Annotated in this window: 51 protein-coding genes, 3 pseudogenes and 1 riboswitch (1 of these 55 only partly in view); of the genes and pseudogenes, 26 read left to right on the top strand and 28 right to left on the bottom strand. The window is 64.7% G+C overall.

Going from position 1 to position 57,318, the window contains the following annotated elements; genetic code table 11:
- Together CXY73_RS13970 and CXY73_RS13965 are read right to left on the bottom strand one after the other, a co-directional pair.
- Positions 1-716 carry the 5' portion of an MIP/aquaporin family protein gene (locus CXY73_RS13970; protein ID WP_104138335.1) on the bottom strand. It extends 19 nt beyond the left edge of the window, so only the first 716 of its 735 coding nucleotides appear in the window; the start codon lies at positions 714-716; the stop codon falls past the left edge of the window.
- Between the two features lie 185 nt (positions 717-901).
- Complete coding sequence (locus CXY73_RS13965; RefSeq protein WP_104178056.1) at positions 902-2,644, bottom strand: glycerol-3-phosphate dehydrogenase/oxidase; 1,743 nt, start codon at positions 2,642-2,644, stop codon at positions 902-904.
- Positions 2,645-2,753: 109 nt separating this feature from the next.
- Between CXY73_RS13965 and CXY73_RS13960 the strand changes: the two genes are divergently transcribed.
- The 7 genes from CXY73_RS13960 to CXY73_RS13930 all read left to right on the top strand — a co-directional run bounded on the left by CXY73_RS13960 (position 2,754) and on the right by CXY73_RS13930 (position 9,357).
- A complete protein-coding gene (locus CXY73_RS13960) occupies positions 2,754-3,728 on the top strand; it encodes a sugar-binding transcriptional regulator (protein WP_368665904.1) in 975 nt (324 codons plus the stop codon).
- A 75-nt stretch (positions 3,729-3,803) separates the two neighbouring features.
- Positions 3,804-3,941: riboswitch (FMN riboswitch) on the top strand.
- An 89-nt stretch (positions 3,942-4,030) separates the two neighbouring features.
- Positions 4,031-5,062, top strand: a complete 1,032-nt coding sequence (ribD, locus tag CXY73_RS13955; protein ID WP_233198346.1) for a bifunctional diaminohydroxyphosphoribosylaminopyrimidine deaminase/5-amino-6-(5-phosphoribosylamino)uracil reductase RibD — start codon at positions 4,031-4,033, stop codon at positions 5,060-5,062.
- A gap of 7 nt (positions 5,063-5,069) precedes the next feature.
- A complete protein-coding gene (locus CXY73_RS13950; protein ID WP_104178055.1) occupies positions 5,070-5,735 on the top strand; it encodes a riboflavin synthase in 666 nt (221 codons plus the stop codon).
- Positions 5,732-6,991: a 3,4-dihydroxy-2-butanone-4-phosphate synthase gene (gene ribB / locus CXY73_RS13945; protein ID WP_104137952.1), complete on the top strand. Its 1,260-nt coding sequence runs from the start codon at positions 5,732-5,734 to the stop codon at positions 6,989-6,991. Before CXY73_RS13950 ends, ribB begins: the two co-directional genes overlap by 4 nt.
- Entirely contained in the window at positions 6,991-7,467 is a 477-nt protein-coding gene (gene ribH / locus CXY73_RS13940; RefSeq protein WP_104178054.1) for a 6,7-dimethyl-8-ribityllumazine synthase, read from the top strand. The genes ribB and ribH overlap by 1 nt, the downstream gene beginning before the upstream one ends.
- A gap of 28 nt (positions 7,468-7,495) precedes the next feature.
- Positions 7,496-7,852, top strand: coding sequence for a hypothetical protein (locus CXY73_RS13935; RefSeq protein ID WP_104137958.1), 357 nt, complete (start codon positions 7,496-7,498; stop codon positions 7,850-7,852).
- A gap of 152 nt (positions 7,853-8,004) precedes the next feature.
- Positions 8,005-9,357 (top strand): MFS transporter, encoded by a 1,353-nt coding sequence (locus CXY73_RS13930; protein ID WP_104137961.1) that lies wholly within the window; start codon positions 8,005-8,007, stop codon positions 9,355-9,357.
- A 309-nt stretch (positions 9,358-9,666) separates the two neighbouring features.
- Here the strand turns inward: CXY73_RS13930 and CXY73_RS22880 are convergent.
- Both CXY73_RS22880 and CXY73_RS22875 read right to left on the bottom strand, forming a co-directional pair.
- Positions 9,667-9,714: pseudogene (locus CXY73_RS22880) on the bottom strand (hypothetical protein); the annotation flags it as partial.
- 110 nt (positions 9,715-9,824) lie between these two features.
- A pseudogene (locus tag CXY73_RS22875) lies at positions 9,825-10,131 on the bottom strand (ATP-binding cassette domain-containing protein); the annotation flags it as partial.
- A 220-nt stretch (positions 10,132-10,351) separates the two neighbouring features.
- Between CXY73_RS22875 and CXY73_RS13920 the strand changes: the two are divergent.
- Positions 10,352-12,271: an ABC transporter ATP-binding protein gene (locus CXY73_RS13920; RefSeq protein WP_104178053.1), complete on the top strand. Its 1,920-nt coding sequence runs from the start codon at positions 10,352-10,354 to the stop codon at positions 12,269-12,271.
- A gap of 89 nt (positions 12,272-12,360) precedes the next feature.
- On the opposite strand, the gene CXY73_RS13915 is transcribed toward CXY73_RS13920, so the two are convergent.
- The 6 genes from CXY73_RS13915 to CXY73_RS13890 all read right to left on the bottom strand — a co-directional run bounded on the left by CXY73_RS13915 (position 12,361) and on the right by CXY73_RS13890 (position 22,018).
- Positions 12,361-15,495, bottom strand: a complete 3,135-nt coding sequence (locus tag CXY73_RS13915) for a glycoside hydrolase family 38 C-terminal domain-containing protein (RefSeq protein WP_104178052.1) — start codon at positions 15,493-15,495, stop codon at positions 12,361-12,363.
- A gap of 7 nt (positions 15,496-15,502) precedes the next feature.
- Positions 15,503-16,312 (bottom strand): carbohydrate ABC transporter permease, encoded by an 810-nt coding sequence (locus CXY73_RS13910; protein WP_233198350.1) that lies wholly within the window; start codon positions 16,310-16,312, stop codon positions 15,503-15,505.
- Between the two features lie 74 nt (positions 16,313-16,386).
- The gene (locus CXY73_RS13905) at positions 16,387-17,322 is read right to left on the bottom strand and encodes a carbohydrate ABC transporter permease (RefSeq protein WP_104137970.1); all 936 of its coding nucleotides are present in this window, start codon (positions 17,320-17,322) and stop codon (positions 16,387-16,389) included.
- A 2-nt stretch (positions 17,323-17,324) separates the two neighbouring features.
- The gene (locus CXY73_RS13900) at positions 17,325-18,680 is read right to left on the bottom strand and encodes an extracellular solute-binding protein (RefSeq protein ID WP_104178051.1); all 1,356 of its coding nucleotides are present in this window, start codon (positions 18,678-18,680) and stop codon (positions 17,325-17,327) included.
- 121 nt (positions 18,681-18,801) lie between these two features.
- A complete protein-coding gene (locus tag CXY73_RS13895; RefSeq protein WP_233198345.1) occupies positions 18,802-20,079 on the bottom strand; it encodes an ROK family transcriptional regulator in 1,278 nt (425 codons plus the stop codon).
- Positions 20,080-20,167: 88 nt separating this feature from the next.
- Positions 20,168-22,018, bottom strand: coding sequence for a phosphoenolpyruvate carboxykinase (GTP) (locus tag CXY73_RS13890; protein ID WP_104178050.1), 1,851 nt, complete (start codon positions 22,016-22,018; stop codon positions 20,168-20,170).
- A 187-nt stretch (positions 22,019-22,205) separates the two neighbouring features.
- Between CXY73_RS13890 and CXY73_RS13885 the strand changes: the two genes are divergently transcribed.
- The 3 genes from CXY73_RS13885 to CXY73_RS13875 all read left to right on the top strand — a co-directional run bounded on the left by CXY73_RS13885 (position 22,206) and on the right by CXY73_RS13875 (position 25,840).
- The gene (locus tag CXY73_RS13885; RefSeq protein ID WP_104137979.1) at positions 22,206-23,648 is read left to right on the top strand and encodes a helix-turn-helix domain-containing protein; all 1,443 of its coding nucleotides are present in this window, start codon (positions 22,206-22,208) and stop codon (positions 23,646-23,648) included.
- A 183-nt stretch (positions 23,649-23,831) separates the two neighbouring features.
- On the top strand, positions 23,832-24,803 hold the full coding sequence (locus CXY73_RS13880; RefSeq protein ID WP_104178049.1) for a nitrilase-related carbon-nitrogen hydrolase: 972 nt from the start codon (positions 23,832-23,834) through the stop codon (positions 24,801-24,803).
- The gene (locus CXY73_RS13875) at positions 24,800-25,840 is read left to right on the top strand and encodes an agmatine/peptidylarginine deiminase (protein WP_104178048.1); all 1,041 of its coding nucleotides are present in this window, start codon (positions 24,800-24,802) and stop codon (positions 25,838-25,840) included. The genes CXY73_RS13880 and CXY73_RS13875 overlap by 4 nt, the downstream gene beginning before the upstream one ends.
- On the opposite strand, the gene CXY73_RS13870 is transcribed toward CXY73_RS13875, so the two are convergent.
- From CXY73_RS13870 to CXY73_RS13845, 6 genes are all read right to left on the bottom strand, one after another.
- Positions 25,841-26,137: a hypothetical protein gene (locus CXY73_RS13870; RefSeq protein ID WP_104137985.1), complete on the bottom strand. Its 297-nt coding sequence runs from the start codon at positions 26,135-26,137 to the stop codon at positions 25,841-25,843.
- The gene (locus tag CXY73_RS13865) at positions 26,137-26,442 is read right to left on the bottom strand and encodes a hypothetical protein (RefSeq protein ID WP_104178047.1); all 306 of its coding nucleotides are present in this window, start codon (positions 26,440-26,442) and stop codon (positions 26,137-26,139) included. Before CXY73_RS13865 ends, CXY73_RS13870 begins: the two co-directional genes overlap by 1 nt.
- Positions 26,443-26,939: 497 nt before the next feature.
- Positions 26,940-27,722: a 3-hydroxyacyl-CoA dehydrogenase gene (locus tag CXY73_RS13860; RefSeq protein WP_104137992.1), complete on the bottom strand. Its 783-nt coding sequence runs from the start codon at positions 27,720-27,722 to the stop codon at positions 26,940-26,942.
- Between the two features lie 43 nt (positions 27,723-27,765).
- Positions 27,766-28,950 carry a thiolase family protein gene (locus CXY73_RS13855; RefSeq protein WP_104178046.1) on the bottom strand — a complete coding sequence of 395 codons (1,185 nt, stop codon included), beginning with the start codon at positions 28,948-28,950 and terminating at the stop codon, positions 27,766-27,768.
- A gap of 41 nt (positions 28,951-28,991) precedes the next feature.
- A complete protein-coding gene (locus CXY73_RS13850) occupies positions 28,992-29,798 on the bottom strand; it encodes an RNA methyltransferase (RefSeq protein WP_104137998.1) in 807 nt (268 codons plus the stop codon).
- Between the two features lie 316 nt (positions 29,799-30,114).
- A complete protein-coding gene (locus CXY73_RS13845) occupies positions 30,115-31,596 on the bottom strand; it encodes an NAD-dependent succinate-semialdehyde dehydrogenase (protein ID WP_104138001.1) in 1,482 nt (493 codons plus the stop codon).
- A 113-nt stretch (positions 31,597-31,709) separates the two neighbouring features.
- Between CXY73_RS13845 and CXY73_RS13840 the strand changes: the two genes are divergently transcribed.
- Positions 31,710-32,435 (top strand): IclR family transcriptional regulator, encoded by a 726-nt coding sequence (locus CXY73_RS13840; protein WP_104138004.1) that lies wholly within the window; start codon positions 31,710-31,712, stop codon positions 32,433-32,435.
- Between the two features lie 33 nt (positions 32,436-32,468).
- Here CXY73_RS13840 and CXY73_RS13835 read toward each other — a convergent pair whose 3' ends face one another.
- Entirely contained in the window at positions 32,469-32,903 is a 435-nt protein-coding gene (locus CXY73_RS13835) for a hypothetical protein (protein ID WP_104178045.1), read from the bottom strand.
- 317 nt (positions 32,904-33,220) lie between these two features.
- Here CXY73_RS13835 and CXY73_RS13830 point away from each other — a divergent pair, with 317 nt between their 5' ends.
- From CXY73_RS13830 to hpaD, 6 genes are all read left to right on the top strand, one after another.
- Entirely contained in the window at positions 33,221-34,567 is a 1,347-nt protein-coding gene (locus CXY73_RS13830) for an MFS transporter (protein ID WP_104178044.1), read from the top strand.
- A 145-nt stretch (positions 34,568-34,712) separates the two neighbouring features.
- Positions 34,713-36,191 (top strand): fumarylacetoacetate hydrolase family protein, encoded by a 1,479-nt coding sequence (locus tag CXY73_RS13825; protein WP_199185383.1) that lies wholly within the window; start codon positions 34,713-34,715, stop codon positions 36,189-36,191.
- Positions 36,173-36,877 carry a GntR family transcriptional regulator gene (locus CXY73_RS13820; RefSeq protein WP_104178043.1) on the top strand — a complete coding sequence of 235 codons (705 nt, stop codon included), beginning with the start codon at positions 36,173-36,175 and terminating at the stop codon, positions 36,875-36,877. Before CXY73_RS13825 ends, CXY73_RS13820 begins: the two co-directional genes overlap by 19 nt.
- A complete protein-coding gene (gene dapA / locus CXY73_RS13815; protein ID WP_104138016.1) occupies positions 36,874-37,827 on the top strand; it encodes a 4-hydroxy-tetrahydrodipicolinate synthase in 954 nt (317 codons plus the stop codon). The genes CXY73_RS13820 and dapA overlap by 4 nt, the downstream gene beginning before the upstream one ends.
- Positions 37,824-39,317: a 5-carboxymethyl-2-hydroxymuconate semialdehyde dehydrogenase gene (gene hpaE, locus CXY73_RS13810; RefSeq protein WP_104138019.1), complete on the top strand. Its 1,494-nt coding sequence runs from the start codon at positions 37,824-37,826 to the stop codon at positions 39,315-39,317. The genes dapA and hpaE overlap by 4 nt, the downstream gene beginning before the upstream one ends.
- Before the next feature lie 161 nt (positions 39,318-39,478).
- Complete coding sequence (hpaD, locus tag CXY73_RS13805) at positions 39,479-40,573, top strand: 3,4-dihydroxyphenylacetate 2,3-dioxygenase (RefSeq protein WP_104178042.1); 1,095 nt, start codon at positions 39,479-39,481, stop codon at positions 40,571-40,573.
- Positions 40,574-40,772: 199 nt separating this feature from the next.
- Here hpaD and CXY73_RS13800 read toward each other — a convergent pair whose 3' ends face one another.
- From CXY73_RS13800 to CXY73_RS13780, 5 genes are all read right to left on the bottom strand, one after another.
- Positions 40,773-42,266 (bottom strand): benzaldehyde dehydrogenase, encoded by a 1,494-nt coding sequence (locus tag CXY73_RS13800; protein ID WP_104138025.1) that lies wholly within the window; start codon positions 42,264-42,266, stop codon positions 40,773-40,775.
- Between the two features lie 151 nt (positions 42,267-42,417).
- Positions 42,418-43,149, bottom strand: coding sequence for an alpha/beta fold hydrolase (locus CXY73_RS13795; RefSeq protein ID WP_104138030.1), 732 nt, complete (start codon positions 43,147-43,149; stop codon positions 42,418-42,420).
- Positions 43,146-43,736 carry an isochorismatase family protein gene (locus CXY73_RS13790; RefSeq protein ID WP_104138033.1) on the bottom strand — a complete coding sequence of 197 codons (591 nt, stop codon included), beginning with the start codon at positions 43,734-43,736 and terminating at the stop codon, positions 43,146-43,148. The genes CXY73_RS13795 and CXY73_RS13790 overlap by 4 nt, the downstream gene beginning before the upstream one ends.
- An 18-nt stretch (positions 43,737-43,754) precedes the next feature.
- Complete coding sequence (locus CXY73_RS13785) at positions 43,755-45,218, bottom strand: D-alanyl-D-alanine carboxypeptidase/D-alanyl-D-alanine-endopeptidase (RefSeq protein ID WP_233198344.1); 1,464 nt, start codon at positions 45,216-45,218, stop codon at positions 43,755-43,757.
- A gap of 45 nt (positions 45,219-45,263) precedes the next feature.
- On the bottom strand, positions 45,264-46,250 hold the full coding sequence (locus CXY73_RS13780; protein ID WP_104178041.1) for a Gfo/Idh/MocA family protein: 987 nt from the start codon (positions 46,248-46,250) through the stop codon (positions 45,264-45,266).
- A 65-nt stretch (positions 46,251-46,315) separates the two neighbouring features.
- Here CXY73_RS13780 and CXY73_RS13775 point away from each other — a divergent pair, with 65 nt between their 5' ends.
- The gene (locus CXY73_RS13775; protein ID WP_104178040.1) at positions 46,316-46,585 is read left to right on the top strand and encodes a hypothetical protein; all 270 of its coding nucleotides are present in this window, start codon (positions 46,316-46,318) and stop codon (positions 46,583-46,585) included.
- Positions 46,586-46,687: 102 nt separating this feature from the next.
- On the opposite strand, the gene arsA is transcribed toward CXY73_RS13775, so the two are convergent.
- The gene (arsA, locus tag CXY73_RS13770; RefSeq protein ID WP_104178039.1) at positions 46,688-48,454 is read right to left on the bottom strand and encodes an arsenical pump-driving ATPase; all 1,767 of its coding nucleotides are present in this window, start codon (positions 48,452-48,454) and stop codon (positions 46,688-46,690) included.
- Between the two features lie 4 nt (positions 48,455-48,458).
- Positions 48,459-48,833, bottom strand: coding sequence for an arsenite efflux transporter metallochaperone ArsD (gene arsD, locus CXY73_RS13765; protein ID WP_104138048.1), 375 nt, complete (start codon positions 48,831-48,833; stop codon positions 48,459-48,461).
- A gap of 90 nt (positions 48,834-48,923) precedes the next feature.
- On the opposite strand from arsD, the gene arsM reads away from it, so the two are divergent.
- Positions 48,924-49,679: an arsenite methyltransferase gene (gene arsM, locus CXY73_RS13760; protein ID WP_104178038.1), complete on the top strand. Its 756-nt coding sequence runs from the start codon at positions 48,924-48,926 to the stop codon at positions 49,677-49,679.
- A gap of 3 nt (positions 49,680-49,682) precedes the next feature.
- Here the strand turns inward: arsM and CXY73_RS13755 are convergent, their stop codons facing one another.
- A complete protein-coding gene (locus CXY73_RS13755) occupies positions 49,683-50,045 on the bottom strand; it encodes a MerR family transcriptional regulator (RefSeq protein ID WP_104178037.1) in 363 nt (120 codons plus the stop codon).
- Positions 50,046-50,293: 248 nt separating this feature from the next.
- Here CXY73_RS13755 and CXY73_RS13750 point away from each other — a divergent pair.
- The 6 genes and pseudogenes from CXY73_RS13750 to CXY73_RS13725 all read left to right on the top strand — a co-directional run.
- Positions 50,294-50,638 (top strand): annotated as a pseudogene (locus tag CXY73_RS13750) (SulP family inorganic anion transporter); the annotation flags it as partial.
- Positions 50,639-51,191: 553 nt separating this feature from the next.
- Positions 51,192-52,160 (top strand): PstS family phosphate ABC transporter substrate-binding protein, encoded by a 969-nt coding sequence (locus tag CXY73_RS13745; RefSeq protein ID WP_199185381.1) that lies wholly within the window; start codon positions 51,192-51,194, stop codon positions 52,158-52,160.
- A gap of 40 nt (positions 52,161-52,200) precedes the next feature.
- The gene (gene pstC, locus CXY73_RS13740; protein ID WP_104138057.1) at positions 52,201-53,154 is read left to right on the top strand and encodes a phosphate ABC transporter permease subunit PstC; all 954 of its coding nucleotides are present in this window, start codon (positions 52,201-52,203) and stop codon (positions 53,152-53,154) included.
- A complete protein-coding gene (gene pstA / locus CXY73_RS13735) occupies positions 53,154-54,068 on the top strand; it encodes a phosphate ABC transporter permease PstA (RefSeq protein WP_104178036.1) in 915 nt (304 codons plus the stop codon). The genes pstC and pstA overlap by 1 nt, the downstream gene beginning before the upstream one ends.
- A gap of 16 nt (positions 54,069-54,084) precedes the next feature.
- Positions 54,085-54,975: a phosphate ABC transporter ATP-binding protein PstB gene (gene pstB / locus CXY73_RS13730; RefSeq protein ID WP_104138063.1), complete on the top strand. Its 891-nt coding sequence runs from the start codon at positions 54,085-54,087 to the stop codon at positions 54,973-54,975.
- Positions 54,972-55,676 carry a response regulator transcription factor gene (locus CXY73_RS13725; RefSeq protein WP_104178035.1) on the top strand — a complete coding sequence of 235 codons (705 nt, stop codon included), beginning with the start codon at positions 54,972-54,974 and terminating at the stop codon, positions 55,674-55,676. The genes pstB and CXY73_RS13725 overlap by 4 nt, the downstream gene beginning before the upstream one ends.
- On the opposite strand, the gene CXY73_RS13720 is transcribed toward CXY73_RS13725, so the two are convergent.
- The 3 genes from CXY73_RS13720 to CXY73_RS22030 form a co-directional block, all read right to left on the bottom strand.
- Entirely contained in the window at positions 55,658-56,641 is a 984-nt protein-coding gene (locus tag CXY73_RS13720) for an arsenate reductase ArsC (protein ID WP_369831245.1), read from the bottom strand. The genes CXY73_RS13725 and CXY73_RS13720 overlap by 19 nt on opposite strands.
- Positions 56,642-56,644: 3 nt before the next feature.
- Positions 56,645-56,974, bottom strand: a complete 330-nt coding sequence (locus CXY73_RS13715) for a helix-turn-helix transcriptional regulator (RefSeq protein WP_104178034.1) — start codon at positions 56,972-56,974, stop codon at positions 56,645-56,647.
- A 103-nt stretch (positions 56,975-57,077) separates the two neighbouring features.
- A partial coding sequence (locus CXY73_RS22030) for a hypothetical protein (RefSeq protein WP_233198343.1) occupies positions 57,078-57,318 on the bottom strand: 241 nt, incomplete at its 5' end.

Here is a 57,318-nt window from a genome sequence, read left to right as displayed (position 1 = left end):
AGCACTCCCGATAGGGCGCCGGCGAGTACGCCGCCGATGATCGGACCAACGACCGGTACCCAGGAATACGCCCAGTCACTCGAACCCTTGCCCTTGATCGGCAGCAGGAAGTGGGCGATACGCGGGCCGAGGTCACGCGCGGGGTTGATGGCGTAGCCGGTGGGCCCACCGAGCGATGCGCCGATCGCGATCACCAGCAGAGCCACCGGCAGCGCGCCGAGGGCCGCGAGACCGCCGCCGTCACCGTTGCGTCCGAAGCCGATGACCACGAAGACCAGCATGAAGGTGCCGATGATCTCGGTGACGAGGTTCCAGCCGTAGGAGCGGATGGCCGGCCCGGTCGAGAACACACCGAGTTTGTTGGCCGCTTCCGGCTCCTGGTCGAAGTGCTGCTTGTAGGCGAGCCAGACCACAACGGCACCGAGAATCGCACCGATCATTTGCGCGCCGAGGTAGGTCAGGATCGACACCGGGTTGACCGGAACTCCAGAGCCGAACGTATCGGCGCCGCTCGCGACGAGGCCGAGCGTGACGGCCGGGTTCAGGTGGGCGCCCGAGTTGTAGGCGGCGATCACACCGGCATAAACGCCCAGGCCCCATCCGATTGTGACCATGAGAAAGCCACCGCCGAAGCCCTTGTTCTTGGCGAGCGCGACGTTGGCGACTACACCACAGCCGAGGAGGATGAGGATGGCTGTTCCCACGACCTCCGACATAAAGACGACACCGAGATTGTCCACATTGACCTTTCAGATGGGGTGCTACCGACTGACGTTGTTGTCGAGTCCGGCGATCGTGCTGTTGTACCTGTCTAAAAACGTATCGGCACCTGGGTCCGTGCCGGTCGATTATTCGTGCACGTTCGTGCAGATTGTCGGCAATAGCACCCAGGCCGACACACCTACTCAGCGAGCGCGGTGCCCGCGCTGATCGGGGCCAGTGCCACTCCGTGCACCTCGCTCAGGATGCTGTGGGCCAGTCTGACCTCTTCGGCCAGACGCCCAGCGTCCCACCCGAGGACCGGGGCGACGACGAGCGCTATCTCCTCAACTAGCGGGGTGGTCACTGCGCCGACGAAGGCCATGCTGGTGCGGCGCAGCAGCACGTCGATCAGACGCACGACGCTCTCGGTCGACGCCAGGAATTCGATCTCGCGCCGGCTGTAAGCCGGGTTGTTCGCGAGCGGGGCATCCGCTGGCGCAGTCGGGTCGGTCAGGAAGTCGATAATCTCGCTCGCGCGGGTGCCATAGCGGGCCAGCAGGGCGGCGGCGCGGTCATGGCCTACCTCGTCGCCATTGGCGGTGACCCAGACGAGGTGGGCGGCCTCCGTTGCCGGAAAATCACGGCCGCCGCCGATGGCGAGGCCTTCGGTCGAGACGGTCCGCGGCAGGCCGAGCAGTTTCAAAATATCGGTGCTCAGATGCTCGGCAAGGGCGCGGAAGGTGGTCCATTTGCCACCGACCAGACTGAGTAGGGTGCCGTCTGCGACGCCCGCGCGGGGCAGCGGGCGCGACTCGATGCGGTAGTCGCGGGAGACAAAACCGGGGGCTTCGTCGTCGTGGCGCGGCAGGGGGCGCACGCCGGCGAAGCGGTAGACGATGTGCGACCGATCGACTTTCACCGTTGGGAAAACGTGCGCGACCAGGTCGAAGAAGTAGTCGATCTCGGGTTCGGTGCAGCGAATCGGCTTGCTCATATCGTGTTCGAGGTCGGTCGTGCCGACCAAAACCCGACCCATGAGCGGGTAGATCAGCACAATGCGGCCGTCTTCGTGCTCGAAGAAGATCTCGCGGCCGCCGGTCGCTGCGAGCAGTTGCGGGTTGTCGAGCACGATGTGGGAGCCCTTGGTACCACCCATGAAGGTACTCGGCTGGCCGAGGGCGTCGTTGGTCAGGTCGGTCCACGGCCCGCTCGTGTTGACGACGACATCCGCTTGAAAGGTGAATTCTTCACCGGTGATGGTGTTGCGCAGGAGCACGCCGTTGTCGCTCATGCCAGCTGCTTCAACATAGTTGGCGGCCCGGGCGTGCGGCCCGGCATCGAGACCGTCGCGCAGCACGTCGAGTGCGAGGCGCTCCGGGTCGTGCATCGCGGCGTCGTAGTAGGTGGCCGTGTACTTGAGGCCTGGATTCAGCAGCGGCAGTGCGGTGAGCGCCGCGCCACGGCCCTTGAACTCGTGGCGGGGCACCGTTCCCCCGTCCCGGGAGAAAGCGTCGTAGATCATCATGCCCAGTTTGATCAGCAGCGCGCCGCGCTCCACGTGCCTGGCACCCTGCTTGTGGGTGAGGAAGCGCAGCGGTGCCGCCATAACCCCGGAGAAGGTGGAGAAGATGGGGATGGTCGTCTGCAGCGGCAAGACGCAGTGCGGCGCGATCTTGAGCAGGCTGTTGCGCTCCGTCACCGACTCCTTCACCAGGCGAAACTCGCCGTTTTCGAGGTAGCGCACCCCGCCGTGGATCATGTGCGAACTCGCCGAGGAGGCGCCGGAAACGAAGTCGTTCTTCTCGACGATGACCACGTCGACGCCCTGCAGGGCCAGGTCGCGAAAGGTTGCGATGCCGTTGATACCGGCGCCGATGATGAGCACTTGGGCGTTGGGACGATCGGCGATCGCTGACGAAGTCTGTGCGTTTAAGAACGACATTGTTGTCACCTCTGTTCGGGCTTGCATTGGGCAGGCCATATGAATAGATTCAGTCTGACAGGCCGACACAATTTCTCACCCGTTGTGAACATACGTGCAAGGAGCCGCCGTGACTTTCGAAACCGACCCGGTGCAGTCCGATCGCAGCCGCGACGCCCTCACCGCAGCGCACCTCTATTACATGCAGGACCTCACCATGGAGGCGATCGCCCGTGAGCTGCACACCTCCCGCTCCTCCGTCTCTCGCTTGCTCAGTCATGCCAGGGAGACCGGTCTGGTGGACATCCAAATCAAATCTCCACTGGATGCCCCCAGTCGCCTCGAACAGCAGCTCGAGGCTCGGTTTCAGATCACCGCGCACGTCGTTCCGGTTCCCGATAGCGCGAGCGACGTCGATCGTCTGGAACGCGTGGCCCTCTCCGTTGCACGAATTCTCGGCCAGTATTTCGATTCGAACATGACCATGGGCATCGCCTGGGGCTCCACCATGAACGCGATCAGCCGGCACGTGACGCCCAAGCAGACCCACAACTCTCAAATCGTGCAGCTCAATGGCGCCGGAAACATGCGCACCACCGGTCTCGGCTACGCGAGCGAGATTCTCGGCCGGTTCGGAACAGCCTTCGGCGCGCACGTTCAGCAGTTTCCAGTTCCGGCGTTCTTCGACGACCCGGCCACCAAGCGGGCGCTCTGGCGGGAGCGCAGCATCAGCCGCCTGATCGACATGCAGGCCACCATGGACATCGCCCTGTTCGGCCTTGGCTCACCATTTTCGGGTGTGACCAGCCGCGTCTACGCCGGCGGCTACCTTGAGAAGGCCGAATTCGATGCGCTCAGCGCAGCCGGTGTGGTCGGCGACGTGGCAACGGTGTTTTACCGCGCCGATGGTTCGGCCGACGGGATCGCCCTGAATGAGCGTTCAACCGGCCCGGACTTCACGGTGCTGCGCCGCACCCCGCGCCGCATCTGCGTCGTAGCCGGCCGCTCCAAGCTTGCGAGCCTGCGCGGGGCCCTCGCCGCCCGACTGATCACCGACCTGTTCGTCGACGAGAGCACAGCCAGGGCTCTGGCCGAGGCCTTCTGAACTACTGACCGTGACAGCGGATGTCGGCGGGAATAGCACCGCGCACAGACTGTTGCACTATAACTAGAAGTAGTACACGTGCTCCGGGGTCGGCGTAATTCCGAACCGGCGGTTAAAGTCCGCGACCCGTTAGCCCCTTGTGAGAGAGGCGAAACGGTTGAGCTGGTGAAACTCCAGCACCGACGGTCAAAGTCCGGACGGGAGGCGCACGAGTCGGTTGGCCCCTATGGTCGACCGGCGGGTTTGTTCAGGTCTGCACACACCCATACCCCCGGAGCTCGTCCGATACGGATGAGGACGGGATGACCAACAACGCGGCAGTGCACACCCTGCACAGCGCCATGCGCCGCGCGCTCGAACTTGCGGCCCAAGGCCCGACCACCGGCGTCAACCCGCGGGTCGGCTGCGTCATTGTGAACGCCGAGGGCGACACGCTCGCCGAAGGCTGGCATCGCGGCGCCGGCAGCAAGCACGCCGAGGTCGATGCGCTGTCTCAGCTCGCCCCCGGCGCTGCACGCGGCAGCACCGTCGTGGTCACCCTGGAACCCTGCAACCATGTCGGCCGCACCGGTCCTTGCGCCGAGGCCCTGATCGAGGCCGGCGTCGCCCGCGTCGCCTACTCAGTGACGGACTCAGGCGAACGTTCCTGCGGCGGAGCCGACCGGCTGCGCGCTGCCGGAATCACCGTGCAGGCCGGCCTGCTCGTGGCGGAGGGCGAAGAATTCCTAGGCGACTGGCTCGTTGCCGCGCGCCTCGGCCGCCCGTTTGTCACGCTCAAGTGGGCGTCGAGCCTCGACGGTCGTGCAGCTGCGGCCGACGGCTCCAGCCGATGGATCACCGGCGCCGCAGCCCGCGTCGACGTACACCGGCGGCGCGGATCCTCCGCCGCGATCCTGGTCGGCACCGGCACCGTACTCGCCGACGATCCAGCCCTGACCGCGCGCGACGCCGATGGCGCACTGCTCGAGCAGCAACCGGTGCCCGTCGTATTGGGCCGACGTGAGCTGCCGGCATCCACTGCCCTGTTCAACCACCCGCAGTCACCGCTGTTTTTCGACGGCCGCGACCTACCCGTCGTTCTTGCCGACCTGCACGGCCGGGGTCTGCGCAGCGTGTTCATCGAAGGTGGACCGACCGTGGCGAGCGCTTGCGTCGCCGCCGGACTGGTCGATGAATATCTCATCTATCTGGCGCCGACGCTCATCGGCGGCCCTCGACTCGCCCTCACCGACATCGGTGTGGCCGCGATCGGTGAGCAGCGCCGCCTCTCTATTCTTTCCCTCGACCGCCTCGGCGACGATGTTCTCATCGTCGCCCGACCTCAGACCAACTAAGGAACCCATGTTCACCGGAATCATCGAGGAGCTCGGCCAAATCGAGCGCATCGAGCAGACAGCGGATGCCGCCCGCCTCACCATCCGCGGCCCGCTCGTGATCGATGGCGCCGGTCACGGCGACTCCATCGCCGTGCAGGGCGTCTGCCTCACCGTGGTCGAGCGCACCGCCGAAACCTTCACCGCCGACGTGATGGCGCAAACCCTGTCGATGTCGACACTGTCCACCGCCTGCGCTGGCTCCTCGGTCAACCTCGAACGCGCCGCCCTCGTCGGTGGACGCCTCGGCGGCCACATCGTGCAGGGCCACATTGACGGCACCAGCACCGTGCTCGCCGTCACCCCCGGCGACGCCTGGCGAGTGCTGCGGTTCAGCCTCAACGCCGAACTCGCGCCGCTCGTCGTCGGCAAGGGTTCGATCGCCATCGACGGCGTCTCCCTCACCGTGAGCAACATCAGCGCTGCCACCGACGCGAATCAGTGGTTTGAGGTGTCGCTCATTCCCGAGACCCTCGCGGCGACCACCCTTGGTGAGCGGGTGGCTGGCGACCGAGTCAACATTGAGACGGACATTCTGGCCCGCCACGTTGAACGGATGCTCGCCCTCGCCGCCCACAATTCCCAGCCCGAAACCGCACGCCAGCTTGCCGCCACCCCAAGGAGCGCATCATGAGCCTCGCCGATATTCCCTCCGCACTCGACGCCCTACGGCTCGGCCGACCGGTCATCGTCGCCGATGACGAGGGCCGCGAAAACGAGGGAGACGTCATTATCTCGGCCCAGCTCGCCACCCAGGAGTGGATCGCCTGGACGGTGCGCTACTCCTCGGGGTTCATCTGTGCCCCGATGACCAACGAGATCGCCGACCAGCTCGACCTGCCAGTGATGGTCTTGAACAACGAAGATCCCCTCGGCACTAATTACACCGTGAGCGTTGACGCGGCCGATCGACTGTCGACCGGTATCAGCGCCGCCGATCGGGCTCACACCCTGCGGGTTCTGGCCGATCCAGCTTCAGCACCGGCCAGCCTGCACCGCCCAGGCCACATCCTGCCGCTGCGCGCCCGCGACGGCGGCGTGCGCGAGCGTAGCGGCCACACCGAAGCCGGCGTCGACCTGATGAAACTGGCCGGCCTCGTACCGGTCGCGGCGATCGCTGAGATCGTGGCCGAAGACGGCGAGATGATGCGGCTGCCCGGCCTGCTCGAACTCGGCGAGCGCGAGGGCCTGCACGTCATCACGATCAAAGACCTGATCAGCTACCTCGACGAGTTCCACCCCAACGCAGCCCTACCGACGATCGCGCCTCTGATCGAGGCGCCGCGGGTTGACTTCGAGGTGGAGACCACCGTCCCCACTTCGCATGGGCTCTTTCGGGTGCGCGCCTACCGAGACCGTTCCACCGGCGCCGACCACGTCGCCTTCGTCGTCGGCGACCCGGTCAATGGCGCCATCGTGCGGGTGCACTCGGAGTGCCTCACCGGCGAAGCGTTCGGCTCGCTCAAGTGCGAGTGCGGACCGCAGCTCGACGCTTCACTCGACATCATCCAGGAGGAAGGCGGCGTGGTCGTCTACCTGCGCGGCCAGGAGGGGCGCGGCATCGGCCTCATCAACAAGTTGCGCGCGTACGAGTTGCAGGAAGATGGCCTCGACACTCTCGACGCTAACGTGGCGCTGGGCCTGCCTGTCGATAGCCGCGAGTACGGCGCGGCCACCAGCATCCTGCACGAACTGGGGTTGAGTTCGGTGCGGCTGCTCACCAACAACCCCGAGAAGGTGCGTCAGCTCGAACTGCACGGCGTCGCCGTGACCGAACGCGTGCCGCTCGTGGTGGGGATCGGCGAATACAACGAGGAATACCTCGCCACCAAGCGGGACCGCATGGGTCACCACATCACGAACATCGAAATCATGAACGGAATCGCCTAATGGCCGGAACTGGACCCACCCTCAGCGTTGACGGCAGAGCCTTGCGCGTCGTCATCGTGGCCGGTCTGTGGCATGACGTGATCACCGACGGCCTCATCGCCGGCGCTACCCGCGTGCTCGAAGCGAGCGGAGCCTCCTGGTCGCTCGTGCGGGTGCCGGGCAGCTTCGAACTGCCCGTCGCCTGCAAGGTCGCGCTTGAAAACGGGGCCGATGCGGCCGTCGCCCTCGGCGTGATCATCCGCGGCGGCACTCCACACTTCGAGTTCGTCTCCAATGCGGCAACCGATGGTCTCACTCGCGTTGCGCTCGACACCGGCAAGCCCGTGGGCTTCGGCGTGCTGACCCTGGACGACGAACAGCAGGGCCTCGACCGGGCCGGGCTGCCCGGGTCCAAGGAGGACAAGGGCGAGGAGGCGGCCTCCGCTGCCCTGGCTACCGCAATGGTGTTGCGGGAGCTGCGCGGGCACGTCGGGTAGTGCGCTGGCGTTCACCTAGGCTGAACGCATGGACCTTCTGCGCAATATTCTGCTCATTCTGCACTTCGTCGGCCTCGCCTCACTGCTCGGCGGCTTTCTGGTGCAGATCAAGCCGATCATTGCCGGCAAGGGCACAATCGTCGCCGCCATGTTCCACGGTGCGCTGACTCAGCTGGTCACTGGTCTGCTGCTTGTCGGCGTCATCCAGATGGGCACCCTCGGCCACATCGACAACACCAAAATCGGCATCAAGCTCCTCGTGCTCATCGTGATCACCGTACTCGTGATCGTGAACCGCAAGAAGCCGAGCGTCTCGTCAACCGTGCTCTGGGCCATCGGCGGTCTCACCCTGGCGAACGTGATCATCGCGGTGCTCTGGAAGTAATAGTTTCTGGGCTGGGTTCTGCGGAGGTAGGGTGTTTTGTGACCTCTAAACGCGGCCACACCTTCATTCGTGCGTAAACGCTGCCGCGGGATGTCCAACCGATATCCGGGTTTCGTCGGCGCTCAGCTATCCCTCCGGAGCGATCCAGCCTCATGTCTACATCCACTGCGTCGGTTTCGACGCCGACCAAGCCCGTCAACCCGAAGGGCCGCGTCATCATGGCGAGCCTCATCGGCACGACCATCGAGTTCTACGACTTCTACGTCTACGCGACAGCGGCCGTCTTGGTCTTCCCGCACTTATTCTTTCCGACCGGCAACGAGACCACCGCGCTGCTCGCTTCCTTCGCCGTGTTCGGTGCTGCCATGGTCGCTCGTCCGATCGGCGCACTGTTCTTCGGTCATTTCGGTGACCGCAAAGGGCGCAAGGCGACACTCATAGGTGCGCTGCTCACGATGGGAATCGCAACGTTCTTGATCGGCCTGCTGCCGACCTACGACATGATCGGCTGGTGGGCACCGTTCATGCTCGTCATCCTGCGCCTCGCTCAGGGATTCGCCCTCGGCGGCGAGTGGAGTGGTGCGGCGCTGGTCGCGACCGAGAACGCGCCGGTCGGCAAACGCGCCTGGTACGGCACCTTTCCGCAGGTCGGCGCACCGCTCGGCTTCATCATCGCAAACAGCCTGTTTCTCGGCCTGGCCCTCGCACTGCCGTCGACCGACCCGACGCGTCCGTCCGAGGCGTTCCTCGAGTGGGCCTGGCGCATCCCGTTCCTGTTCTCGGCTGTCATGGTCATCGTCGGACTCTGGGTACGTCTGCGCCTGGTGGAGAGCGAGGCCTTCACCAAGGTCATCACGACCAAGCGCGTCGAGAAGCTGCCGCTCGCTGCCGTATTCAAGTCAAACTGGCGCGAACTCATCCTCGGCACCTTCATCATGCTCGCAACCTATGTCTTGTTCTACCTGATGACCACGTTCACACTCGGTTACGGCCGGGCAGCAACGGATGCCCCGGTGCCGGGACTCGGCTTCACCTACAACAACTTTATTCTCATGATGATTCTCGGCGTGGTGTTCTTCGGAATCTTCACCCTCGCCTCGGGCCCCTGGGCCGACAAGCACGGTCGTCGCAAGACGCTCATCATCGTGACGTTGTTCATCATCGTGTTCGGGCTGCTGTTCGTACCGCTGCTCGGCGCCGGTTTTCCCGGAGTGATGCTGTTTCTCATCGTCGGCTTCTCACTTATGGGCATGACCTTCGGCCCGATGGGCGCACTGCTGCCGGAGTTGTTCCCGACCAGCGTGCGCTACACCGGCTCGGCGTTCGCCTACAACATGAGCTCTATTCTCGGCGCGGCCGTCGCTCCGTTCATCGCCATCTGGCTGTGGACCCTCGGCGACGGCAGCCCATTTTGGGTCGGCATCTACCTCTCGGTCATGGCCGTGATCACCCTGATCGCATTGATCCTGAGCCGCGAAACGAAAAATCTGGACCTGCATCGCTGACCCGTAATACGCCTTTCGAGATCGGCTCACCAGGTCTCGAGACACCGGCGAGAAGCATGCGTGCTTTTCGAGACCGCGCGAGACGACCTGCGAAACCCGGCCGTCGCGCACCACTAGTTCAAAAATAGGGCGCGCAGACGGCGAGTGGTAAAAACCAGACCGATCACGATCATGACGGCGTGGTAGAGCAGCCAGATAGAGCACGTGCACGAGGCTCAGCCAGATCGATTCCAAAAAGCCATAGGCAAAGACGCGAGACAGTTCGGTGCCGTGCCAAAGCGGCGAGATCCAGCCGAGCCATTGCAGGTACGGTGGCAGCACATCGAGCGGAAGGAACGTACCAGAGAAGTGCGTCATCGGCAGAATCACGAAGCGCTGCACCATGGCCAACTGACCGGTGTCGTGCGGGCTGCCGATCGCGGTGAACAGCACCGTCTGCGCGTATGACCGCATGACCCGAAACCGGTGCTCGGCCATGATGCGGCCCTTATCGACGACGACAAGGCGGTCGCAGAGTTGTTCGGCTTCGTCCATGTCGTGGGTGGTGAGAAGCAGCGTCGTGCCCTGTTCCTTGAGGCGGAACAAGCGGTCCCAGAGAACGTGGCGGGCCTGTGGGACGAGTTCGGTGGTCGGCTCGTCGAGCAGCAGGATGCGCGGGTCGTTGATGAGGGAACGGGCGATGGTCAGGCGCCGTTTCATGCCGCCGGCGAGGTCGTCGACCTTGGCTGTGGCCTTGTCCTGGAGCTGGGCGAACTCGAGCAGTTCGTCGGCCCGGCGAGTGGCTCGGGCACCACCTCGAAGCTGATGCCGTCGACGGCGACGAAGTTTTTGTATCTCTTCAGGTGATTTCGGGTGGCAATGACAGGCTCCGGCACAGTGCTCCACTGAAGACCGATAGCAAGATTGCGGGGAGGCTCGGAGGCCGGGCGGTTAAGATGACTTAGTGACTACCGCAACCCGCACGCCCGATTCTTCCGCCGCACAGAAGGCCGTTATGCCACCGCGCGGTCGACGCGGCCGGCCGGCCCCCACCGGGCCGCGCGCGAAGTTCAGCCAGCTGCTGCCCTACCTGTTCGAGCACAAAAAGGTGCTCGCCGTCGTCATCGTATTGAGCGTGCTCGGCGCCGCCGCGAGCCTGGCCCAGCCGCTGCTGGTGAGCCAGGTCATCACGATCGTGCAAGCTGACGATCCGCTCGGATCCCTCGTCGGCTTGTTGATCGCCCTGGTAGTAATTTCGGGCCTGATCAGCGGCTATCAGCACTACCTGTTGCAGCGCACCGGCGAGGGCGTCGTACTCTCGAGTCGCCGCAAACTGGTGGGGCGTCTGCTGCGCCTACCGATCAGCGAGTTCGACGCCCGACGCACCGGAGACCTCGTCTCCCGCGTCGGCAGCGACACCACCCTGCTGCGCGCGGTACTCACCCAGGGGCTGGTCGAAGCGATCGGCGGATCGCTCACCTTCATCGGTGCCCTCGTGGCGATGCTCATCATCGACCCGGTGCTGCTCGGCCTGACTGTGCTCGTCATTGCGGTGTCGGTGATCACCGTCACCCTGTTGTCCCGGCGCATCCGCACCGCGAGCCAAGCCGCCCAGGCGAAGGTCGGTGACCTCGCCGCGAGCGTTGAGCGTGCCATCAGTGCCATTCGCACCGTGCGTGCATCCAATGCGACCGAACGCGAAGTCGCCGTGATCGAAGAAGACGCCCGCGGCGCCTGGCGCATGGGTATCAAGGTCGCCAAGATCAGCGCCCTCGTCGTACCGATCGCCGGTATCGCCATGCAGGTTTCGTTTCTCGTGGTGCTCGGCGTTGGCGGTTTTCGCGTCGCGAGCGGCGCCATCACGATCGCCGACCTGGTCGCGTTCATTCTGTTCCTGTTCCTGATGATCATGCCGCTCGGCCAGTTCTTCGGCGCCATCACCTCGGTCAATTCAGCCCTCGGCGCGCTCGGCCGGATTCAGGAGATCATCGACCTGCCTGCCGAGGATCAGTACGACCGCGACATTGCACCGCTGGCCATGACTATCGGCGCCGCCAACGACAAGGTCAATCCAGAAGCCGCTGCGATCAGCTTCGAGAACGTGCACTTCGGGTACGCTGCGGTGCCAGTCGAGGTTGACGCCGAAGCAGATCCTGACAGGCCGACGACAACGGATGCTGCCGGTTCGGCCGCCACGGCCGAACCGGACACCGATCCCGAGGCCATTTCAATCGCGGATACTTCCCTGGCCCCGCGCCCGGTACTCAAGGGAGTCTCGTTCAGCGCCCCGCGCGGGCTACGCACCGCGCTCGTCGGACCCAGCGGCGCCGGCAAGAGCACGATCCTCGCCCTGATCGAACGGTTCTACGACGTCTCAGATGGCACCGTAAGGCTCGGGGGGCTGGACATCCGTACACTGGATCGCACCGCGCTGCGTGCCCAGATCGGCTACGTCGAGCAGGATGCCCCGGTACTCGCCGGATCGCTGCGCGACAACCTGACGCTCGCCACTCCCGATGCCACCGACGAGGACTGCATCAAGGTGCTGCACGCGGTCAACCTGGGCGAAGTGCTCGACCGCGACCCGGCCGGGCTCAGCGCTACCGTCGGCGAATCGGGCGTAAAGCTCTCCGGCGGAGAACGCCAGCGGCTCGCGATCGCCCGAGCGCTGCTCGCGGCCCCGCCGATTCTGCTGCTCGACGAGTCGACCTCCAGCCTCGACGGCAAGAACGAGCAGATGATGCGTGAAGCTATCGACGCCGTCGCTGCCGACCGCACCCTCATCGTGATCGCGCACCGCCTCTCGACCGTGGTCGACAGCGACCAGATCGTGGTGCTTGACCACGGCGAGGTCGTCGGCGTCGGCACCCACTCCGAGCTTGTCGTCTCCACCCCGCTGTATCGAGACCTGGCGAAGCACCAGCTGCTGGTCTAGCCCGGCGCGCCGGTACGTGATGCCGGTGCGTATGCGACACGCCGTGCCGACTGACGAGTAACGACGGCGTGTCGCCAGTTTTACCGGCGTTACGTGCGTCTGTAGCGCAGCGTCACGAGCTGGAATGGGCGCAATTTCAGAGTCAGGGCGGCTTCATCCGACGCGATCACTGCGGCCGGGGTGACGCGGCGTTCGAGCAGGTCCGTCTCATGGGCCTCGGCGGCGGCGAATGAGCGGCTGAGCCGGGCCCGGGCCCGGGTTCCGTGCGCCTCGTAGAGTCGCACGATCACATCTCCGCTGCCGTCTTCGGCGAGCTTGACCGCCTCGATCACGACCGCCGGGTGGTCGACGGTGAACAGCGGCTCGATCGGCGTAGAGCCGACGCCCGTGACGGTGCGCAGCGGTAGGTTCAGCCGGTAGCCCTCGGATACCGCGTCGGGAATACTCACGCCAACGCAAAGAGACACTCGCAGTTCGTGGCTGCCCTGGTCGGTGGTCGGGTCCGGGTAGAGGGGTGCGCGCAGCAGGGACAAGGCCACGGTGGTACCGATGCGGGCTTCCTGGTCAGAGCTGGCATCCGGCTTGGCGCTGGCATCCCGGTCGGCGTTAGCGTCCTGGCTGGCGTTGGGGTCAAGCGGCGGAACATCCGTTTCTGATCGAGGAAACGCGGTGCGGGTGATCGCGTGCCCGTAGGTCGAGTCATTGGCGACTGCCACACCGAAACCCGGCTCGCCGACATGCACCCAGCGATGCGCGACAGTTTCGAAGCGGGCGGCATCCCACGAGGTATTCGCATGCGTCGGGCGGAATATATGCCCGAACTGAATCTCGGAGGCGGCCCGGTCTGCCTTGAGATCGAGCGCAAAGCTCAGCCGAAGTAGCTTCTGCCGTTCGTGCCAGTCGATACTGAACTTCAGGTCGATCGCGCTCGAATTCGAGGCGAGGGTCACGTCTTCGACTACCGAGGACTCGCCGAATCGCCGTGTGACGCGCACGCCGACCTGACCCACCGGAAGCTGCTCTAGTTCCGCCACCGACTCGGCATCGGTGAGCGCCGCGAACAGGCGCGCGTGCGGGATATCGATATCCCAGGCATCCCACTGGGTGGGGGTGTCCCGGTGCAGGGTGAGCAGGTTGGCCCTGGCGCCGATCGGCACGACTTCCCGGTCGGCCTGCCGGTCGTAAACCGAGGTGAACAGTCCGTCCCCGTCGATCGTGACGGACACCTGCGCGTTCGAGAGTACCCAGCCTTCCGGAGTTCTCGAGATCGTGGCTCCGGCGACCGCCGAATCAGCACCCGTCGCGGCGTCGTGCACGCTGCCGCCGAGCGCGGGCACCTCGGCGCGGGCATACGGCCCCGCGTTGAGCACGACTGCGTCGTCGCCCGGCCCGCACAGCGCACGAACGGATGCCTCGATCACCCCCTCCAGCACACGAGCGACCCGCGCATACTCGCGCTCCGCCTGCCGATGGACCCAGGCAATCGATGACCCAGGAAGGATGTCGTGAAATTGCTGTAGCAACACCGTCTGCCACGCGTTGTCGAAGGCCGCCCGCGGATACTCCGTGCCAACCCGCACCGAGGCCGCCGTCGCCCAGAGCTCCGCCTCCCGCAGCAGGTGCTCGCAGCGCCGATTTCCCTGCTTGGTGCGGGCCTGCGAGGTGAGCGTGCCGCGATGAAACTCCAGATACAACTCCCCCGACCACACCGGGGGTGCGGCGTACTCGGCCTCCGCTGCCTCAAAGAAGCGCCGCGGGCTCGATAGTTCGACCGTCGGCGATCCCTCGAGCGACCTGGTGCGGTGTGCTGCAGCAATCATCTCCTCGGTCGGGCCACCGCCGCCGTCGCCCCAGCCGAACGGTACCAGCGAGGTATTTGCCACACCTTTCTCCGCAAACAGCCGCTCGGCCCGAGCCAATTCAAGGCCGGAGAGCTGCGCGTTGTAGTCGGCGACCGGTGGAAAATGAGTGAAGACGCGGCTGCCATCGAGGCCCTCCCAGAGAAAGCTGTGATGCGGAAACAGGTTGGTGTCGTTCCAGGACAACTTCTGGGTGAGAAACCAGCGACTGCCGGCGGCCCGCACGATCTGCGGCAGCGCGGCGGAGTAGCCGAACGAGTCGGGCAACCAGACTTCGAGGGGTTCTACCCCGAACTCGCGCAGAAAGAACCCCTTACCGGCGACGAATTGCCGGGCCAGAGCCTCGCCGCCGGGCATGTTGGTGTCGGATTCGACCCACATGCCGCCGACCGGAACAAAGTTGCCGGTCGCGACGGCGCGGCGCACCCGCTCGAACAGCTCCGGGTAGAACTGCTGAAGCCAGGCATACTGCTGCGCCGACGAGGCCGCAAACACAAAATCGGGGTGACGGTCGATCAGGTCGAGTACGTTGGACCAGGTTCGTGCGACCTTGCGCACGGTCTCGCGTACGGGCCAGAGCCAGGCGCTGTCGATGTGCGCGTGGCCGACTGCGTGCACTCGGTGTGAGCTGGCGTTGGCCGGGCTTGCGAGTACCTCGGCCAGGGCGGCGCGTCCGGCTCCCGCGGTGCCGCCCACATCGTCGGGGTCGAGCAGATCGAGGCAGCGTTCCAGGGCGCGCAAAATGTTCGCTCGCCGCGGCGATGCGACCGGCAGCTCGCGGCGCAGGCCGTCCAGTGTGAACACGTCCTGCGCGAGCTGCCAGACCTGCGTATCGGGCTGGGCAACATTCGCTTGGCGAAGCAGGTAGAGCGGCGTGCTGCCGGCGGTGTCGAGATCGCCCAGCAGTGTGGGAGCGAAGCTGAAGTCAGCCGCAATGTTGGGGTTGGCGGCGGCCTCTATATAGAGGTCGATGGTGTCACCGGTCACGCTCACAGTGCGGTTCAAGGACTCCACGCCTTTGAGTAGCCGGCCATCGGGGCTGTAAGCGGTGCCCTCGGCCTGGAAGCCCGGTACGTCGGTCGTAAACCCGAGGTCGATGACGACCTCGGCCCGGGTTCCCGCCCATTCCGACGGCACCGTTCCGAGGAGGTGAAACCACACGGTTTCCCACGGTCGGCCCCACGGCGAGCCGACGACGAACGGCGCAAACGGATGCGAGACCGCCTCGGCAAACGTGACCGGTTCCCCCGGCACCGTCCAGGCAGTCACCGTGAGCGGGGCGATGGCCCGATAGATCGCCGGCTGCAACCGTTCGCGAACGAACCGGTTCAGCCGAGTCTCGACCAGTGCGCTGTCGTCATGCATGTTGACCCTAACCTTTAATCGCACCCGACAGGCAGAAGGAGGCTCCCATGCCGCGCGAAACGAGTGCGTAGAGAAGTATCACCGGAACAGAATAGAGCAACGAGAATGCCGCGAGTTGGCCGTAGGCAATCGCCCCGAACTGTCCGAAGAAGCTGTAAATGCTCACCGCTGCCGGCTGTTTGCTCGGCGACAGTAACAGAATGAACGGCACGAAGAAGTTTCCCCAGGCCTGGACGAACACGAAAATGAAAACCACCCCGAGCCCCGGTCGCATCAGCGGCACGACGATGCGACGCAACGCTGTCATGGCGCTCGCCCCGTCGACCCAGGCGGCTTCCTCGAGGCTGATCGGCACCGAGTCCATGAAGTTCTTGGTCATCCAGATAGACATCGGTAGCGAGGTCGCCGCCATGAAGAGAATGGTCGCGCCCATCGAATCGATCAGCTGCAACCGCACGAACAAACTGTAGACGGGAACCATGATCGCCGTGATCGGAAGGCAGGTGCCAAACAGAATGGCGTACATGAACGGCTTATTGAAGCGCATCGAATATCGGGACAACGGGTAGGCGGCGAGAACTGATGCGACGACGGTCACGACCGATGCACCAGCCGAGAGCAGAAAACTGTTCCACAGGGGCCGAAAGGTGAGGTCGGGGGTGAGCACGGCCCGAAAATTCTCCAGCGAGAGCAGTTCGGGAATCTGCGTCTGATAGCTCGCCCGCACGTCGAGCGAGGCCAGCACGAGCCACGCCAGAGGCAGCAGAAAACATAGCCCGATGAGCACGAGAATGCCGTTGGCGAGCAGCGCGCTCACGGCCTTTTTCGGCGATGCGACGGATGCTCCCGGCCGCGTCGCAACGGGGACCACCGCAGTGAGGTTGGTCACAATTACCCCTTACTCGGGCGCAATGCGCGAATGTAGATGATGGAGAAGACCGCACCAATGAGGAGCATCACTGTGGCGATCGCCGTGCCGTAGCCGATGTCGCTGAACCGGAAGGCCTCCTGGAAGGCCATCACCGGAAGGATCGTGCTCTGGTTGCCTGGACCGCCGGCTGTCATCACCCAGACCAGGGTGAACACCGACAGTGTTTGCAGGGTGATCAGCATGAGGTTGGTGGTAATGCTCGATTTGATCATCGGGATGGTGATTAGGAACAAGCGTTTGGCACCACCGGCACCATCGATCATTGCCGCCTCGGTGATCTCGATCGGCACATCGTTGAGTGCTGCCCGGTAAACCATCATGGAGAACGCGGTGCCCCGCCAGACATTGGCGAGCACGATGGCGAGCATCGGAAAGCTGTAGAGCCAGTTCGGGCCGGTCATGCCGAGCGCGGCGAGCAGTTGGTTGAGCGTGCCGTCCTGGCTGAAGTAGGCATAGGCCACGAAAGCCGCCACAATCTCGGGCAGAACCCAGGCAGCAACGACGCAGGTGCCGACCGCACCAGCCACAAAGCGATGGGCACGGTTCATGAGCAAGGCGATGCCGAGACCGAGGAAGTTCTGTCCGACGATCGCCGACGCCAACACGAACACCACGGTGAGTCCGAGCGAGAGCGGGAAGACCGGGTCGGAGAACAGCCGCAGGTAGTTGCCGAACCCTATCCACGCCGGATTTTGCGCGTTCACACCAGTGAGCGACGCGTTGGTGAAAGAACCGTAGAACGACCAGACGACTGGTCCGGCGAGGAAAATCAGCAACAACACGATTGCCGGCAGGATCGGTAGCAGCCGCCAAGTCGTCGTAGGCTTCTGCCGGCGACCGGTCCGCCCGGCGGGCGCCGGACCCGCCAGGGCAGGTACGATCACCTCCGCGGTCATCGTTAGTCGGTGACCTTGTCTGAACCGACGATGCCTTCGACGGCCGCGTCATAGGCGGCCGCCGCGTCGTCGACGCGGAGCTGCCCTGTGATGACCGCTTCCGTTGCGGCCTGCACCTCAGCGGAAATCTTCGGGTAATCCGATGTCGCCGGCCGGAAGTGCGTCACCGAGACGAGATCCGTGACCGCTGCCACGAACGGGTTAGCCTCGAGGTAGCTTTGTTCGCTCGCAACATCCGCTCGCACCGCGATCTGCGAATTGTTGATGTCGTACCAGAGCGCGTTCTCCTGGTTGAGCGCGAGGGTGAGAAATTCGAAAGCGAGGTCGGGGTTCTCCGTCTTCGCTCCGACGGCGAGCGTCCAGCCGCCCGACATACTCACGCCCTGCGGGGCCTCACCGTTCTGGGTGGGAAAGGCCGCGACGCCCATATCATCGACGTATTCGGGCCAGGCATACGAGCCGCCTTCCTGCCAAAAGGACGGGGTGTAGGAGCCCTCGACCGTACCGCCGAGTTTGCCCTGCGGAAAGAGTTCGCCGAAAACCTTCTTCCAGACGTTGGCGTCGAGGGCCTCGGCCGGGGTCACGGCCAGCCCTTCGTCGTAGAGCGTCTTGAGAAAGTCCAGCGAGTCCTTGAAACCGTCGGAGCCGACGACCCATTTCTGTTCGTCCTCGTTGTACAGCTCGTCACCGGTGCCATAGAGCAGCTCGTAAAAGCTCTGCATGACGGTGCCCTCGCCGGTGCCCTTGCCGGCATACATGTTGAAGGGTACGACGGCTGGCTGGCTGTCTTGGATGGCGCGCGCGACCTCGAGAATATCGTCCCAGGTCTCCGGCTGCCAGGGAATGGTGATTCCGGCGGCTTCCAGAACCGGTTTGCTGTACCAGATTGCGCGGGTGTCGGTTCCGAGCGGCACGGCATAGATGCTGCCATCGTCTCCCATTCCCGCCGCCTTGGCCCCCTCATTGAACTGGGACCAATCGTCCCAGCCGGCGACATGATCATCGAGGTTGAGCAGGTACCCGGCATCGATGTCGGAGCGCAGACGGAAGGTGTCTTCATAGAAGACGTCCGGTGCTGTCTCGCCCGACTGCTGCGACAGCGCGAGCTTTGTGGAGTAGTCGTCATCATTCGCCTGGATCGGCTGCAATTCCACGGTGACACCATCATGGGCGGCCTCGAACTCGGGTTTGATCTTCGTGAAGAGGGTGTCGAGTGCGGTGAAGGAATCGGTCTCCTGATAAACGATCTTCAGAGTCTGGGTATCACCGTCGTTATCTGCGGCTGTCGAGCAGCCGACCAGCGCGACCATCGAGGTCACTGCCAACACGGACACGGCGAAACGTACGTTGCGATGCATGGTGCTCCTTTGCTCCCAAGATGCCCCCACGGGCAGCTGCCAGCCATGTGGCCTTATACGTGGCAAGAATAAATCGAATGGATATATTCGACAAGCCTTTGCTCAGACATTTACCCAGCCGTTACTCAGCGAGCAGAAGCGAAGCTGCGCGCGGAGCGAGCGTGTGGTCCAGCACGAGGCAGGCTGCACCAATGGCGCCCACATCTTCACCCACCCCAGTACCAACCACGCCAACGCGATGGATGCTGCGGGCCGCCGTGAGACCGTCGAGCAATGATGGGATGCGCCGGAGGTAGCGTTCCCGGAGCCGGGACCAGTACGGGCCACCAAATACGACCCGATCGACGTCAAGAAGGTTGGTGATCATCGAGACGGCGTTGACGACCCGGATCACCGACCGTTCAAGGACCTCCTCAGCGGCAGGGTCACCGGAATCAGACAATTGGCACAATGCGCTGAATTTCACGTCGATGTCGTGGGCGGCATTGACCGACGACGTGGGTACATCCGACGCCGCGGGGCCCGTCAGTTTGAGGCCGAGTGCTTCGGCTTCTGCGACGAGACTCGCGGGGGTGCAGGTAACAGCGAGACAGCCACGGAGCCCGCAGTCGCACAGGGCGCCGTCCGGGTCGGTCACGATGTGCCCGATCTCCCCGGCATTGTGTGAACGACCGCGCACGATTTCGCCATCGAGCACAAGACCGGCTCCCAGCCCAGTGCCGAGATAGAAAAAAACAAAACTGCCGGCACCACTGGCGCCACCAAACCAGTGTTCAGCGACCGCAGCGGCAGTGACGTCTTTGTCAACGATTGTGTGGAGCCCGGTCACTTCGGCAAGAGCGGACCGCAATGGAACGCGGTGCCAACCGCTGAGGTTTGGCGGGTCGATTACGGTGCCGTGCACGGGGTCGATCGGCCCTGGGCTGGCGACACCGAGCCCGGAAATTCTCGTGCGGTCGACGCCTGAGTCGCGGATCAGCCGTTCAATTTCTTGTGACATTTCTGCGATGATGCGGGCCGGATCGGTGGCGTCCGGAGTGTATCGGCGGGAGTGCGCCACCACGCCGCCAGCGAGGTCGATGATGACGAAGGTAATCACGGCGGGGTCCAGGTGCACGCCGACGGCCAGTACTGCGCCGGGATTCAGCCGCAGAATCGTGCGTGGCTTGCCGGGGCCAGTGATCTCTTTCTCGGCTTCTCGCACCACTCCCTGGTCGAGCAGTTTGCGACAGATGTTGGAGACGGTTTGCGCCGAGAGCCCGGTGAGCCGGCCGAGCGCAACCCGGCTGAGCCCGCCCTCGGAGCGGCGGATGTAGTCCAGCATGACGGCACGGTTAAAATTGCCCATCCTCGGCAGGTTCGTGCCGCGGCGTACCTGCGCAGCGCTGTCGTGTTGCATTCTGGCATCCTACGGCTGCGCGAGACCCGACACACGAGAACGGCCCCCTCATTGGTCGTGACGGGGCCGTTTGAACGAGCTCTGGAAGCTAGTCCTTGAGGTGGTAACGCACGCTCGCGAGTTCGGCGCGAAGTGCCGGCGGCACACGGTCGCCGAACTTGTCGAAGTATTCCTCGGTCAGGTCGCACTCGGCGAGCCAGCTCGTCTGATCGATCGCAAACAGCTGGTCGACGGCTTCCTGGGACAGGTCGAGACCGTCGAGGTTGAGGCCGCCTTCGGCCGGGAGCAGGCCGATCGGGGTGTCGATGGCGTCGGCGCTGCCCGTGATGCGGCGAATCATCCACTCGAGAACCCTCGAGTTCTCGCCGAATCCGGGCCAGATGAAGTCGCCATCGGGCCCCTTGCGGAACCAGTTCACTTGGAAGATCGCCGGAGCGTTGGTGCCTAGTTCCTTGCCGACCTTGAGCCAGTGACCCCAGTAGTCGGCCATGTTGTAGCCGCAGAACGGGAGCATCGCGAACGGGTCACGACGCAGCTCACCGACGATACCGTCAGCGGCCGCGGTCTTCTCGGAGGAGATTGTGGCTCCCATGAAAACGCCGTGCTTCCAACTGCGGGCCTGGGCGACCAGCGGAACGTTGGTCGCCCGACGGCCGCCGAAGACGATGGCGTCGATCGGCACACCGCCGGCCGCCTCCCAGTCGTCGGCGATCGACGGGCACTGGGCGGCCGCAACGGTGAAGCGCGAGTTCGGGTGCGCGGCGGTACGACCGGAGTTAGGCGTCCAGTCCTTGCCCTCCCAGTCGATCAGGTGATCCGGAGCCTTGTCGGTGAGGCCTTCCCACCAGACATCTCCGTCGTCGCGCAGGGCGACGTTGGTGAAGATCGTGTTGCCCCACATGGTGGACACGGCGGTCGGATTGGTGGTTTCGCCGGTTCCGGGGGCGACTCCGAAGAAACCGGCTTCCGGGTTGATCGCCCAGAGACGACCGTCTTCGCCCTGGCGCAGCCACGCGATGTCGTCGCCGATGGTCTCGACCTTCCAGCCGGGGATGGTCGGGCGCAGCATCGACAGGTTGGTCTTGCCACAGGCCGAGGGGAACGCGGCAGCAACATGGAACACGCCGCCCTCTGGCGAGATCAGCTTGATCAGCAGCATGTGCTCGGCCAGCCAGCCCTCGTCGCGGCCCATCACCGACGCGATGCGCAGCGCGAAAGACTTTTTGGAGAGCAGGGCGTTTCCGCCATAGCCCGAGCCGTAGGACCAGACCTCGCGGGTGTCGGGGAACTGCACGATGTATTTGTCATCGTTGCAGGGCCATTCCACGTCGGGGCGGGTGATTCCGGATGCGTCGACGAGCGGGTACCCGACGCTGTGCACTGTGTGTACCCACGGGTCGCCGGCTTCGATCATGGTCAGCACGGCCTCGCCCATGCGCGTCATGATGCCCATGTTGAGCACGACGTAGGGGGAATCGGTGATCTCTACGCCGAGCTGCGAGATGGGGCCGCCGAGGGGGCCCATCGAGAATGGAACGATATACATCGTTCGACCGCGCATGCTGCCGGCGAAGACACCGCGCAATTCGGCGCGCATCTTGGCCGGTTCGGCCCAGTTATTGGTGGGGCCGGCATCCGCTTCATCGTTGGAGCAGATGAAGGTGCGATTCTCGACGCGGGCAACGTCCTTCGGGTTGGTGCGGGCGAGAAAGCTGTTGGGGCGCCATTCCGGGTTCAGACGAATGAGCTGGCCGGAGGCGACAAGCAGTTTAGAGAGCTCGTTGGCCTCGCACTTGGAGCCGTCGCACCAGACGATCGCGTCGGGTTCGGTCAGGCGGGCTATCTCGTCGACCCAAGCCTGCAGGTTGGGGTCGGTGCTGCCCGCACGCGTCGGGTATGCCTCCTCGTTGGTCTGGAGGGAAGAGTTGGTGAGAGTCATATGCTGGCCTTTCCGGTCGTCGGGTGTCGAAAAAAGTTGCGAAATGATCAAAAACGTCGGCCTCGTTGCTGTCAGACGTTGTGCGAAACCATAATTTCGTCTTACACACCAAGAATGACCCTGCTTTGACCTTCGAACCTGCACTATTGCTACTTAAGAAATGCAATTCTTTAGATATCGTTAAGGAATGTCGACTCAATCCTCCGATCTGATCATGCTCGGCCACCGCATCCGTCATTTTCGGGGGGAGCGCGGTCTCACCCTCGACCAACTCGGTGAGCTCGTTCACCTCGCCGGCAGTCAGCTGTCGCTGATCGAGAACGGGCGCCGCGAGCCGAAGCTGTCGACCCTGCAGGACCTCGCGACCGCGCTCGCGGTTGACCTGGCCGAGCTGCTGCGCCGGGAAGCGCCGAACAACCGGGCTGCGCTGGAGATCGAACTCGATCGCGCTCAGAAGAACCCGCTCTACGGGGCGCTCGGCCTTCCCGTTGTGAAGGTAACCAAGGGAATGCCGCTGCCCGCCATCGAATCGCTGCTCGGGCTACACCGGGAGCTGTCCCGCCGGGCCAGCGAAGCCATCGCGACACCCGAAGAAGCACGGCGGGCCAATACCGAACTGCGCGAACGGATGCGGGAGCAAGGCAACTATCTGCCGGCCATCGAGGAACTGGTCGAGGAACGGGTTCGCGCGAGCGGCCACGTCTCGGGAGCGCTCACTCACCGCGAGGTGAGCGTTATGGCCGATCAGCTCGGATTCAGTCTTATCTACGTGAACGATCTGCCCAACTCCACCCGCTCGGTGACCGACCTGGCCAATGGGCGCATTTACCTGCCGCCCGCGTCGATTCCCGGCGGGCATGGCCTGCGGTCGATGGCCCTGCAGGCGATGGGGCACCGGCTGCTCGGGCACGAACGGCCGGGCAGCTACGCGCAGTTCCTCTGGCAGCGGCTCGAGATCAACTACTTCGCGGCGGCGTGTTTGATGCCGCGCGAGGCATCCGTCGCCTTTCTGTCGAATGCCAAGCAGGAGCGCGAGCTGTCGGTGGAGGACTTTCGTGACACCTTCGGCGTGACGCACGAGGCTGCGGCGTTGCGACTGACCAATCTCGCCACCTCGCACCTCGACATGACCCTGCATTTTCTGCGCGTCAACGGCGACGGCGCCCTGCAAAAGGGGTACGAGAACGACGACCTGCCGTTTCCTGTGGACGTGACCGGGTCGATCGAGGGCCAGTACGTCTGCAAGCAGTGGAGCGCGCGCAGCGCCTTCACCCACACCAACCGCACCACCGAGTACTACCAGTACACCGACACTCCGGCCGGTACTTTTTGGTCGGCAACCCAGACCGGGTCAACGGATGCCGGTGAGTTCTCGATCAGCGTCGGCGTTCCGTTTGCGCAGGCGAAGTGGTTTCGTGGGAGGGAGACCACGCAGCGCACGGTGTCGCGCTGTCCCGATGAGTCGTGCTGCCGACGGCCGAATTCGGACGCAGCCGCGCGCTGGGCCGGCCGGGCCTGGCCGAGCGCCCGATTGCACGCGCACGTGCTGTCGCCGCTGCCGTCCGGCACATTTCCGGGGGTCGACGACTCCGAGGTATATGCATTTTTGGAGGCGCACGCGGCGGAGTAGCTGCCCGGTGCGGCGGCCAACCGCCCGCGCTGGCGCTGGCGGTTGCTGCAGCGGCGCTCGCGCGCGGTTCACGCACGTGACGCTCGCACGTGGCAGGCCGGCCGTGCGAGCAGGATTCGGCCGTGCGAATGCCCCCACAGCAGATAGTTTGGGATGATCAACACGAGTAATCCAGGAGACCGCATGCGCCTGATCGAGGCCCCGATTCGCCCCGCCTCGCCTACACGGGTGCGCGAGCCCGACCGGGCTCCGCTACGGGTCGGCCTCGTGCAGCATCGCTGGCACGCGAACGACGCGACGTTACACGCGGAGCTGGCCGCGGGCATCCGTTTGGCGGCTGAGGTCGGCGCCCGCGTCGTGTTTCTACCGGAACTGACCCTCAGCAAATACCCCGGCAATGTGCGGGCCGCCGGCCTTCCCAAAGCGGATGCCGAACAGCTCCGGGACGGCCCCACGTTTGCGTTCGCGGCCGAACAGGCGCGGCTGCACAACGTCATCGTGCACGCCTCGCTGTTCGAGCAGCCAGCTTTCACCGATGCCCCAGACGATGTGCGCGGTTACAACACGGCCATTCTGGTGTCGCCGGCCGGCGAACTCCTCGGACGCACCCGCAAAATGCACATCCCGGTAACGGCGGGGTATTACGAGGACACCTACTTTCGGCCGGGACCGGCCGAGAACGCGTACCCGGTCTACGATGTGGCCGGTGCGCGCCTCGGACTACCGACCTGCTGGGACGAGTGGTTTCCTGAAGTCTCCCGGCTATACGGGCTCGGCGGCGCCGAACTTCTGGCTTACCCGACTGCGATCGGGTCGGAACCGCTCTTTCCAAACTTCGACACCCAGCCGATCTGGCAGCAGGTTATCGTGGCCAACGGCATCACGAGCGGACTGTTCATGGTCGTGCCGAACCGGCACGGCAACGAGGGCGACCTCACCTTTTACGGCTCGTCGTTCATCTCCGATCCGTTCGGTCGGGTGCTCGTGCAGGCGCCACGCGGCGAGTCGGTGGCGCTCGTGGCCAACCTCGACCTGACTCAGCGCGAGGAGTGGCTCGCCCTGTTTCCCTTTCTGATGACCCGACGCCCGGACAGCTATGCCGGGCTGGTCGCGCCGGTCGACCCGGCGCATCCGTTTGGATCGGCGACCGTATGACCTGGCGCATGCCGGCCGAAACCGCGCCGCAGGACTGCGTGTGGATGGCGTTTCCGGTGCGCGGTTATACCCTCGGCGACCACGCTGATTCCGCGCACGAGGCCAGGCACACCTGGGCCGCAGTCGCCCACGCCGTGGCCGAATTCGAACCCGTGCGCATGGTCGTCGACCCCGCCGAGCGCGCCGTGGCCAAGCACTATCTGTCGGCCGAAATCGAGGTCCTCGAGGCTCCGCTGAACGACAGCTGGATGCGCGATATCGGCCCGAGTTTCGTGCACGACGAGAAAGGGCAACTCGGCGCCGTCGACTGGACCTTCAATGGCTGGGGTGGCCAGGACTGGGCCACTTGGAATCACGATTCGAGGATCGGCCGTTTCGTAGCGGATGCCGCCGGTGCGACCGTCCTGTCGTCCGCACTCGTCAACGAGGGCGGCGGAATCCACATCGACGGCGCGGGTACGGTACTGGCGACGGAGAGCGTGCAGCTCGATCCCGGGCGCAATCCCGGCACCACGCGCGCCTCGGTCGAAGCCGAGCTACGCCGCACGATCGGTGCGGAGCACGTCGTCTGGCTGCCACGAGGCCTGACCCGCGACCAAGAGCAATTCGGCACCCGCGGGCACATCGACATGGTCGCCGCGCTGCCATCGCCGGGCACGATTTTGCTGCACGCCCAGAACGATCCGGGTCACCCCGACTACCCGCTCACCCGCGAATTTCGTGTCCTGCTGGCCGACGCGCACGACGCGGCCGGGCGATCATTCACGGTCATCGACCTGCCGGGGCCCGCCGTGCTGCGCGACGATGAGGGGTTCGTGGACTACAACTACGTCAATCATCTCGTCGTCAACGGCGGCGTCATCGCGTGCAGCTTCGGCGAGGAACAGGCCGATTCCCTGGCCCGCGACGTGCTCGCGGCCGCCTATCCCGGGCGCCGCGTAGTGTCGGTCGACGCGCGGCCGCTGTTCGCGCGGGGCGGCGGGATCCACTGCATCACGCAGCAGCAGCCGTCACGGCCCGCAGAAGCACCGGCCTGATCAGACCTCGGCCGGTCGACGCCTATTGCGCCACAAACCAAAGATGAGCGGTGCTACGAGCGAAGCCCCGAAGATGAGATACGCCCAACTATCCAGCTGGTTCTGCACGAGCCTGACACCGATAACCAGCAGGCCGATTTGGAACATCCTCCAGACCAGCCCGGGCAGCCTTTGGCGTACCGTCGGTTTCACGACTGTTCGCTGTTCGCCCCGCCGGGCAAGAGATATTCTCGCGGCTTCCAGCAGACCGAGGGCGGTTGAGACAGCGATGAGAACCAGGCCGAGCAGGAGCTCCATCAGCGTTCTCCGTGCGCGCCGACCCGAGCATTATGCCAGAACCGAATAACGTTGAACGGCACCAGAACGGCGATGATCAGCAGCACAAATGCCCACGGGCCGATATCCGCCGTCATGAGGTTCGCACCCCAGATCACCAAGGCAACAGCGCCGATGTTCAGCAGAGTGGATGCCTGCGGCTGGCTCGGCGCCGTGCGCAGCAACGGGATCTGCGCTGCGGGGTTGACCCGCGCGAGCCACACTGCATAGACGATGCCGGAGGTGAACCCGGCCAGAACGAGGATCGTACCGAATATCACTGCCATACCGTGGATCCCCTCAAGAGTCGTTACCTCGACCCTAACCTGCTCGCCCAGCGCGAGCGCTCGACCACTTTCTCATTGGAATGCACCTGCTAGCCCGACAGCATCCGCTTGCCGAACCGGCTCAACCTGCAGTGAGGAACCCTGATAGGCCCGACCCTTGACACCCCGCTCGTGGTCGCGGCCGTTCGCGGCCCCCGGTCATGACCGAGCGGCGACCTCCGCGCCACGGGCTCGATGACGCGTTACTCACTTCGTTGCGCTTTTCGCTCGTAGCCGCGCCCGGAACGGATGTCGAGATCAACTTCACGACGCTGCGCGAGTTGCTTGAGACCGAGGACTCGGCGTTCACTGCTATCGCCACGCGCAGCGCGGCCGGCCAGGTGCTCGTGCGCAAGGGCTACTTGATCGTCCGCGCACCTGGCTCAAAGCCACTGCCGGCGGCAGGGCGGACATGCGCGTGTACGTGGCCGCCCTGCCGGCGATTACAACCGGGTCGACTACTTCGGCTGCATCCGAATAGCGCCATCGAGACGGATAGTTTCCCCATTGAGCATGGGATTCTCAATAATATGCCGAACCAGGAATGCGAACTCCTGCGGGTTTCCGAGCCGGGAGGGATGCGGCACCTGGGCTCCGAGGGAATCCCGCACCGGCTGCGGCAGCCCCTGCAGCATGGGCGTGTCGAAGATGCCGGGGGCGATCGACATCACTCGAATCAGGCTCTGCGCAAATTCACGGGCGAGCGGAAGCGTCATCGCGGCGACGCCGCCCTTGGACGCGGCATAGGCGGCCTGCCCGATTTGCCCGTCAAAGGCGGCGACTGAGGCGGTGTTGACGATGACGCCGCGTTCAGCGTCGCCCTGGCGGCCTGGGTCGCCGACGGGTTCGCTGCGCTGCATTGCGGCGGCGGCCAGCCGCACGACGTTGAAGGTTCCGATCAGGTTGATGCGAATCGCTCGCTCAAAATCTTCGAGCGGCAGCGGCCCGTCGCGGCCGACCGTGCGTGCGCCGGGCGCGATGCCCGCGCAATTGATCACGATGCGGAGCGGCGCAAGGGTCGACGCGGCGTCGACGGCGGCCTGCACGTCGCCGGCGCTCGTCACGTCGCCAGCCACGAATCGGGCCCGGTCGCCGAGCTCGGTGGCAATTGCGTCGCCGGGGGCGCCGGGGAGATCCAACAACACGACGGATGCGCCGGCTTCGTGCAGGGTGCGAACGCAGGCTAGACCGAGGCCGGAGGCGCCTCCGGTAATGAGGGCGGAGCATCCGTTTATCTGCATTAGAACCTCTCTGTCAAGCGTGTGGCGATCGTGAAATCGGGCATCAGAGCCTCTCAATCAGCGTGGCGTTGGCCATTCCGCCGCCCTCGCACATGGTCTGTAAGCCCCAGCGGCCACCGGTCATTTCGAGGTGGTTGAGCAGGGTGCCGAGCAGGCGGGTGCCCGAGGAGCCGAGCGCGTGACCGAGGGCGATGGCGCCGCCTCGCGGATTCAGTCGCTCGGGGTCGGCATCCATCTCACGCAGCCAGGCCAGCGGCACGCTCGCAAACGCCTCATTCACTTCGCAGGCGTCGATGTCATCGATGCCGAGGCCGGCCCGAGAGAGGATGCGCTGGGTCGCCGGAATCACGCCGGCCAGCATGAGCATCGGGTCGCTTCCGACAACGGTGAAGCTGTGGAATCGGGCGCGCGGGTTGAGACCGAGCTGCGCGGCCCGCTTGGCGCTCATGATCAGGGTCGCGGAGGCGCCGTCGGTGAGCGGTGACGAGTTGCCGGCCGTGACGTGCCAGCCAAGCTTCGGAAAGCGGGCAGCGAGCGCGTCGGTGCGAAAGGCAGGGCGCAGTCCGGCGAGCGAGACGTGCGAGGTGTCCGGGCGAATGGTTTCGTCTTCTCGCACGACGCTGCCGTCGGTCCGGGTGACGGCCACGATTTCGCCGGAGAAGTCGCCCCGCTCGGCGGCGGCCGTAGCCAGACGATGCGAGCGCGCGGCGTAGTTGTCTAGAGCGTCGCGGCCGAGGTTCCATTTCTGGTTGATCAGTTCGGCGGAGACGCCCTGATTGACTAGGCCGTCGGGATAGCGCTCGTGCATGAGCGTTCCGAACGTATCCTGCTCGCCGGCGGATGACCCGAGCGGGACCCGGCTCATCGACTCGACGCCGCAGGCGATCACCACGTCGGCGTTGCCGCTCATCACCGCCTGGGCGGCGAAAGTGGCAGCCTGCTGGCTGGAGCCGCACTGGCGATCGATCGTCGTGCCAGGCACGGTGTGCGGAAATCCGGCGCTCAGCAGAGCGGTGCGGGTCACGTTGTTGCCTTGCTCCCCGGCCTGGCTGACACAGCCGCCGATCACGTCATCGATGAGTGCCGGGTCGAGATTGTTGCGGCTGACCAACTCGCGCAGCACCGTGGCCAGGAGATCGGCCGGATGGATGCCGTCCAGGGCTCCACCGGGTTTGCCCCGGCCCGACGGGGTGCGCAAAACGTCGATGATGACAGCTTCATTGCTCATACCCCCAGCCTAGGCCCGCGCGGCTTAGGTGGCAGAGAGCGTTACCCGGACAGCGCCCACATCGCGACAGCACTCGCCGCGGCGACGTTGAGCGAGTCGATGCCGTGCTTCATCGGAATCTGTACGACGCTGTCCGAGGCGGCGAGGGCCTGCGGGGTGAGTCCCTCGCCCTCGGCGCCGAGCAACAGTGCCAAACGTTCGTGGGCGGTGCCGTCGAAGTCGCGCAGGCTGACCGCATCCGGCGTCAGGGCGAGGGCTGCCACGTGAAAGCCGTGCCGGGTAAGCAGGGCGCGGGTCTTCGTCCAGTCGCCGGCGCGGGTCCACGGCACCTGCAGCACCGTGCCCATCGAAACCCGGACGGCGCGACGATAAAACGGGTCGGAACAGCGCGGCGTGACCAAAATGGCATCCGCTCCGATGGCGCCGGCCGAGCGAAAAATGGCTCCGACGTTGGTCGGGTCGGCCACGTTTTCGAGGATAACGATGCGACGCGCACTAGCCAGCAGGCTGTCGGCGCTCGGCAGTTCGGGCCGGTGCATCGAGGCGATCAGGCCGCGGTGCAGAATATAACCGGTCAGTTCGGCGAGCAACTCGCCCGGACCGACGAAGACGGGCACCTCCGCCGCGTAGTCGCAGAGCACCGCGAGCGCCTCGTCGGCCGTGTTACCGAGCGCGAGCACCGACCGTGGCACGTGCCCGGCGCGCAGGGCACGCTCCAAGACCAGGGCCGATTCGGCGATATACAGCCCGTGCTCCGTGCCGCGCGCCTTCTTCAGGGCAACGTCGGTGAGGTGGGCGTAGTCGACCAGTCGCGGGTCGCTCAGGTCGTCGATCGCGATCAGGGGCATCCGCTAATTCTATTCCTTGGCCTCAGGCCCTTCTCTCGCGGTGGTTCCGGTCTTAGCCAAGCGAACAAGAAGCGAGGAATTGCATGGGTTCAGTCTCGTACGTGCTTGCAAATATGCAAATCTCACCTTGTGTATTGCATATTTGCAAGCTCCGTCCCCTGTGCACTTCGGGTGGTGGCTAATTCAGGAAAACCGCCGACGCCGAAACCCGCCGCTCCCGAAAACACTCGGCACGGCGGGTCGGCATGCTCGGATTGCCTGAATTAGCCCCCGAGCAGGGCGGGCTCGTTCAGGGGCGGGGCACGCGTTTGGTCCTTTACGGAACAGGCGTGAGCGTGTACTTCGTCGAGAGGTACTCGTGAATTCCCTCGAGCCCGCCCTCGCGACCGAGGCCGGACTGCTTGACGCCGCCGAACGGTGCGGCCGCGTTCGAGACGACTCCGGTGTTCAGGCCCATCATGCCGGTCTGTATTTTCTCGATCATGCGCTGGCCACGGGCCAGATCGGTAGTGAAGACATAGCTGATCAGGCCGAACTCGGTGTCATTGGCGAGTCGCACGGCTTCCGCTTCATCGGTGAAGGTGCTGATCGCGAGCACCGGCCCGAAGATTTCGTCGCGGAGAATGTCGCTGCCGGCCTTGACGTCGGTGAGCACGGTGGGCGCGTAGAAGGTGCCCTCGCGCTCGATGGCGCTGCCGCCGGTGAGCAGGGTCGCACCGCGAGTGAGTGCATCCTGTACCAGGGAATCAGCCTTCGCGACGGCTTTCGAGTCGATCAGCGGGCCGATGGTGATGCCTTCCTCTGTGCCGCGCCCAACCTGGAACGCTTCAACCCGCGCGGTGACCCGGCGGGCGAATTCGGCAGCGATGGACTCGTGCACGATGAACCGGTTGGCCGCGGTACAGGCCTGGCCGATGTTGCGGAACTTCGCAATGAGGGCACCGTCGACCGCTTTGTCGAGGTCGGCGTCGGCAAAAACGACGAACGGTGCGTTGCCGCCGAGTTCCATCGAAGTGCGCAGCACGTTTTCGGCGGACAGCTTGATGAGCGACTTGCCGACCGCGGTCGAGCCGGTGAAGCTGAGCTTGCGGAGGCGTCGGTCTGCGATGATCGGCTCGGAGACCGCGCCGGACTGCGAGGTCGTGATGACGTTGACGACACCAGCGGGCAGCCCGGCCTCTTCGAGCAGGGCCACGAAGTGCAGGGTGGTCAGCGGCGTGAGCGCGGCCGGCTTGACGACAACGGTGCAACCGGCGGCGAGCGCCGGGGCGATCTTGCGGGTGGCCATGGCGAGCGGAAAGTTCCACGGGGTGATCAGAAAGCAGGGGCCGACCGGCTGCTGCGTGACGATCATGCGGCCGGTGCCTTCGGGGTTAGCGCCATAGCGGCCGCTGATACGCACGGCTTCTTCGCTGAACCAGCGCAGGAATTCGCCGCCGTAGGCGACTTCGCCGAGCGCCTCGGGCAGCGGCTTTCCCATTTCGATGGTCATCAGCAGGGCAAACTCCTGCTTGCGTTCCTGCAACAGGTCGAAAGTTCGACGCAGAATTTCTCCGCGCACGCGGGCCGGGGTGGCGGCCCAGTCGGCCTGCGCGGAGTCGGCGGCGTCTAGGGCGGCGATGCCGTCAGCCACACTCGCGTCGGCGATGGTCTTGATGACGCGGCCGGTGGCCGGATCGGTGACATCGAGGGTGCGCCCGCCGGTGGCGGCGACCCATTTGCCGTTGATATAGAGCTGATTCGGCACGCGAACGAGCAGCTCGGATTCGTTCGTGCCCGTGTCTGTAACAACCGTCATTGGTTCTCCCCTGCTTAGTCTGCCCGTCGATCTGACGGTATTAGCCTAGCTGCGCCCATCGACAGGGCGGCTGGTTACCCGAGAGGACCCGGGCCGGGTGGGAGAATACCAGGGTGTCGATTCCAGAATTCGCGGGACCCAAGGCTGCGCCCACCCACTCACAAACCCTGTCGCGCGGCATCCGCGTGCTGGAAATTCTCGCCGAAACCGACCGACCGATGACGATCGTCGAACTCGCCGCAGCCCTCGACGTACACCGCTCGATCGCCTATCGCATTCTGCGCACCCTGGAAGATCACGGCCTCGTCGTGCGTGACCCGGCCGGACTCGTGCGGCTGGGCCCGCGCATGGCCGCCCTGGCCCGAGGGGTGTCCCGCGATCTGCAGACCGCAGCCCGGCCCGTGCTCACCCACATCGCCAACGAGCTCGGCATGACCGCGTTCGTCACCGTACTCGACCAGGGCGAGGTTGTCACGCTCATGAGCATCGAGCCCCGGCAGGCCCACGCGACGGTCGCACAGCAGCCTGGCACGCGGCATCCGCTGCAGATAGGCGCACCGGGAATCGCCATCCAGTCCGGCCTGAGCGCGGCGCAGTGGGCCGCGCTCGGCCACCCGGAAACTCGCCGCAGCGAGGCCGGGGAGGTCGCTGCGCTCGGCTACGCCTCGAGCCACAATGAAGTCATTCCAGGCTTGTCGTCGATTGCCGTTCCACTGCTCGTGCCCGGGGAATCACCGGCTTCCCTCGCCGTCGTGTATATCTCGAGCCTGCACTCCCCTACCGACATCGGTGCCGTGCTCACCGCGGCCGCCCGCACGATCGTCGCGGAGCTCAGCTAGTCACCGCGCCGGAAGCCCGTTGCACTAGGCGCTTCACGGAGTGAGGACCTGTTCTGCGAAATGGCGAACGAATGCCGCGAGCGCAGCATCCGAGTTACCGCGCCACGCACAGGATCTGCATTCCGACTCGTACAGTCGACCGACGTGGCGAGCGCGCAGTTGCGACACAATGCTCGGCTCGTCGGCGTTGGCGTAGCACTCGGTGTTCTCGGGAGCGCTGGGGTAGCCGTCGGCGGCCCAGCCATCCGTGATGTGGAGATATGCTGCGGCCGCGGCGTCGTAGTTCACGTCCCAGTCATCGGCATCCGCGCCGGAAAAGGTGAGCTCCGTGCCGTAACCGATTCCCGCGCCCAGACAGTCGAACGCATACGGCACGGCTGCCACGGTGAGGTCCAGGGCAGCTCCGGGAATCGCTCCCTGCCGTTCCGGTTCCTCGAACGCCGGCCCGAAGCGCGCGGCCGTCTTCACGACAAAGGCAGCGAACTGCTGCTCCAGCTCGATCGAGGTCAGCGCCGTCGAGGGCTCATCCGGCAGCTCAACATGAATGTCAGCTGGGGATCAGTCGTGACTGCCCAACCGTTGCCGCCGCTCACGGTCGCGCAGAGCTTGCGCGGTGGAAACGTGCTACAGCGCACCGGCACCCGGAAAAACAACAATACTGACCAAAAGGTAGGTAATCGTGAAAAATCCTGCCATACTGCCCCAGTGCCGATTTTGTTCGCACGAGCCACACACTTTGCAGCACCACCCGCCCAGCACCGCAGTGAGATACGAGGGAGTATTCCATGGCTATTACGACCGAGCGCACGCCAACGGCTAGCGCCAAACGCAGTGAGGAACGGCGGGTTCTCGCCGGCACTATGGTGGGCACGACTATCGAGTGGTACGACTTCTTCATTTACGCCCAGGCCGCCGGACTCGTGCTCGCCGGCCTGTTCTTCGCCCCGCTGGCCGGCGAAAACGAACCGCTCGCTCAGCTGATCGCCTGGGCCTCGCTTGGCATCAGCTTTCTGTTTCGCCCACTCGGCGCCATCGTCGCCGGACACCTCGGCGACCGCCTCGGCCGCAAGGCGATGCTCGTCTTCACGCTCGTCATGATGGGCGCCGCCACCTCGCTCATCGGCCTGCTGCCGACCTTCGACCAGATCGGCGTCTGGGCACCGATCCTGCTGATCGTGCTGCGCATCCTGCAGGGCTTCTCCGCCGGCGGAGAGTGGGGCGGCGCGGCACTCATGAGCGTCGAGCACGCACCGATCAAGAAGCGCGGCTTCTTCGGCGCCTACCCGCAGATCGGTGTTCCGGTCGGCCTCATTCTTGCCACCGGCGTCATGATCGCCGTGACCACCTCAATGAGCCAGGAGGCCTTCCTCGTTTGGGGCTGGCGCATCCCGTTCCTCGTTTCTGTGCTGCTCATCGTCGTCGGCTGGGTCATCCGCCGCGCGGTCGCCGAGAGCCCTGTCTTCAAGGAGATGCAAACGCGCAAGAAGGAGTCCGCCGCTCCGATCAAGCAGTTGTTCAAGAACCACTCGCGCCAGGTCATCCTCACCGCACTCATCTTCATCGCCAACAACGCGGCCGGCTACATGCTCATCGCGTTCTTCAGCTCGTACGCGACCAAGCTCCCGGAAGCCGGCGGACTCGGCATGGAGCGTACCCCGGTACTTATCGCGAGTACCGTCGCCGCGGTCTTCTGGCTGGCGTCGACGATGGTGGGCGGCACCCTCTCCGACAAAATCGGCCGTGTGCGCACCTTCCAGCTCGGCTACGCCTTCCTATTTCTCTGGGCGATCCCGATGTTCCTGCTCATCGACACCGGCAACATCGTCTGGTTCTCGATGGCTCTCATCGTGCTGGCGGCTGGGCTCGGCCTCTCTTACGGCCCGCAGGCCGCGCTCTACGCTGAGATGTTCCCGGCCCAGGTGCGCTACTCGGGTGTGTCCATCGGCTACGCCCTCGGCGCGATTCTCGGTGGCGCCTTCGCCCCGCTTATCGCCCAGCTCTTGCTCGATAAGACCGGATCCACCACCTCAATCGGCATCTACCTCATGGGCCTCGCCGCGATTTCCTTCGTCGCGGTCAGCCTCGTAAAGGAGACCCGCGGAATTCCGCTGGGCATCAGCACCCACGAGTAACCAGCTCAGCTTTAGACCGTGCCGCCCGAAAACATCCAGGCGGCACGGTTTTTTCGTGCGACGCTAAAGGCGCGCTGGGCGGCGCAATCGAGCCTCGACATCCGCTTTCAGATCGTATATGGTTTCATATATAACAAGGCACGCAATGACGCGATTGGATACCATGACCCCCGAATCCCTGCCCGATCTGGGCCGGCCCGGCAAAGTGATCGCCGTGCACATCAACTACCCGTCCCGGGCCGCCCAGCGCGGACGCACTCCCGAGCAGCCGTCCTACTTTCTCAAGCCCTCGACCAGCGTCGCGGCCAGTGGTGCCGCCATAGTTCGTCCGAGCGGATGCGAATTGCTCGCCTTCGAAGGCGAAATCGCGCTGGTCATCGGTCGCCGGCTGCGTGGCGTGAGCGTCGAGGAGGGCTGGGCCGGCGTCGCCGGGGTCACTGCCGCGAACGACTTCGGTGTCTACGACCTGCGTTACGCCGACAAGGGCTCCAACCTGCGGTCCAAGGGCGGAGACGGCTTCACCCCGCTCGGCCCGCGGGTCCTTGCAGCCGAGACAGTCGACCCGGCAAACCTGCGGATCCGTACCTGGGTCAATGACGAACTCGTGCAGAGTGATACCACCGCTGACCTGCTCTTTGGCTTCGGCCGCCTCGTCGCCGACCTCTCCCAGCTGATGACGCTCGAGCGTGGCGATGTCATTCTCACCGGAACCCCAGCCGGCGCCTCCGTCGTCGGGCCTGGCGACACGGTCGAGGTCGAGGTCGACGCCCCGACCATGCCCGGCGCGCCGAGCACCGGCCGCCTAATCACCCCGGTTGCCGAGGGCACGACCGCGTTCGGGGCGTTCGGCTCCGGCCCCCGGGTCGACGATCTGCAGCGCGCGGAGGCATGGGGATCCACCGAGAAAGCCGGTCTGGAAGCCCCCTTCATGCTCACCGACGAGCTGAAGGCACGCATCAACAGCGTCGGCACTGCAACCCTGAGCGCCCAGCTTCGCAAACGCGGCCTGAACAACGTGTCGATCGACGGCCTGCACTCTACCCGCCCGAGCGCCCGGCTGGTTGGCCGGGCCCGCACCCTGCGCTTCATTCCCAATCGCGAAGACCTGTTCACCGCGCACGGCACCGGCTACAACGCCCAGAAGCGCGCCTTCGACGGCCTCGGAATCGACGACGTTCTCGTGATCGAAGCCCGCGGAGAAACCGGAACGGGAACGGTCGGAGACATCCTCGCCCTGCGCGCCCAGGTGTGCGGCGCCGCCGGCATCGTCACCGACGGCGGAGTGCGCGACCTCGCCGCGGTCAGCGCCCTCGACATACCCACCTATCACCGCGGCGGCCACCCGGCCGTGCTCGGCCGGCGCCACGTTCCTTGGGACACGAACCTCACGATCGCCTGTGGCGGGGCATCCGTTCAACCCGGCGATGTGATCGTCGGCGACGCCGACGGGCTGCTCGTCATTCCACCGCACCTGATCGACACGCTGGTCACCGACAGCATCGAGCAGGAACGCGAAGAAACCTTCATCGCCGAGACGGTCGGCTCCGGCGAGGCCGTCGACGGCCTCTACCCGATGAACGCGGCTTGGAAGGAGAAGTACCGCGCATGGCTCGCCCGTCGATAATGGATGCCGCCCCGCCGATCATCGGCAAGGCCCAGTTCGCCTATGACTGGCTGAAAACCCGCATCAACGATGGCACCTTCGGCCCCGGTTTTCGACTGGTCCTCGACCAGATCGCACGGGAGACGTCAATGAGTCCCGTTCCCGTGCGAGAAGCGATTCGCAAGCTCGAAGCCGAGGGTCTGGTGACCTTCGCCCGTAACGTCGGAGCGCAGGTCGCGATGCTCGACCCCACCGAATACCAGCACACCATGCAGACCCTGGGACTGGTCGAGGGCGCGGCGACCGCTCTGTCGGCGCCGACGCTGAGCCCGGCAGCGATAGCGCGCGCCCGACAGATCAACGCGAAAATGCGCGACACGCTGCTCCACTTCGACCCGACGAGCTTCACGACGCTCAACCGTGACTTTCACTCCGAGCTGTACAGTACCTGCCCCAACCCGCACATTCTCGACCTCGTGCACCGCGGCTGGAACCGGCTGTCGGTGCTGCGTGAATCCACCTTCGGCTTCGTGCCGGGGCGCGCGGCCGAATCTGTCGCGGAGCACGACCACATTCTCGACCTGATTGAGCAGCACGCCTCCGCTGCAGAAATCGAACACGCGGCCCGCGACCACCGGCTGGCCACCCTAAACGCGTTTCTCTCAACTCGCGCACCTGTTAGTACCTCGAAGGAAGGCATTTCATGAAGTTCCGCAGCAACCCGAGCCAAATTCGCGGATCCATCGCCGCGCTGATGACCCCGTTCACCGCCGACGGCGCCGTCGACCATGCCGGCTTGATCAACCTGGTCAACTGGCAGATCGCCTCGGGCTCGCACGGCATCTCGATCGGCGGCTCGACCGGTGAGCCTAGCTCGCAGACCATCGCCGAGCGCGCCGCTGCGATTCGTTCTGTCCAGGCCGCGATCGACGAACGCGTACACTTCATGGCCGGCACCGGTTCTACCAAGCTCGACGAGACCCTTGAGCTGACCGCCGCTGGGCGTGACGCCGGCATCGACGCCGCGCTCATCATCACGCCGTACTACGCCCGCCCCACCCAGGAGGCGCTCTACGTCTGGTACAAAACGGTCTGCGAAGAGTTTCCCGACCTGCCGATCGTGGCCTACAACGTTCCAAGCCGCACCGCCGTCGACATCGCGCCGGAGACCGTCTACCGACTGTTCCGCGATTTCGACAACTTCGTCGGAGTGAAGGAAACGACCAAGGACTTCGAGCATTTCTCCCGAGTGCTGCACCTGTGCGGCCCCGATCTGCTGGTCTGGAGCGGCCTCGAACTGCTCTGCCTGCCGCTCATGGCCCTCGGCGGCGCCGGTTTCGTCAGCGCCACGAGCAACATCGCGCCGGCTGCCGTCGCGCAGATGTTCGAGGCCTGGGAAGCCGGTGATTTCGCCACCGCCCGCACGATTCACTACGGCCTGCACCCACTCGTCGACCTGCTCTTCGTGGAAACCAACCCGGCGCCGGGCAAGTGGGTCATGGCCGAGCGCGGCCTGATCGAGAGCGGCTTTGTGCGTCCGCCGCTGATCGAACCAACCCCCGGAGGCCTCGCCAAGATGCGCATTTTGATGGATACCGGCTCCGAGTATCTGACATCGACCGCCGGCTTCACCCTGACCGGAGCTTCAAAAAAATGACTCATTACGTGCCCGCCGACCTGCCCACCAGCATCCGTCATTTCATCGGCGGACACTTCGTCGACAGTGTCGGCGGGGAGACCTTCGATGTGCTCGATCCGGTGTCGAACCAGACCTACACCACCGCGGCCGCTGGCCAGCAGGCCGACATCGACCTGGCCGTCGCCGCGGCAAAGGAAGCGTTCGACCACGGACCCTGGCCGCGCATGCTGCCCCGCGCCCGCGCCCGGGTGCTGCACCGCATCGCCGACGCCGTCGAGGCGCAGGATGCCCGGCTCGCCGAACTCGAGACTTTCGACACCGGGCTGCCGATCACGCAGGCGCTCGGCCAGGCGCAGCGCGCGGCCGAGAACTTTCGCTTCTTCGCTGATCTGATCGTGGCGCAGGCGGACGACACCTATCAGGTGCCCGGCCGGCAGATCAACTACGTCAACCGCAAGCCGGTCGGCGTTGCCGGGCTGATCACCCCGTGGAACACCCCGTTCATGCTCGAAAGCTGGAAGCTCGCGCCTGCGCTCGCCTCCGGCTGCACCGTTGTGCTGAAACCGGCCGAATTCACGCCGCTGTCGGCGAGCCTGTGGGCCGAGATCTTTCGCACCGCCGGGGTTCCCGACGGCGTGTTCAACCTGGTCAACGGCATCGGTGAGGAGGCCGGTGATGCGCTGGTCAAGCATCCGAATGTGCCGCTCATCTCGTTCACCGGCGAGACCACGACCGGCCAGACCATCTACCGCAACTGCGCCGCCAATCTCAAGGGCATGTCGATGGAACTCGGCGGCAAGTCACCCGCCGTGGTCTTCGCCGACGCCGACCTCGACGCGGCGATCGACTCGACCCTGTTCGGCGTGTTTTCGCTCAACGGCGAGCGCTGCACAGCGTCGAGCCGCATCCTGGTGGAACGATCGATTTACGATGACTTCTGCGCCCGTTACGCCGCCCGAGCAGCGAGCATCGTGGTCGGCGACCCGCACGACCCGAAAACCGAGGTCGGCGCGCTCGTGCACCCCGAGCACTACGCGAAGGTGATGAGCTACGTCGAAATCGGCAAGTCCGAGGGGCGGCTGCTCGCTGGCGGCGGCCGCCCGGCCGGACTGCCGGAGGGCAACTACGTCTCCCCCACCGTCTTCGCCGACGTCGCCCCGACCGCCCGCATCTTTCAGGAGGAGATCTTCGGCCCGGTCGTGGCCATCACCCCCTTCGAAACGGATGCCGAAGCGCTTGCCCTGGCAAACGGGGTCAAGTACGGGTTGGCCGCCTACATCTGGACCACCGACCTGACCCGCGCCCACAACTTCGCGCAGTCGGTCGATGCCGGCATGGTCTGGCTGAACTCGCACAACGTACGGGATCTGCGCACCCCGTTCGGCGGAGTCAAGGCCTCCGGTCTCGGCCACGAAGGCGGCTACCGTTCGATCGACTTCTACACCGACTCGCAGGCCGTGCACATCACCCTCGCCCCCGTGCACACCCCCCGCTTCGGAGCCCATTAGCCCCGCCCCACCTGTGCACCGGGCCTGGGCCCGGAACGTGGGCCCAGTTGAGATGCTGGGTCCACGTTCATAGGGTTGGCCCGGCCGCACCACCCAGGACAAACGCTGGCCGTCGCGAGAACCAGCCCTGCGCATCCGTTTAACTCAACGAGGAGAACCCCATGACCAAACCGATCCCCGCCTCCACCACCACCACCACCACCACCACCACCGCCCCGCCCGACATTCTCCGCTGCGCCTACATGGACATCGTCGTGACCGACCTGGCCAAGTCGCGTGAGTTCTACGTCGACGTTCTCGGCCTCGTCGTCACCGAGGAGAACGACACCGAGATCTACCTGCGCAGCTTCGAGGAGTTCATCCACCACAACCTCGTACTGCGCCAGGGGCCGGTGGCCGCTGTTGCCGCGATGGCCTTTCGGGTGCGCAGCCCCGAAGACGTCGACCTGGCCGAGGCCTGGTACCAGCAGCTTGGCTGCCGCACCGAACGTCGCACCGAGGGCTTCGTCACGGGCATCGGCGACAGCGTGCGCGTCGAAGACCCGCTCGGCTTTCCCTACGAGTTTTTCTACTCCACCACCCACGTTGAGCGCCTCGCCTGGCGTTACGATCTGCAAGGGCCGGGCGCGCTCGTGCGCCTCGACCACTTCAATCAGGTCACCCCCGATGTGGGCCGGGGCCGCAAATACCTCGAGGACCTGGGTTTTCGGGTCACCGAAGACATACAGGACTCCGACGGCGTTACCTACGCAGCCTGGATGCGGCGCAAGGACACCGTGCACGACACCGCCCTCACTGGTGGAAACGGACCGCGCATGCACCACATCGCATTCTCGACCCACGAGAAGCACAACATCATCTACATCTGCGACAAGCTCGGCGCGCTGCGCAAAAGCGACCTGATCGAGCGCGGCCCGGGCCGCCACGGCGTCTCGAACGCGTTCTACCTTTACCTACGCGATCCAGACGGCCACCGCGTCGAGATCTACACGCAGGACTACTACACCGGCGACCCTGACAACCCGGTCGTGACCTGGGACGTGCACGACAACCAGCGCCGCGACTGGTGGGGCAACCCCGTCGTGCCCAGCTGGTACACGGATGCCTCGCTCGTGCTCGACCTCGACGGCAACCCGCAGCCCGTGATCGAGCGCACCGAATCGAGCGAAATGGCCGTGACCGTCGGAGCCGACGGCTTCTCGTACACCCGCCAAGACGACGAGCTGACCGGCTTCAAGCTCGGCACCACCCTCTAAATCGGACCGGGCCCTGGCCCGGTCCGCCCAGATGTCCCCAGATCAGCACTGTGGCGAATTCAGGATAGGCATCATGGCCGGGACGATACCGCCGCATATTTCCGTGGACCGGATGCACCTATCCGTTTTCTTTACCTGATTTAGCCCCCGACACCAGAATGGGCCCCGTCGAGGACGAGGGCCCATTCTGACTGTTGCCCTAGAACGGGTACGGTGCAATCTCAGCGCGTACCGTGAGCCACTGAGTCTCGGTGAACGCTTCAATGTTGGCCTGGGCACCGCCGAAGCGAGAACCCGTGCCCGAAGACCCCACTCCGCCGAACGGGGCACTGGCCTCGTCGGCAACGGTCTGCTCGTTGATGTGCACGATGCCGCTGGGAATGGCATCGGCCAGTTGCATGGCCAGACCGACATCGCCGAGAATGCCGAGCGAGAGCCCATATTCCGTGCTGGAGGCCAAAGCAATGGCCTCCTCAATCGTCGAGAACGTCACGACCGGTGCAACCGGCCCAAAGATCTCATCGGTCCAGGCACGCATTTCAGTCGTCACATTCGACAGCACTGTCGGCCGGTAGAACAAGCCGTCGTGCGTGCCGCCGGCCGAGAGGGTGGCGCCAGCGGCGACCGTGTCATCGACGATCGATTGGATGCGTTCCACCTGCCCCGCATCGATGATCGGGCCGAGCGCAACCTGGCCGCTCGCCGGGTCGCCGACGGGGAGGTGCGAGGCTTTCTCCGACAACAGGGCGATGTACTCGTCGTGCAGCGATTCGTGCACGATGTGACGCCCGGTCGTCATGCAGACCTGCCCCTGATGCAGAAAAGACCCGAACGCTCCGGCTGACGCGGCGAGCGCCAGGTCAGCGCCGGGCAGCACGATGAGGGCATTGTTGCCACCGAGCTCGAGGTGGGTGCGCTTAAGGTGGCGAGCACCGAGTTCGCCGACTTTGCGGCCGGCCGCGGTAGATCCGGTGAAGGAGACGATGCGCACCTCGGGGGCCGACACCACTGCCTCGCCGACGTCAGCGGAGCCCTGCACCAACTGAAGTACCCCGTCGGGCAGACCGGCCTCCTGAAAAATGCGCATCAGGGCGACACCGCCGCACACTGCCGTGCGGGGGTCGGGCTTGAGCAGCACGGCGTTGCCGAGTGCGATGGCCGGCGCGACCGATCGAATCGACAGGATCAAGGGAAAGTTGAAGGGTGCGATGACGCTGACGACGCCGGCGGCGTGACGCCGCGCGAAACTCCAGTGCTTTTCGTTCGTGGCCAGCACGTCGCCCAACGGATGATTTGGCAGGCCCGCTGCCTCAAAACATTCCGCGGCGGCGGCGTGGGTTTCAAGCTGGGCTTTGGCCAGAATCGCCCCTGATTCTCGAATGATCCAGCCCTGAATCTCTTCGGCGTGCCTCTCCCACAGGTCGCCGGCTCGGCGCAACACGGCGGCACGTTCTTCGGGTGGGCGGGCCGCCCAGTCTTTCTGCGCGATAGCTGCGGCTGCGGATGCCCGCAGCACGTCCCCGACGGATGCCACCCCCACCGACCCCAGCGCCTCGCCCGAACCGGGGGCGACGACCGGGCGGCTTCCGCCGCCACCGGCCACCCATCCGTTGACGAAGATTCTGTCCCTCCACAGCGCATCGTCCAGAATCAGTGTGCTGTCTACTGTCACGGTGCTGTCCACCAGGGTCATGTCTCCTCCTTGAGAGCGTGCGTAGTATCGAGGCCGTGTTGCAGCGCGGGCCGATCTCGTGCTCTCGACCCTACCCCCTGATTTGACATCGGGATTCGCGCGAACACTGGTGCGCGTAGCGCTGAAGACGCGGGTCTGAGCGTTCAAATGCTCAGGCCAGAAACTCCAGTGCGGCCTGCTTGAACTCACGCGCACTCAGCGCGTTCAGGTGGGTGCGACCCGGCAGTTCGAGGTACTGCGCGCCGCGTTCGGCCGCCAGAGCAGCCACCCCGGCAGGAATCGAGTCGGCCCCACCGGCCACAAACAGCTGCGGGATGCCCACGGGCACATCGAGCGTGCAGCCCGCGACCCCCTGCACGCACGCCAACAGCGCCTCCCGGTCGGCACCGGCGACTAGTGCCGGGCGGAGCACCCCGGCAATAGTCGGATCCGTGGGCAGCGCGCCCGAAACAACAAACCGGTTGACCTCGTCAAGATCCCAGGTGTCGAACAGCTCGAGCGGGCCGGCCCCGCCCAGCACGAGCCGCCGCACCCGTTCGGGCGCCAGCCTGGCCATGGCGGCCACGACCCGCGATCCCAAGGAGTAGCCGATCACGTCGACCCGCTCCAGTTCGAGGGTGTCGAGCACGGCCACGAGGTCGGCGGCCAGCTGACGCGGAGCATAGTCGGCGGCGCGATGCGGCTTGTCACTCTGGCCGTGGCCGCGCAGGTCGGGCGTGATCGCTCCGCGCCCGACCTCGGCGAGCGCTTGCACCCAGCCAGATTCGGCCCAGGTTACGGCGGCGGTCGACGCAAATCCATGCACGAGCAGCGCCGGTCGCTCCCCCTGCGTGGCCTCGAAGGCAATGCGTACCCCGTCGAGACGACGAGCGAACCGGGTCATTCGACCACGTCGCCAGCGGCGAACACCGCACCGGCGTGCGCCATCTCAGCGAGGGCGGTCGCGGTCGATTCCGCGGCGACCCCGGCGACCAGATCGGTCAGTACCCGCACGTGCTGGCCGTGCTCGAGCGCGTCGAGGCTGGAAGCTCGCACACAGTAGTCGGTGGCGAGGCCGACTACGTCGATCTCGGTCACCCCGTGCTCGGTCAGCAGCGACCCCACAGTCTGCCCGGCCTCGGTGGTGCCCTCGAAGATGGAGTACGCCGGCTTGCCCTGGCCCTTACGAATGTGAAATGTCACGGCATCCGTTGTGAGAGCCTGGTGATATTCGGCGCCCGCAGTGCCGGCCACGCAGTGCACCGGCCAGGTTGTGACGTAATCAGGTGCGGCATCACGGGCGAAGTGGCCACCATTGTCATTGCCGATATCGTGCCAGTCGCGCGACGCGAAGACGTATTTATACGTAAGCGGATGCTGCGCCAGCAGCGCGCTCACGCCCGCAGCGACGGCCGCACCGCCGTCAACGCCCAGCGCACCACCCTCGGTAAAGTCATTCTGAACGTCAATGATGAACAGGGCGCGGGTCACGATGTCTCCTTCGATTGATCAGTTGTTCGACAGATTATCGCCGCAGTGGAAGAAGCCGGTGGTCAGTGTGTCGATGGCGATTTTCGCGTTCGAACTCACGTTGCCAATCGCGTAAATGGCGAAGGTGAGCGGGGTACCGTCGGCGGCGTGAATGATGCCGGAGAGCGTGTATCCGGTATCGATCCAGCCGGTCTTGGCAAAGACTGCACCGTCGGCGGCGGAATTCGCACCGGCGAAACGGTCAGCGTAAGAGAGCGATCCGCGCGGTCCACCGGCGATCGGCAGGCCATCGAACAGTACGCCGAGGTTGCCCTCGCGGGCGTTGACCTTGATGAACAGGGCGGTCAGGTAGGCCGGCGATACGGCGTTGTGTGGGCTGAGGCCCGAGCCGTCCTTGATGATCATGCCGCTCGTGTCGATACCGTAGTCAGCGAGACCGCCGACGATGCCCTGCTGCAGTGCTGAGAAGGAGTTGCCGGAACCGTTTTCGATAGCCACGAGGCGGGCGAGCATCTCGGCAAGGGTATTGTCGCTCACGATCAGGGACTGTTGTATCAGGGTCGACACCGGCGCGGACTGCACTGCGCCCAGTTGGGCTGCACCGGACGGGGCGGTGGCCTGGCTGATCTCAAGGCCACCGCCGAGAGCGTCAGCGAAGGCTTGGCCGGCGCGGGCAATCGGGTCTTCGCTGCGGGCGGATGTGCTGCGGGTGGGGTCGTTCCGGTCACCGTCGACCATCAGCGCGGTAATTTCGGGCATGTAGCCGAGGCCAAGTTCGGTTCGGGCCCAGCCTTCGTCCCAGTCCGGGCCCGAGAAATAGGAGGAATCGAGCACGAGTGAGGTGATCGGCAAGTTGGCCGGGTCGGCAGCCCATGAAACCTTGGTCTGGGTGGCGAGGTCGTCGAGGTGGGCGGCGCCGGTGTAGAACGGTTCCTGGCCGGTCGGCAGCCGCGACAGGGTGAGGTCTCCCCCGCCAACGAGCACGACCTGGCCGGGTTCGGAGCCCTTGACGACGCGGGTCGTGGCCCGGTAGTCACTGCCGAGAACGTTGAGGGCGGCAGCCGAGGTGAGCACTTTCATGACGCTCGCCGTGCGCGAGGAGGTCGTGCCGCCCCGGTCGAACAGCACCTCGCCGGTGTTGGCGTTGATCACCTGCGCCTGAAAATCGGCGAGTCGTGTGTCGGCGGCGAGCCCGGACACCGAGCAGGTGCGCAGCCGGCTGGCCGCTATCGCCTCGGTGGGCACCGGCCGCGCCGGGTCGACGGTCGGCGTGGGACTCGGCGTCACTGTGGGTGTTTCGACACCGGATGCCGCCATCGGCTCATTCCCGCCGGTCTGCGTTCCAGCGAACACCGCTCCACTGCCGAGCAGCACGAAGACGAGGGTACCGGCGGCGATCAGCCAGGCGCGGCGGCGCTCGGCGAAGGCAGCAGCGATCCCGCCACGCGGGGCGTCAACCGCAGTGGACGCGGGTGTCTGCACTGGTTCTTCCACCTCCGTATGGTAACCGACCCGCCTCCATGCAGGCTATTCGCCCGGGTAGCGCAGCCCGATCTGGGCCCGAACCGCATCGAGCGTGGTCATCACAGCGACCGATTCCTCGGCCGGCATGACGTCGCTCGAAATTCTGCCGGCTCGAATCAGCGCCTCAACCTCGACCGCTTCGAATTGCATGCCGCGACCGGTGAACTCGGCCGGGGCGAAGGCCTCGAGCACCGTTCCCACGTTATCGAGCACGCGAAAACTGGTCGGCGCGTACCACACGCCAGCGGTGTCGATGCGCCCGTGCGTGCCGATGATCGAGGCCGAGGTTGGCCCAAGGGTGGCGCTCGCCGAAAATGTTGTGGCGATCTGGCCGCCGGCGTAGCGAAAGATCGTCGCGACCTGGGCATCCGCTCCGGTGGCTTTGAAGGACGCACTCGCCAGAATCGAGTCGGGCGGCCCGAACACGGCGTGCGCAAAGTTCACCGGATACACCCCGAGATCGAGCAGCGCGCCGCCGCCGAGCTCGAGCGAGTTCAGACGGTGCGCCGGGTCGTCGGGTAGGTCCTGGGTGTGGTCGGCGAGCAGGCTGCGCACTTCGCCGAGCGTGCCGGCGGCGAGAATCTCGCGAATGCGCACCATGTGCGGCAAGAACCTGGTCCACATGGCCTCCATGACGAGCAGATTTTTGCTCGCGGCCAGGTCGACCACCTGCCGGGCCTCGCGCGCATTTAGCGTGAACGACTTCTCGACCAGCACGTGCTTGCCGGCGTTCAACGCGAGGGCGGCGTGCTCGGCATGAAACGGATGCGGCGTCGACACGTAGATGACATCGACCTCAGCATCGTTCACCAGAGCTTCGTAGCTGGCGTGCGCCGTGCCAATACCAAACTCGGCCGCAAAGACCTGCGCTGAGGCCTGATTGCGCGACCCGACGGCCTGCACGGTGTGGCCGTTCTGCACCAGATCGCTCGTGAACGCGTGGGCGATGCCACCGGTGGCCAGGATTCCCCAGCGAATCGATTCCGTCATGCCTGTAGTTTATCTAGGGCCACCAACACGCACCGACGGCACAAAATATAGGTCAAACTAGACCAATGATCACCCTGCAGCAGGATGCCGATGGTTTCATCCGCATGAACCGGCACTTTCCCGACAACGCGCTTATCAGCATCAGCTTTACCGAGGGGGCAGCGGAGGAATTCACCGGCGCTCAGCTCAATGCCATCTTCGACGACGCTCTGGCTGAGTTTCGCGGGCAGAACCGTCTCGAAGGGGCCAAGGGCTTCTCCCGCGCGCCTGCGAAAACCGTGCAGACGACCAAGAACATCACCTTCGTCAAGGTGCACCCCGGCATGGCCCGCTGACCTCGCTCGCCCATACAGCAAACGGCCACGCTAACGACCGCGCGGCTCAAGTCCGCGCAGCAAACCGCAGCGCTACCAGCGGATTCCAGCGAACCAGATCGCTCAGACCGTCGACGGTGCCAGCGCGGTGAGCGCCGCAAGCCGATCGACCCCGATCGGTTCGTCGGCCAGCAGCGGCACGATCGCGACCCGGTCGGCGCGGGCGAACACCTTGTCGATCTGGGCAGCTTCGCTGGCCGCGCGCGCTTGCAGAAATGGCGTCTCGGGGTGCGCTGCGGCGATGGAATTGTTAACGACCCAACCCCACGGCTGAATTCCGGCGCGCTGAAGGTCTTGCTGCAGCCCCTCGGCCTCAAGCACGGGCGTCGTCTCGGCGAGCGTGACCAGTAACACCTTGGTCAGGGCTGAATCCTGCAAGCGCATCAGCGGTGTCACGAATGCCATGCTCTCCCCCATTTGGCGCGCGATTTCGCGATGGTACGCCCCGGTGGCATCCAGCAATAACAGGGTGTGGCCGGTCGGAGCGGTGTCGACGACGACAAATTCGTGCCGTGATTCGTGCACGGCCTGGGAGAACTGCCGAAACACCGCCACCTCGTCGGTGCACGGCGAGAGTAGGTCTTCGGCCAGGGCCGCCCGACCATCATCGTCGAGATTCTTGCCCTTGGTGGCCATTACATGATCGCGATACTCGCGAATCGCCTCGGCCGGGTCGATGCGCGAGACGCGCAGCCTCGGCAGGCTCCCGTGCAGGGTCTCGACCAGGTGAGCTGCCGGGTCCGTCGTCGTGAGGTGCACGGCGTGGCCGCGCTCGGCGAGAGCCACGGCCAGAGCCGAGGCGATCGTGGTCTTGCCGACGCCGCCCTTGCCCATGCAGAGAATCAGGCCGTGCCCGGTCTGCTCCAGCTCGTCGACGAACTGGCCCAGCGGGGCGTCCGGAACGTCGACCACAGTGTGCGATTGCGCGGGGCCGTCGCTGTCGCCGCCGCCGCCACGAAACAGGGTGCGCAGCGCGTCGACGCCCATCATGTTGCCGGCCTTGAGCTCTAGAATGTCCCGCGGCAGGGCTGCCAGGGCCGCCGGAATACCGTTCAGCGCCGCTGATTCGCGGTTGCGCACTGCGACGGCAATCGGCTCGACGCCCGCGCCCACCGGCAGTACTCCATTAATAACGACGTAGCCGCCGCGAATTCCAATCTGCGCCAGCTCACCCTGCGTACGCTCGATCTCCGTCAAAGCGGATGCCTGCGCGCGAGCCACGAGCACCAGTCGCGTTCGCTCAGGGTCGGCCAGGGCAGCGACCGCGGCGGCGTACACCGCCTTGTGCTTCTCAAGCCCGGAAAGCGGCCCGAGGCAGGACGGATCGCCCTTGCCCGCGTCGAGAAACTCGGTCCAGGAACCGGGCAGCTGCAGCAGCCGGATGGTGTGGCCGGTCGGCGCCGTGTCGAACACGATATGGTCGTAGGTGGCGAGCAGGCTCTCATCGGTGAGCAGGTTCGTGAACTCGTCGAACGAGGCGACCTCGGTCGTGCACGATCCGGACAGGCCCTCGGCGATGCTCGCGATCTCACGTTCCGGCAGGAGCCCCCGAACCGGGGCGATAATGCGTTCGCGGTAGGCATCCGCTGCCTGCTCCGGATCGATTTCGAGCGCGCTCAGGCCGGTAATTGCGCCAATACGAGTGACTGTGTTGCCGATCGCGAGCCCGAACACCTGCCCGATATTGGAGGCAGGGTCGGTGCTCACAAGCAGCACCCGGCGACCCCGTTCGGCCAGCTCGATCGCGGAAGCACCCGCAACGGATGTCTTTCCTACACCGCCTTTACCGGTGAAAAAGAGAAACCGTGGCGGGTTTTCCAAAAATTTCATGGTGTCAGCAGCAGCCGGTGGCGCCGCCGCAGCATCCGCTTGCAGATTTCTCGGTCAGACCGAGCTGGGGGCGATCAGCCAGACCGGCGAAGGCGAGCAGCTGAGATTTCGATGGGTAGGCGCCGGTCGCCACGGTGACGCCGTCGACGACGGTGAGCGGCAGGCCGGTGGATCCGACGAGGTGCATGAAGGCGCGCACGGTCTCATCCGTGGCGAAGGCGAGGGGATCGGTCGCCAGGTTATGGCGCTGAATGTCGGCGCCGAGGTTCTGCAGGCTGCGCACGGTGGCGGTCACCTCGAACAGAGACTGATCGACGTCGACACCACAGACCCCGGTGTCGCAGCACAATGCGGGTTCGTAGATTCGGATGGCAGTCATGTCGATCTCCCTAGTAACGTCAGCAGCTATATCGATAAGTATCAATGTAGCAGTAGGCTGGTGCCGCCACCTAGCGGGAAGGAACAACTTATGAACGACAAGTCCAAGATCACCGAGCGAGTGCGGGAGCGCTACGCCGCAGCCGCACTGCAACTGACGGATGTATCTACCACCGCGTCGTGCTGCGTGCCCACTGACCTGGGCAACGGCGACGTTTTTGGATCAACCCTGTATACCGATGGCGAAAGTTCAAGGATTCCCGAGGAAGCCTTTTTGGCCAGCCTGGGTTGCGGCAATCCAACCGCGGTCGCCGACCTCCGCAGCGGTGAGACCGTGCTCGACCTCGGCTCCGGCGGCGGCATCGACGTACTGCTCTCCGCGCGTCGCGTCGGCCCGACCGGCTTTGCCTACGGGCTCGACATGACCGATGAGATGCTCGCGCTCGCCCGCGCCAACGCCGCCAAAGCCAAGGCCACCAACGTGGAGTTCATCAAGGGTCAGATCGAGACCATCCCCTTGGCTGATGACACCATCGACGTCATCATCTCGAACTGCGTCATCAACCTGTCGGCTGACAAAAACGCCGTCATCGCCGAAATGTTCCGAGTATTAAAGCCTGGCGGACGCCTCGGCATCTCCGACGTCGTCGCCGAAAACCACCTGAGCCAACACGACCGCATCCGTCGCGGCAGCTACACCGGCTGCATCGCCGGAGCACTGTCGCACCAGGAGTACCTCGACGCCCTGCACAAAGCCGGCTGCGCTGACCCGAGCGTGCAGTACACCCACGAGGTCGCCCCCGAAATGCACGGGGCCATTGTGAAGGCGGTCAAACCCACCGTGTAGCCACTATTGGGTGCGCAGCGGCTTTAGAAACTCGTCGGCCATTCCCAGCTGGTCCTGCAGTTTTTGCCGATGCTCCACCGCCTGGGCGATGAAGGTGTTGAGCTCGGCGCGCACCTCAGCATCGTGCGAACCGGTCAGACTGCCTTGCATCGTGTCGATCACCTTCAGCAGCGCTATCATCTCGTCGAGCGTAAAACCGAGCGGTTTCATACGGCGAATCAGCATCAGCCGGGTGAAGTCGTCGGGCGAGTAGAGCCGAAAACCACCATCGGTGCGAGCGGACGCCTTCAGCAGGCCGACCTCGTCGTAGTGCCGGATCGTACGTAGCGACAGCCCGGTCTTCTCGGCGAGCTCGCCAATATGCATCGTAACCACTGACCCGGTCGTTGGCGCGCCTGATATCACCGGAAGACCTCTTTCCCTGCAGTCACAACCAACCCTTACGTTAAGGTAGTGTTGCAGAAGTCGGCTGACATTCATCTGTGAGCCCACTCTCCCACTATTGTCCTTGATGGCCTCGTGCTCGATGACCGGTGGAGGTGCGCACCGCGGCGCCCACCCAACTCTTCTGTATCCACTTCGGCCGCACCCCCGGCCCAGCTTCTGGAGGCCTCATGGCCATCGTTTCCAAGCCCATCACCGCGAACCGCTACCGTGCGGAGCCTTCGGTTCTGACCGCGCTACGCACGCCCCGCCTGCTCACCCGCGAAGTTCTCGCCGGCCTCGTGGTGGCCATGGCGCTCATCCCCGAGGCGATCGCCTTCTCGATCATCGCCGGCGTCGACCCGCGCGTCGGCCTGTTCTCCTCGTTCGTGATGGCCGTCACCATCGCCTTCTTCGATGGCCGCCCCGCCATGATAACCGCCGCCACCGGCGCCATTGCCCTCGTCATCGTCCTCACCCACAACCTCGCCATCGGCGTCGTCGTCGGTGTCATCGTCGGTGTCATCGTCGGTGTCATCGTCATCGACCTGTCGGCTTCGCACATCTGGGACGCCTCCACCGTTGCCACTCTCGACGCGATCACCTACAAATATGAGCGGCACGACAAGTACGTCGTCATCGAGGGCCTCAACGAGGCCAGCACCGAACTGCACAGCCGCCTGGCCGGAAACCTCGGCGGCGGCCACTAGCGCCCGCCCACACAGTAAGCGGCGCGCGCAAGTCGGCAGAAGGCCCAGTCACTCGAGGCAGGAATTTCAGAGTCAGACATCACAGGCCCCCGGCGGGGCTCCTCAGACTTGAAGTGACGGTTTTTCTGCACCCAGGCACGCGCAACAACGCGCGCACACCTTCTCCCAGGTGGTCAATATGTTCAGGCTAAGCGCAATTCCTCCCGCCAATCCGGCAGGCCAAGGCTAAACCCATAGATATTCATCTATGGACATGGTCAAGTCGACTATTGTTTACCCTGTGTTCATATAGACAGACTTCTATGAGTCAAGTCGGCCGTCGGCTGACATTCACAGTTCACGTTCGGCGTACCAAGCCGATAAGGAAAGGACCACGAAAGTGTCCCTGCTTTCATTCAAGACCGCCAGCATCAGCGCGAGCGTCCTTGCAGCAGCACTACTCTTAACCGCCTGTGGCGGCCAGGCCACCAACACGAGCTCCGACCCGGCCGACGGACTGTCCGGTTCGGTCACCATCGACGGCTCATCTACTGTCGCCCCGCTCAGCGAGGCAGCAGCCGACATGTACCGCGACGTCGAGGCCGGCGTCAACGTCACCGTCGCGACGTCCGGCACCGGTGGCGGTTTCAAGGCATTCTGTGCCGGCGAAACCGACATCTCCGACGCTTCACGCCCGATCAAGGACGACGAAGCCGCGGATTGCGAGGCCAATGGCATCAAATACACCGAGATCGTCATCGCCAATGACGGTCTCTCCGTCGTAGTGAATCCCGAGAACGACTGGGCTTCCTGCCTCACCGTTGAGCAACTGAACACCATCTGGGCTCCGGAATCCGAAGGAACGGTCACCAACTGGAACCAGGTTGACGCCTCGTTCCCCGACGAGCCGCTCGTGCTCTTCGGCGCCGGTACTGACTCAGGCACCTTCGACTACTTCACCGATGCCATCAATGGCGACGAAGGTGCCATCCGCGCCGACTACAGCCCCTCCGAGGATGACAACATCACAATCCAGGGCGTGCAGGGCGACAAGGGTGCCATGGGCTTCTTCGGCTTGAGCTATGTCGAAGAGAACCCAGACGCAATCACGGCACTCGAGATTGACGGCGGCCAAGGCTGCATCTATCCGACGAAGGAGACCGTGCAAGACAGCTCGTATCAGCCGCTCGGGCGTGGGCTGTTCCTGTACGTCAACGACGCGAATTACGCCGACAAGGCGCAACTGCGCTCGTTCGTCGACTTCTACCTCGAGAACTCAGATGCCGTCGCCGAGGCCGCGCTATACATCCCTCTCACCGCTGACCAGAAGAGCACCGCAACAACGGAACTCGCCACCCTCGTCGGCTAGTCACACCCGCACACTGATTCAAGAAGGAGATTGTGCGTTCATGAGCACACTCACCCCCGTCGGCGGTTCGGCTCTTCTGCCGGGCCGCCCCGCGGTGTCCCTGCGGTCGAACCGCCCACGCCACGGCGAAACGTTCGTACGCTTCCTCCTGCGCGTCGCCGCCATATTGACCATTGTCATCACCGGCGGCATCCTGATCGCGCTGCTGGTTCCCTCTATCGAATTCTTCCGCACCGTCTCGGTATTTGACTTTCTCTTCGGCGATCGCTGGGCTCCCCGCTTCGCTGACGCCTCGTTCGGCGTATTGCCCCTCGTCACCGCCACGGCCTGGACCTCCGGCATAGCCCTGCTGGTCGCCATCCCACTCGGGCTGGGCGCCGCAGTGTTCCTGTCCGAGTACGCCAAACCGGGCCTGCGCAAAGTACTCAAGCCCGTCCTGGAAATCCTGGCCGGCATCCCCACCGTCGTGTTCGGACTCTTCGCCCTGCAGTTCGTGCAGGCCACCGTCTTTCGTGGCTTGTTTGATCTCGACACGGGCGCCTTCAGCGTTCTCGCCGCCGGTCTCGTTATGGGCGTCATGATCGTGCCGACGATCGCATCAATCAGCGAAGACGCCATGTCCGCCGTGCCCCTGAGCATGCGCCAGGGATCGGCAGCGCTCGGCGCGAACCGCATGCAAACCACCGTGCGCGTCGTCTTTCCCGCCGCCCTGTCCGGCATCATCGCCGCGATCGTGCTCGGCGTCTCCCGCGCCGTGGGAGAGACGATGATCGTTGCCATTGCCGCCGGCGGGCAGGCCCGCATCGTGACGGGTCCCCTCGAGCAGGGTCAAACCATGACCGGATTCATCGCCAACGCCGCACTCGGGGATTCCCGAGTGGGATCTCTTGAATACGACACCCTCTTCGCCGTTGGCCTGCTCTTGTTCCTCGTCACCCTGCTGTTCAACTTCATCAGCATCCGCTTCGTGCGTCGTTTCCGGGAGATCTACTGATGACATTCCTCACCACCGGCCTCGGCGCCCATATCCGCAGCGCCAGCATCCACGGAAAGGTTCGCGGCGGCGAGCACAGCGCCCGTTCCGTACTCTTCCTCATCGCACTGTGGCTCTGCCTGTTCGTCGCATTCGGCGTGCTTCTGACCCTCATCATCACCACCCTCATCGACGGGTTCTCCCGCCTCGACTCCCGCCTCGTCACCGAGTACCCCGCATCGGCTCCGGAACGGGCCGGCCTTCGCCCAGCGATCCTCGGCTCCATCTGGGTGATCGGAGCCACGGCCTTGTTGACCATCCCACTCGGCGTGGCCGCAGCCGTACACCTGGAAGAATTCGCCGATCGCAAGAAATGGTTCAACCGCGCGATCGAACTCAACGTGCAGAACCTGGCCGCCGTCCCCTCGATCGTCTACGGGCTGCTCGCCCTCGGCTTTCTTGCCCTGCTGGGCGTACAAAACAAGAACATCGTCATCGGCGGCGCCCTCGCCCTCGGCCTGCTCGTCCTGCCCGTGATCATCATCTCCACTAGAGAAGCGCTGCGAGGCGTTCCCCTCGAAATTCGGCAAGGCTCTCTCGCCCTCGGGGCGACACCGCTGCAGACCGTCTGGCGACAAACCCTGCCAGCATCGGTACCCGGCATCGCCACGGGCGCCATTTTGGGCTTATCCCGGGCCCTCGGCGAAGCCGCCCCGTTACTCGTGCTGGGGGCTTTGGTCTTTGTTAGCTTCGACCCGAACGGGCTGCTCAGCGGGTACACCACCATGCCGATTCAAATTTTCAACTGGACGTCACGGCCGCAGGCCGAGTTCCACGAGCTCGCCTCCGCAGGAAGTATCTTGCTGCTGCTGATTCTGCTCGCCATGAACGGACTCGCCATCTTCATTCGCAACCGCTACCAGCAGCGCTGGTAGACAGACAGGACCAGCCATGCCGACCAAAACACGCGCCGCAAGCTACACCACCGGCAGCGACCAGAAACCCACCATCCACTTTCCCGCCGAGCACGCCGAACGCAGCGCCGCGCTGCCCACGGTGCCCAACGCGATCATCGAATGCAAAGACGTCAACGTGTATTACAACGCCTTTCGTGCGGTCACGGGCGTTGACCTTTCTTTTGGCTCGAAGGAAATCACGGCACTCATCGGCCCGTCAGGTTGCGGCAAGTCGACGCTGCTCCGCTCGCTGAACCGCATGAACGATCTCATCGACGGCGCCCGTGTAGAAGGTTCTGTCACCTTTCAAGGTGAAGACATCTACCACAAGGAAGTCGACGCCATCGAGGTGCGGCGCCGCATCGGGATGGTCTTTCAAAAGCCCAACCCGTTCCCCAAATCGATTTACGACAACATCGCCTACGGCCCTCGGGTCATCGGCCTGAAGGCATCCAACATGGACGATCTGGTCGAGGAAGCCCTCACCCGAGCCGCCCTCTGGCCCGAGGTCAAGGACAAGCTCAAACAATCTGCGTTTGGCCTCTCCGGCGGGCAGCAGCAGCGCCTCTGCATCGCCCGCACCATCGCCGTCAAACCAGACGTGATCCTGATGGACGAGCCCTGCTCCTCGCTCGACCCCATTGCCACGTCACGCATCGAAGACCTCATGTATGAGCTGCGCGAGGACTACACGATCATCATCGTCACCCACAACATGCAGCAGGCCGCGCGTGTGGCTGACCGTACCGCGTTCTTCACGGCCCTCGCCAGCGAGGAGACGGGCGACCGCACGGGGCTCCTGGTGGAATATGACCTCACCAAGAAGATCTTCGAGAGCCCGGCCGACCAGCGCACAGAAGACTATATCTCGGGTCGTTTCGGGTGAGTCTCGTCGTCGAGGCGCCGGTCTGGCCATTGCACGTGGTCGTCATCGACTCCCCCACTACGCTGCACCGTGGCAGCCCAGCGGAATTTCGCCGGCGTGGCATCTCGCTGAGCCGATCGGCCGACGGGTGCGAAGCCCTACGGATGCTGGCGCATGAACCAGAATCGGTCGTCGTGGCCCCGACCGACTTGACCGACATGCCCGTGCTCGATTTCATCGAGATTGTCGTTGCCCTCGCCCACGCGCCGGTGCTGATGGGCTTGACGGCGACCCTGCCGGACGGACTCGTCGTCGAGGGGCTCAGCCGCGGTGCGGCCGGTCTCGTCGCGCTTCCGCTCACACCGTCACGCCTCGCATCTGCTTTGGGACCGATGCGCCGCGGACACGACCACGCCCCCGACGTGGAGCTGACCTGTGGTGGGCTCGTACTGAGCGTGGCCGAACACCGCGTCCTCGTGCGTGGAGTCGAGGTGTACTTCTCGCCGGAGGAATTCGACGTTGTGCAATACCTCATGCTCGGCTTTCCTAGGCTGGTGTCCCTCGATGAACTCGTGCGTCACTTCGCGGACGGCGACCCGGAGCACGCTATCCGCGTTCGAATCACCGTGTCGCGCATTCGTACGAAACTTGCTCTGGCATCGCCCGGCTTTCCGCCGATCATCGAGACAATTCGCGGGATCGGTTACCGAATCGCCGGCTGATTCGTCGGGCCCATATCCGCCAAGAGTGCGTGAACGCGCGCGCTGATCTCATCGCGCATGACCCGCACCTCAGCCAGCGACTTGTTGCCGGGATCTTCCAGAACCCAGTCCATGTACCGTCGTCCGGGGTAGATCGGGCAGGCATCGCCGCAGCCCATCGTGATGACGTAGTCGGCGGCCTGCACGACCTCTTCGGTCAATGGCTTCGGAAACTCGGTCGCCAGAGGAACGCCGATTTCATCGAGGGCTTCAACGACTACCGGGTGCACTGCGGCTGCCGGGGCCGATCCCGCCGTGCGCACGTGCACGGAGTCTCCCGCGAGTTGACGAAGAATGGCAGCAGCCATCTGCGATCGCCCAGCGTTCTGCACGCACACAAACAGCACCTCGGGTGTGCCGCGTAAAACCAGACCTCCGGCAGTCGCCAGCGCGCTGAGCCTGTCGGTGGCAAACTTGGCCGTCAGCGATGGCAGGAACCGCACGATATGGGCACGGTCCGCGAGCAGCGAATAGCTCTCGGTAACGTAGCGAGCCACGGTCTCTCGCGAGAACGTTGAGCTGAACCGGTAGGAGAGATCATCGACGATGCGAGAGATCACCGGAGGAACAGCACGCGCGTGGATGGGCGCGGTCACTTCGCTACGCTCCGTCTCGCCTGCTCCCGACGAAGCCAGCAGACGTCCGAACCGAACCCAGGCATCCGCTGTCAATTGATACTGGTCTCGAAGGTCTTTCGTTAGCAGGCCGGCCGTTGTCAAGTCGGTGAACGCCCTGTTGACCTCGGCGCCGGGCACGCTCAGGGCTTCGGCAAGCCAATTCGGTGAACGCTGGGACTCGGGTGTCGCGGCGATCAGGCTGAGCAGCCGGAGATTGACCGGATCGGTGAGCGCGCTGATTTGTTGCGCGCGGACGCGAGCCGATTCCGAGTCCAGGGGGCGGCCAATCGTGCGGGGAAACGTAGACACGTATTACCTCAGGAGATCGAGTATGGCGGACTTGCGACTGGCAGCAATGGAATGCCAGACCTGACGCCCGCGTTGGTCCCGCACGAGCAGACCGTCATCGACCATGATGCGCAGGTGATGGGTAATTGTCGGCTGGGTCATTCCCAGCGGTGTCGCGAGATCCCCCACGGTCACCTCACCCGATACTGCACCCGCGATCATGCTCAATAGCTGCAGGCGAGTGGGATCCGCCACCGCGCGCAGGGTGCGCGCCAACACTTCAGCGGCCGTTCGATCGAGTGGAGTGATCGGCTGCGCTGCGTCTGCGTCGTCGTGACGAGCGGATGAGGGCATGCAATCAGTCTATGGGCGTCCTGCGACCCGATTCTCAGCGAACTCACGACAGGGCCGCTGGCACGCAGCAAGCTTGAACGTCAAGACGATCCTGGGGAACCCTCTACTGAATGATTGCGCGTACGTCATCCTGGGCACCAAACAACAACACCGCGAAAAGCAGGAACACGGCGGCGCCCAGCCACCCGCTTATGCCTCCGAGTTCGGGTGCCAGAAATAACGCGCTCAGTCCCAGCAGGATCAGGGTCCCGGCCAGAACCGCGACTAAGCCTCGATCCACCGGTCCGCCTTGAGTGTGCGGAGTCGGTGAAATCTGAGTGGGAGTTTGGTTGCGGGCGTGGCGA

The sequence above is a fragment of the Cryobacterium sp. Y50 genome (assembly GCF_002929805.1).
In the GTDB taxonomy this organism is placed as follows: Bacteria; Actinomycetota; Actinomycetes; order Actinomycetales; family Microbacteriaceae; genus Cryobacterium.
This window is presented reverse-complemented; position numbering and strand designations above follow the sequence as displayed.

Bases quoted from the DNA above. Each gene is read 5' to 3' on its own strand.
- CXY73_RS13965 (WP_104178056.1), bottom strand. From the start codon at position 2,644: ATGTCGTTCTTAAACGCACAGACTTCGTCAGCGATCGCCGATCGTCCC.
- ribD (WP_233198346.1), top strand. From the start codon at position 4,031: ATGACCAACAACGCGGCAGTGCACACCCTGCACAGCGCCATGCGCCGC.
- CXY73_RS13950 (WP_104178055.1), top strand. From the start codon at position 5,070: ATGTTCACCGGAATCATCGAGGAGCTCGGCCAAATCGAGCGCATCGAG.
- ribB (WP_104137952.1), top strand. From the start codon at position 5,732: ATGAGCCTCGCCGATATTCCCTCCGCACTCGACGCCCTACGGCTCGGC.
- ribH (WP_104178054.1), top strand. From the start codon at position 6,991: ATGGCCGGAACTGGACCCACCCTCAGCGTTGACGGCAGAGCCTTGCGC.
- CXY73_RS13935 (WP_104137958.1), top strand. From the start codon at position 7,496: ATGGACCTTCTGCGCAATATTCTGCTCATTCTGCACTTCGTCGGCCTC.
- CXY73_RS13930 (WP_104137961.1), top strand. From the start codon at position 8,005: ATGTCTACATCCACTGCGTCGGTTTCGACGCCGACCAAGCCCGTCAAC.
- CXY73_RS13920 (WP_104178053.1), top strand. From the start codon at position 10,352: ATGCCACCGCGCGGTCGACGCGGCCGGCCGGCCCCCACCGGGCCGCGC.
- CXY73_RS13915 (WP_104178052.1), bottom strand. From the start codon at position 15,495: ATGCATGACGACAGCGCACTGGTCGAGACTCGGCTGAACCGGTTCGTT.
- CXY73_RS13905 (WP_104137970.1), bottom strand. From the start codon at position 17,322: ATGACCGCGGAGGTGATCGTACCTGCCCTGGCGGGTCCGGCGCCCGCC.
- CXY73_RS13900 (WP_104178051.1), bottom strand. From the start codon at position 18,680: ATGCATCGCAACGTACGTTTCGCCGTGTCCGTGTTGGCAGTGACCTCG.
- CXY73_RS13895 (WP_233198345.1), bottom strand. From the start codon at position 20,079: ATGCAACACGACAGCGCTGCGCAGGTACGCCGCGGCACGAACCTGCCG.
- CXY73_RS13890 (WP_104178050.1), bottom strand. From the start codon at position 22,018: ATGACTCTCACCAACTCTTCCCTCCAGACCAACGAGGAGGCATACCCG.
- CXY73_RS13885 (WP_104137979.1), top strand. From the start codon at position 22,206: ATGTCGACTCAATCCTCCGATCTGATCATGCTCGGCCACCGCATCCGT.
- CXY73_RS13880 (WP_104178049.1), top strand. From the start codon at position 23,832: ATGCGCCTGATCGAGGCCCCGATTCGCCCCGCCTCGCCTACACGGGTG.
- CXY73_RS13875 (WP_104178048.1), top strand. From the start codon at position 24,800: ATGACCTGGCGCATGCCGGCCGAAACCGCGCCGCAGGACTGCGTGTGG.
- CXY73_RS13870 (WP_104137985.1), bottom strand. From the start codon at position 26,137: ATGGAGCTCCTGCTCGGCCTGGTTCTCATCGCTGTCTCAACCGCCCTC.
- CXY73_RS13865 (WP_104178047.1), bottom strand. From the start codon at position 26,442: ATGGCAGTGATATTCGGTACGATCCTCGTTCTGGCCGGGTTCACCTCC.
- CXY73_RS13860 (WP_104137992.1), bottom strand. From the start codon at position 27,722: ATGCAGATAAACGGATGCTCCGCCCTCATTACCGGAGGCGCCTCCGGC.
- CXY73_RS13855 (WP_104178046.1), bottom strand. From the start codon at position 28,950: ATGAGCAATGAAGCTGTCATCATCGACGTTTTGCGCACCCCGTCGGGC.
- CXY73_RS13850 (WP_104137998.1), bottom strand. From the start codon at position 29,798: ATGCCCCTGATCGCGATCGACGACCTGAGCGACCCGCGACTGGTCGAC.
- CXY73_RS13845 (WP_104138001.1), bottom strand. From the start codon at position 31,596: ATGACGGTTGTTACAGACACGGGCACGAACGAATCCGAGCTGCTCGTT.
- CXY73_RS13830 (WP_104178044.1), top strand. From the start codon at position 33,221: ATGGCTATTACGACCGAGCGCACGCCAACGGCTAGCGCCAAACGCAGT.
- CXY73_RS13825 (WP_199185383.1), top strand. From the start codon at position 34,713: ATGACGCGATTGGATACCATGACCCCCGAATCCCTGCCCGATCTGGGC.
- CXY73_RS13820 (WP_104178043.1), top strand. From the start codon at position 36,173: ATGGCTCGCCCGTCGATAATGGATGCCGCCCCGCCGATCATCGGCAAG.
- dapA (WP_104138016.1), top strand. From the start codon at position 36,874: ATGAAGTTCCGCAGCAACCCGAGCCAAATTCGCGGATCCATCGCCGCG.
- hpaE (WP_104138019.1), top strand. From the start codon at position 37,824: ATGACTCATTACGTGCCCGCCGACCTGCCCACCAGCATCCGTCATTTC.
- hpaD (WP_104178042.1), top strand. From the start codon at position 39,479: ATGACCAAACCGATCCCCGCCTCCACCACCACCACCACCACCACCACC.
- CXY73_RS13800 (WP_104138025.1), bottom strand. From the start codon at position 42,266: ATGACCCTGGTGGACAGCACCGTGACAGTAGACAGCACACTGATTCTG.
- CXY73_RS13795 (WP_104138030.1), bottom strand. From the start codon at position 43,149: ATGACCCGGTTCGCTCGTCGTCTCGACGGGGTACGCATTGCCTTCGAG.
- CXY73_RS13780 (WP_104178041.1), bottom strand. From the start codon at position 46,250: ATGACGGAATCGATTCGCTGGGGAATCCTGGCCACCGGTGGCATCGCC.
- CXY73_RS13775 (WP_104178040.1), top strand. From the start codon at position 46,316: ATGATCACCCTGCAGCAGGATGCCGATGGTTTCATCCGCATGAACCGG.
- arsA (WP_104178039.1), bottom strand. From the start codon at position 48,454: ATGAAATTTTTGGAAAACCCGCCACGGTTTCTCTTTTTCACCGGTAAA.
- arsD (WP_104138048.1), bottom strand. From the start codon at position 48,833: ATGACTGCCATCCGAATCTACGAACCCGCATTGTGCTGCGACACCGGG.
- arsM (WP_104178038.1), top strand. From the start codon at position 48,924: ATGAACGACAAGTCCAAGATCACCGAGCGAGTGCGGGAGCGCTACGCC.
- CXY73_RS13755 (WP_104178037.1), bottom strand. From the start codon at position 50,045: ATGCATATTGGCGAGCTCGCCGAGAAGACCGGGCTGTCGCTACGTACG.
- pstC (WP_104138057.1), top strand. From the start codon at position 52,201: ATGAGCACACTCACCCCCGTCGGCGGTTCGGCTCTTCTGCCGGGCCGC.
- pstA (WP_104178036.1), top strand. From the start codon at position 53,154: ATGACATTCCTCACCACCGGCCTCGGCGCCCATATCCGCAGCGCCAGC.
- pstB (WP_104138063.1), top strand. From the start codon at position 54,085: ATGCCGACCAAAACACGCGCCGCAAGCTACACCACCGGCAGCGACCAG.
- CXY73_RS13715 (WP_104178034.1), bottom strand. From the start codon at position 56,974: ATGCCCTCATCCGCTCGTCACGACGACGCAGACGCAGCGCAGCCGATC.